Source organism: Kibdelosporangium aridum, assembly GCF_900176515.1.
GTDB classification, from domain to species: Bacteria; Actinomycetota; Actinomycetes; order Mycobacteriales; family Pseudonocardiaceae; genus Kibdelosporangium; species Kibdelosporangium aridum.
Genome location: NZ_FWXV01000011.1, coordinates 402,508 through 457,650, shown reverse-complemented (window position 1 = coordinate 457,650; position 55,143 = coordinate 402,508). Strand labels below are relative to the sequence as shown.

At 66.1% G+C, this 55,143-nt stretch carries 58 protein-coding genes and 1 pseudogene (2 of these 59 cut by a window edge); 30 read left to right on the top strand and 29 right to left on the bottom strand.

Annotated elements, in window-relative coordinates; translation table 11 throughout:
* The 4 genes in view from B9C43_RS44810 to B9C43_RS44795 are tightly spaced (at most 60 nt apart) and all read left to right on the top strand, a layout consistent with a single transcriptional unit that may run on beyond the window.
* On the top strand, positions 1–171 hold the final stretch of the coding sequence (locus B9C43_RS44810; RefSeq protein ID WP_084433434.1) for a hypothetical protein. It extends 222 nt beyond the left edge of the window; the window shows 171 of its 393 coding nt (coding positions 223–393); the start codon falls outside the window, past its left edge; the stop codon is at positions 169–171.
* 4 nt (positions 172–175) lie between these two features.
* Positions 176–649: a hypothetical protein gene (locus tag B9C43_RS44805; protein WP_143447044.1), complete on the top strand. Its 474-nt coding sequence runs from the start codon at positions 176–178 to the stop codon at positions 647–649.
* A gap of 60 nt (positions 650–709) precedes the next feature.
* A complete protein-coding gene (locus B9C43_RS44800; protein ID WP_084433433.1) occupies positions 710–5,182 on the top strand; it encodes a WD40 repeat domain-containing serine/threonine protein kinase in 4,473 nt (1,490 codons plus the stop codon).
* A 38-nt stretch (positions 5,183–5,220) separates the two neighbouring features.
* Positions 5,221–6,024 carry a hypothetical protein gene (locus tag B9C43_RS44795; protein WP_200825975.1) on the top strand — a complete coding sequence of 268 codons (804 nt, stop codon included), beginning with the start codon at positions 5,221–5,223 and terminating at the stop codon, positions 6,022–6,024.
* Positions 6,025–6,118: 94 nt separating this feature from the next.
* On the opposite strand, the gene B9C43_RS57905 is transcribed toward B9C43_RS44795, so the two are convergent.
* Positions 6,119–6,298, bottom strand: coding sequence for a hypothetical protein (locus B9C43_RS57905; RefSeq protein WP_084433432.1), 180 nt, complete (start codon positions 6,296–6,298; stop codon positions 6,119–6,121).
* On the opposite strand from B9C43_RS57905, the gene B9C43_RS57900 reads away from it, so the two are divergent.
* Positions 6,287–6,571, top strand: coding sequence for an alpha/beta fold hydrolase (locus B9C43_RS57900; protein WP_143447043.1), 285 nt, complete (start codon positions 6,287–6,289; stop codon positions 6,569–6,571). The genes B9C43_RS57905 and B9C43_RS57900 overlap by 12 nt on opposite strands.
* Positions 6,572–6,671: 100 nt before the next feature.
* Here B9C43_RS57900 and B9C43_RS44780 read toward each other — a convergent pair whose 3' ends face one another.
* The 6 genes from B9C43_RS44780 to B9C43_RS57895 form a co-directional block, all read right to left on the bottom strand.
* The gene (locus tag B9C43_RS44780) at positions 6,672–7,166 is read right to left on the bottom strand and encodes a hypothetical protein (protein WP_084433430.1); all 495 of its coding nucleotides are present in this window, start codon (positions 7,164–7,166) and stop codon (positions 6,672–6,674) included.
* A 129-nt stretch (positions 7,167–7,295) separates the two neighbouring features.
* On the bottom strand, positions 7,296–8,681 hold the full coding sequence (locus tag B9C43_RS44775) for a S28 family serine protease (RefSeq protein WP_160097146.1): 1,386 nt from the start codon (positions 8,679–8,681) through the stop codon (positions 7,296–7,298).
* A 63-nt stretch (positions 8,682–8,744) separates the two neighbouring features.
* A complete protein-coding gene (locus B9C43_RS44770) occupies positions 8,745–10,307 on the bottom strand; it encodes an alpha/beta hydrolase (protein WP_084433428.1) in 1,563 nt (520 codons plus the stop codon).
* Positions 10,308–10,554: 247 nt separating this feature from the next.
* Positions 10,555–12,690, bottom strand: a complete 2,136-nt coding sequence (locus B9C43_RS44765; RefSeq protein ID WP_084433427.1) for a DUF6351 family protein — start codon at positions 12,688–12,690, stop codon at positions 10,555–10,557.
* A gap of 10 nt (positions 12,691–12,700) precedes the next feature.
* Positions 12,701–12,970 carry a hypothetical protein gene (locus B9C43_RS44760; RefSeq protein WP_143447042.1) on the bottom strand — a complete coding sequence of 90 codons (270 nt, stop codon included), beginning with the start codon at positions 12,968–12,970 and terminating at the stop codon, positions 12,701–12,703.
* A gap of 127 nt (positions 12,971–13,097) precedes the next feature.
* Positions 13,098–13,262 carry a hypothetical protein gene (locus B9C43_RS57895; protein ID WP_200825993.1) on the bottom strand — a complete coding sequence of 55 codons (165 nt, stop codon included), beginning with the start codon at positions 13,260–13,262 and terminating at the stop codon, positions 13,098–13,100.
* A gap of 173 nt (positions 13,263–13,435) precedes the next feature.
* Between B9C43_RS57895 and B9C43_RS59765 the strand changes: the two genes are divergently transcribed.
* From B9C43_RS59765 to B9C43_RS44745, 4 genes are all read left to right on the top strand, one after another.
* Positions 13,436–13,567 (top strand): hypothetical protein, encoded by a 132-nt coding sequence (locus B9C43_RS59765; RefSeq protein ID WP_268811617.1) that lies wholly within the window; start codon positions 13,436–13,438, stop codon positions 13,565–13,567.
* 144 nt (positions 13,568–13,711) lie between these two features.
* Positions 13,712–14,161 (top strand): hypothetical protein, encoded by a 450-nt coding sequence (locus B9C43_RS44755; RefSeq protein ID WP_033383022.1) that lies wholly within the window; start codon positions 13,712–13,714, stop codon positions 14,159–14,161.
* Between the two features lie 21 nt (positions 14,162–14,182).
* A complete protein-coding gene (locus B9C43_RS44750; protein ID WP_084433425.1) occupies positions 14,183–15,367 on the top strand; it encodes a sensor histidine kinase in 1,185 nt (394 codons plus the stop codon).
* On the top strand, positions 15,367–16,017 hold the full coding sequence (locus B9C43_RS44745; protein WP_033383020.1) for a response regulator: 651 nt from the start codon (positions 15,367–15,369) through the stop codon (positions 16,015–16,017). Before B9C43_RS44750 ends, B9C43_RS44745 begins: the two co-directional genes overlap by 1 nt.
* Here the strand turns inward: B9C43_RS44745 and B9C43_RS44740 are convergent.
* The 6 genes and pseudogenes from B9C43_RS44740 to B9C43_RS44715 form a co-directional block, all read right to left on the bottom strand.
* On the bottom strand, positions 16,010–16,525 hold the full coding sequence (locus tag B9C43_RS44740) for an RDD family protein (protein WP_084433424.1): 516 nt from the start codon (positions 16,523–16,525) through the stop codon (positions 16,010–16,012). The two genes, B9C43_RS44745 and B9C43_RS44740, sit on opposite strands and share 8 nt — an antisense overlap.
* 189 nt (positions 16,526–16,714) lie before the next feature.
* Entirely contained in the window at positions 16,715–17,464 is a 750-nt protein-coding gene (locus tag B9C43_RS44735) for an SDR family NAD(P)-dependent oxidoreductase (RefSeq protein ID WP_084433423.1), read from the bottom strand.
* 101 nt (positions 17,465–17,565) lie between these two features.
* Positions 17,566–20,292 (bottom strand): helix-turn-helix transcriptional regulator, encoded by a 2,727-nt coding sequence (locus B9C43_RS44730; protein ID WP_084433422.1) that lies wholly within the window; start codon positions 20,290–20,292, stop codon positions 17,566–17,568.
* 346 nt (positions 20,293–20,638) lie between these two features.
* Positions 20,639–21,499 (bottom strand): annotated as a pseudogene (locus tag B9C43_RS44725) (SPFH domain-containing protein); the annotation flags it as partial.
* 3 nt (positions 21,500–21,502) lie between these two features.
* Positions 21,503–21,931, bottom strand: a complete 429-nt coding sequence (locus B9C43_RS44720; protein ID WP_084433420.1) for an NfeD family protein — start codon at positions 21,929–21,931, stop codon at positions 21,503–21,505.
* 100 nt (positions 21,932–22,031) lie between these two features.
* Positions 22,032–22,979 (bottom strand): glycoside hydrolase family 15 protein, encoded by a 948-nt coding sequence (locus B9C43_RS44715; protein ID WP_084433419.1) that lies wholly within the window; start codon positions 22,977–22,979, stop codon positions 22,032–22,034.
* A gap of 106 nt (positions 22,980–23,085) precedes the next feature.
* Between B9C43_RS44715 and B9C43_RS44710 the strand changes: the two genes are divergently transcribed.
* Genes B9C43_RS44710 through B9C43_RS44700 form a run of 3 tightly spaced genes read left to right on the top strand, consistent with a single transcriptional unit; the run spans position 23,086 to position 26,087 of the window.
* Positions 23,086–24,240, top strand: coding sequence for a PucR family transcriptional regulator (locus B9C43_RS44710; RefSeq protein WP_235039218.1), 1,155 nt, complete (start codon positions 23,086–23,088; stop codon positions 24,238–24,240).
* Between the two features lie 48 nt (positions 24,241–24,288).
* Positions 24,289–24,792, top strand: a complete 504-nt coding sequence (locus B9C43_RS44705) for a CBS domain-containing protein (RefSeq protein WP_200825974.1) — start codon at positions 24,289–24,291, stop codon at positions 24,790–24,792.
* A gap of 2 nt (positions 24,793–24,794) precedes the next feature.
* Positions 24,795–26,087, top strand: a complete 1,293-nt coding sequence (locus tag B9C43_RS44700; RefSeq protein WP_200825991.1) for an ArsB/NhaD family transporter — start codon at positions 24,795–24,797, stop codon at positions 26,085–26,087.
* Here B9C43_RS44700 and B9C43_RS44695 read toward each other — a convergent pair.
* The 5 genes from B9C43_RS44695 to B9C43_RS44675 form a co-directional block, all read right to left on the bottom strand.
* Positions 26,066–27,241, bottom strand: a complete 1,176-nt coding sequence (locus B9C43_RS44695; protein WP_084433418.1) for an FAD-dependent monooxygenase — start codon at positions 27,239–27,241, stop codon at positions 26,066–26,068. The genes B9C43_RS44700 and B9C43_RS44695 overlap by 22 nt on opposite strands.
* On the bottom strand, positions 27,238–27,705 hold the full coding sequence (locus B9C43_RS44690; RefSeq protein ID WP_033383003.1) for a GbsR/MarR family transcriptional regulator: 468 nt from the start codon (positions 27,703–27,705) through the stop codon (positions 27,238–27,240). The genes B9C43_RS44695 and B9C43_RS44690 overlap by 4 nt, the downstream gene beginning before the upstream one ends.
* A gap of 379 nt (positions 27,706–28,084) precedes the next feature.
* Positions 28,085–29,374, bottom strand: a complete 1,290-nt coding sequence (locus B9C43_RS44685) for an ArsB/NhaD family transporter (RefSeq protein WP_033383002.1) — start codon at positions 29,372–29,374, stop codon at positions 28,085–28,087.
* Between the two features lie 10 nt (positions 29,375–29,384).
* Entirely contained in the window at positions 29,385–29,828 is a 444-nt protein-coding gene (locus B9C43_RS44680) for a CBS domain-containing protein (protein ID WP_084433502.1), read from the bottom strand.
* A 27-nt stretch (positions 29,829–29,855) separates the two neighbouring features.
* On the bottom strand, positions 29,856–31,064 hold the full coding sequence (locus tag B9C43_RS44675) for a cation:proton antiporter (RefSeq protein WP_084433417.1): 1,209 nt from the start codon (positions 31,062–31,064) through the stop codon (positions 29,856–29,858).
* A 134-nt stretch (positions 31,065–31,198) separates the two neighbouring features.
* Here B9C43_RS44675 and B9C43_RS44670 point away from each other — a divergent pair, with 134 nt between their 5' ends.
* Together B9C43_RS44670 and B9C43_RS44665 are read left to right on the top strand one after the other, a co-directional pair.
* On the top strand, positions 31,199–31,402 hold the full coding sequence (locus B9C43_RS44670) for a hypothetical protein (RefSeq protein ID WP_084433416.1): 204 nt from the start codon (positions 31,199–31,201) through the stop codon (positions 31,400–31,402).
* Positions 31,403–31,430: 28 nt separating this feature from the next.
* Positions 31,431–31,766, top strand: a complete 336-nt coding sequence (locus B9C43_RS44665; protein WP_084433415.1) for a hypothetical protein — start codon at positions 31,431–31,433, stop codon at positions 31,764–31,766.
* Between the two features lie 168 nt (positions 31,767–31,934).
* Here B9C43_RS44665 and B9C43_RS44660 read toward each other — a convergent pair whose 3' ends face one another.
* From B9C43_RS44660 to B9C43_RS44655, 3 genes are all read right to left on the bottom strand, one after another.
* Entirely contained in the window at positions 31,935–33,110 is a 1,176-nt protein-coding gene (locus tag B9C43_RS44660) for an ATP-grasp domain-containing protein (RefSeq protein WP_143447041.1), read from the bottom strand.
* A gap of 183 nt (positions 33,111–33,293) precedes the next feature.
* Positions 33,294–33,452 (bottom strand): DUF6307 family protein, encoded by a 159-nt coding sequence (locus B9C43_RS57890; protein ID WP_200825973.1) that lies wholly within the window; start codon positions 33,450–33,452, stop codon positions 33,294–33,296.
* A 337-nt stretch (positions 33,453–33,789) separates the two neighbouring features.
* On the bottom strand, positions 33,790–34,224 hold the full coding sequence (locus B9C43_RS44655; protein WP_143447040.1) for a hypothetical protein: 435 nt from the start codon (positions 34,222–34,224) through the stop codon (positions 33,790–33,792).
* A 359-nt stretch (positions 34,225–34,583) separates the two neighbouring features.
* Here B9C43_RS44655 and B9C43_RS44650 point away from each other — a divergent pair, with 359 nt between their 5' ends.
* On the top strand, positions 34,584–35,705 hold the full coding sequence (locus tag B9C43_RS44650; protein ID WP_084433412.1) for a glycosyltransferase: 1,122 nt from the start codon (positions 34,584–34,586) through the stop codon (positions 35,703–35,705).
* 12 nt (positions 35,706–35,717) lie between these two features.
* Here B9C43_RS44650 and B9C43_RS44645 read toward each other — a convergent pair whose 3' ends face one another.
* Positions 35,718–36,359: a DUF998 domain-containing protein gene (locus tag B9C43_RS44645; protein ID WP_143447039.1), complete on the bottom strand. Its 642-nt coding sequence runs from the start codon at positions 36,357–36,359 to the stop codon at positions 35,718–35,720.
* A 92-nt stretch (positions 36,360–36,451) separates the two neighbouring features.
* Between B9C43_RS44645 and B9C43_RS44640 the strand changes: the two genes are divergently transcribed.
* The 7 genes from B9C43_RS44640 to B9C43_RS44615 all read left to right on the top strand — a co-directional run bounded on the left by B9C43_RS44640 (position 36,452) and on the right by B9C43_RS44615 (position 42,805).
* A complete protein-coding gene (locus B9C43_RS44640) occupies positions 36,452–36,988 on the top strand; it encodes a DUF5994 family protein (RefSeq protein WP_143447038.1) in 537 nt (178 codons plus the stop codon).
* 278 nt (positions 36,989–37,266) lie between these two features.
* A complete protein-coding gene (locus B9C43_RS44635) occupies positions 37,267–38,322 on the top strand; it encodes a fatty acid desaturase family protein (protein ID WP_084433409.1) in 1,056 nt (351 codons plus the stop codon).
* Complete coding sequence (locus tag B9C43_RS56155) at positions 38,319–38,537, top strand: hypothetical protein (protein ID WP_143447036.1); 219 nt, start codon at positions 38,319–38,321, stop codon at positions 38,535–38,537. The genes B9C43_RS44635 and B9C43_RS56155 overlap by 4 nt, the downstream gene beginning before the upstream one ends.
* 253 nt (positions 38,538–38,790) lie before the next feature.
* Complete coding sequence (locus B9C43_RS44630) at positions 38,791–39,918, top strand: glycosyltransferase (protein ID WP_084433408.1); 1,128 nt, start codon at positions 38,791–38,793, stop codon at positions 39,916–39,918.
* Positions 39,919–40,659: 741 nt separating this feature from the next.
* Positions 40,660–40,995, top strand: a complete 336-nt coding sequence (locus tag B9C43_RS44625) for a PadR family transcriptional regulator (RefSeq protein ID WP_084433407.1) — start codon at positions 40,660–40,662, stop codon at positions 40,993–40,995.
* Positions 40,992–41,720, top strand: a complete 729-nt coding sequence (locus B9C43_RS44620) for a hypothetical protein (protein ID WP_143447035.1) — start codon at positions 40,992–40,994, stop codon at positions 41,718–41,720. The genes B9C43_RS44625 and B9C43_RS44620 overlap by 4 nt, the downstream gene beginning before the upstream one ends.
* Before the next feature lie 77 nt (positions 41,721–41,797).
* Entirely contained in the window at positions 41,798–42,805 is a 1,008-nt protein-coding gene (locus B9C43_RS44615) for a hypothetical protein (protein ID WP_084433405.1), read from the top strand.
* 46 nt (positions 42,806–42,851) lie between these two features.
* On the opposite strand, the gene B9C43_RS44610 is transcribed toward B9C43_RS44615, so the two are convergent.
* Both B9C43_RS44610 and B9C43_RS44605 read right to left on the bottom strand, forming a co-directional pair.
* Positions 42,852–43,265 carry a PPOX class F420-dependent oxidoreductase gene (locus B9C43_RS44610; RefSeq protein ID WP_084433501.1) on the bottom strand — a complete coding sequence of 138 codons (414 nt, stop codon included), beginning with the start codon at positions 43,263–43,265 and terminating at the stop codon, positions 42,852–42,854.
* Positions 43,266–43,357: 92 nt separating this feature from the next.
* Positions 43,358–44,599, bottom strand: a complete 1,242-nt coding sequence (locus B9C43_RS44605; RefSeq protein ID WP_084433404.1) for an MFS transporter — start codon at positions 44,597–44,599, stop codon at positions 43,358–43,360.
* An 83-nt stretch (positions 44,600–44,682) separates the two neighbouring features.
* Here B9C43_RS44605 and B9C43_RS44600 point away from each other — a divergent pair, with 83 nt between their 5' ends.
* Positions 44,683–45,576 (top strand): LysR family transcriptional regulator, encoded by an 894-nt coding sequence (locus B9C43_RS44600; protein ID WP_084433403.1) that lies wholly within the window; start codon positions 44,683–44,685, stop codon positions 45,574–45,576.
* 7 nt (positions 45,577–45,583) lie between these two features.
* Here B9C43_RS44600 and B9C43_RS44595 read toward each other — a convergent pair whose 3' ends face one another.
* Together B9C43_RS44595 and B9C43_RS44590 are read right to left on the bottom strand one after the other, a co-directional pair.
* Positions 45,584–45,946 carry a hypothetical protein gene (locus tag B9C43_RS44595; protein ID WP_033382987.1) on the bottom strand — a complete coding sequence of 121 codons (363 nt, stop codon included), beginning with the start codon at positions 45,944–45,946 and terminating at the stop codon, positions 45,584–45,586.
* Positions 45,946–46,191, bottom strand: a complete 246-nt coding sequence (locus B9C43_RS44590) for a hypothetical protein (protein ID WP_033382986.1) — start codon at positions 46,189–46,191, stop codon at positions 45,946–45,948. Before B9C43_RS44590 ends, B9C43_RS44595 begins: the two co-directional genes overlap by 1 nt.
* Positions 46,192–46,384: 193 nt before the next feature.
* On the opposite strand from B9C43_RS44590, the gene B9C43_RS44585 reads away from it, so the two are divergent.
* Positions 46,385–47,230, top strand: coding sequence for an endonuclease/exonuclease/phosphatase family protein (locus B9C43_RS44585; protein WP_084433402.1), 846 nt, complete (start codon positions 46,385–46,387; stop codon positions 47,228–47,230).
* A gap of 122 nt (positions 47,231–47,352) precedes the next feature.
* On the opposite strand, the gene B9C43_RS44580 is transcribed toward B9C43_RS44585, so the two are convergent.
* Entirely contained in the window at positions 47,353–48,186 is an 834-nt protein-coding gene (locus B9C43_RS44580) for a helix-turn-helix domain-containing GNAT family N-acetyltransferase (protein ID WP_084433401.1), read from the bottom strand.
* A gap of 98 nt (positions 48,187–48,284) precedes the next feature.
* Between B9C43_RS44580 and B9C43_RS44575 the strand changes: the two genes are divergently transcribed.
* The gene (locus tag B9C43_RS44575; RefSeq protein ID WP_084433400.1) at positions 48,285–49,601 is read left to right on the top strand and encodes an FAD-dependent oxidoreductase; all 1,317 of its coding nucleotides are present in this window, start codon (positions 48,285–48,287) and stop codon (positions 49,599–49,601) included.
* Positions 49,602–49,671: 70 nt separating this feature from the next.
* On the opposite strand, the gene arsM is transcribed toward B9C43_RS44575, so the two are convergent.
* A complete protein-coding gene (gene arsM, locus B9C43_RS44570) occupies positions 49,672–50,553 on the bottom strand; it encodes an arsenite methyltransferase (RefSeq protein WP_084433399.1) in 882 nt (293 codons plus the stop codon).
* A gap of 69 nt (positions 50,554–50,622) precedes the next feature.
* On the opposite strand from arsM, the gene B9C43_RS44565 reads away from it, so the two are divergent.
* The gene (locus B9C43_RS44565; protein ID WP_033382979.1) at positions 50,623–51,012 is read left to right on the top strand and encodes an ArsR/SmtB family transcription factor; all 390 of its coding nucleotides are present in this window, start codon (positions 50,623–50,625) and stop codon (positions 51,010–51,012) included.
* A gap of 62 nt (positions 51,013–51,074) precedes the next feature.
* Here the strand turns inward: B9C43_RS44565 and B9C43_RS44560 are convergent, their stop codons facing one another.
* Complete coding sequence (locus B9C43_RS44560) at positions 51,075–51,668, bottom strand: TetR/AcrR family transcriptional regulator (protein WP_051895372.1); 594 nt, start codon at positions 51,666–51,668, stop codon at positions 51,075–51,077.
* 89 nt (positions 51,669–51,757) lie between these two features.
* Here B9C43_RS44560 and B9C43_RS44555 point away from each other — a divergent pair, with 89 nt between their 5' ends.
* The 4 genes from B9C43_RS44555 to B9C43_RS44540 all read left to right on the top strand — a co-directional run.
* Positions 51,758–52,930: a cytochrome P450 gene (locus B9C43_RS44555; RefSeq protein ID WP_084433398.1), complete on the top strand. Its 1,173-nt coding sequence runs from the start codon at positions 51,758–51,760 to the stop codon at positions 52,928–52,930.
* A 42-nt stretch (positions 52,931–52,972) separates the two neighbouring features.
* Positions 52,973–53,686, top strand: coding sequence for a TetR/AcrR family transcriptional regulator (locus B9C43_RS44550; RefSeq protein WP_200825972.1), 714 nt, complete (start codon positions 52,973–52,975; stop codon positions 53,684–53,686).
* A complete protein-coding gene (locus tag B9C43_RS44545; protein WP_084433396.1) occupies positions 53,686–54,324 on the top strand; it encodes a class I SAM-dependent methyltransferase in 639 nt (212 codons plus the stop codon). Before B9C43_RS44550 ends, B9C43_RS44545 begins: the two co-directional genes overlap by 1 nt.
* Before the next feature lie 190 nt (positions 54,325–54,514).
* Positions 54,515–55,143, top strand: the 5' portion of a protein-coding gene (locus B9C43_RS44540; RefSeq protein WP_033383885.1) for an aldo/keto reductase. Its footprint extends 400 nt past the window's final position; 629 of the gene's 1,029 nt are visible here — the first part of the coding sequence; it begins with the start codon at positions 54,515–54,517; the stop codon falls past the right edge of the window.

The window sequence follows — 55,143 nt, the reverse complement described above, 5'->3', positions numbered from 1 at the left end:
ACGTCCACAGTGGACGACATGAAGGCCGAGTATTCCAGGCTGACGACCACGAACACGGAGCTGCGCGCGTGTGCCAACGCCGCCAGGGACTCCATCGCCGCCGCGCAGCGGTCGGACAGGACAGGCTTCGACTCGGCGATGGCCAAGGCCTTCATCAACTGCAGGAGGTGACCACATGCACACTGCCAGATACGAAACCGGCCCCAGCGGCTACCACTCATTTCCGGCCCATGGCGCCTTTGCGGCGCAGTCGCAGCCACCTGGCTACGGCACCTTGACGCCGCCACCCCTACCGCCGTCGACTCCCGTGCGCGGCTCCCGTACCGGGATGACCGTGCTGATCGCGCTCGCCGCGTTGTTCTTGGTGACGACGGGAATTTTCGTGACACTGTTCCTGATCGCGGCCAGTGACCACACGAAAACAGTGACACAGCTTGACGATCGGCAACGGCAACTCACCGAATTGGACGATCGGGTGGCTGCGGCGGAGGCGGATCGCAAGCGGGCCGAAGAGCGTAACACCGCGGTGAAGTCGGCCAACGCGGACATCTCCGGCTGTGTCAAAGCCATGCAGCACTACCTTTGGGACGGCCTTGCCGAGGCGCAGCGGACCGCCGCGGCCCGTGACTTGCTCACCAAGTGCAAGTAGCCATTCCCGGCAGGCGAGGTTGGCAATAAGCTTGCCGCGCAACGACTGGGAGGGTCGAGCATGACCGACACGGTCTCCGTGGACGCGGCACCGGAGTTGTTCGGGCCGTACCGGATCGAGGAACTGCTCGGCCGGGGTGGCATGGGCGAGGTGCATCGCGCCTTCGACACCGTGCATGAACGTCATGTGGCGCTGAAACGCCTGCCGTTGCTCGCGGGCCGCGAGTTCGAGAACCGGTTCCGGCGCGAGGCGAGGATCGCGGAACAACTCCGTGCGCCACACGTGGTGCCGGTGCACGCGCACGGCGAGATCGACGGCCGCCTGTACATCGACATGCAGCTGATCGACGGGCCGGATCTCAAACGGCTGCTGGCCGACGGTCCACCGGCGCCGGAACGGACCGTCGAGATCCTCACCCAGGTGGCCCTCGCGCTCGACTCCGCGCACGCGCGTTCCGTGCTGCATCGGGATGTCAAGCCCGCCAACGTCATGCTGGACGCTGACGGTACCGCCTACCTGGGCGACTTCGGCATCGCCCGGCTGTTCACGCCGGACGTGACCCGGCTGACCGAGACCGGTGACGCCGTCGGCACGCTGGACTACATGGCGCCGGAACGCCTGACAGCAGGCGAAGCAGGGCCTGCGTCGGACGTGTACTCGTTGGCGTGCGTGCTGTTCCAGTGCCTTACCGGCCGGGTTCCCTTTCCCGCCGCGGACTCGGTCGGCAAACTCACCGCCCAGCTCAACGATCCGCCACCGGCGGCGTCGCTGTTCGACCGCTGGATCCCGCCCGCGATCGACCTCGTCATCCAGACCGGCATGGACAAGGATCCGCGCCGCCGATACCCGAGCGCGGGCGAGCTGATGGCCGCCGCGACGGCGGTCTTGACCGAAGCGCCCGCGAGCGCCCCGCCCGAAGCACCGCGTACCAACGACCGCGGCCAGTCATACTTCGTGCGGCTGCTGGCCGCTGTCGGCGATGCGCAGCAGACGGACAGCACTGACGTGATCCGCGACCAGTGCCCGTACCCGGGTCTGCAGAGCTTCGGCTCAGCCGACAGCCAGTGGTTCTTCGGCCGGGAACAGGCGGTCCGTGACCTGCTTGCCCGATTGTCCCGGCAGCGAGCCGACTCCGGGCCGCTGGTCGTGGTGGGCGCGTCGGGCGCGGGGAAGTCCTCGCTGTTGCACGCTGGGCTACTCGCCGCGCACGCGGGTGCGGCGAAAGTGGCGGCGCAACTGGCGATGACACCGGGTGCCCGTCCGATCGGCACGTTGGCGGCGCGTCTGGCGACGTTCCTGCATGCCGACCCGAACCACCTGGCGCGGCAATTGTATGAGCACCCCAGATCGTTCGGTGCCATGTGCCAGGCCGCGGTCAGGCACGTGGACGCGCCGATGCTCATCGTGATCGACCAGGCCGAGGAATTGTTCACGCAATGCGCTGATCCCCGTGAGCGCGAGGCGTTCGCGACCGCGCTGGCGACCGCGTGGCCAGCGCGTGTCGTGTTCGCGATGCGTGCGGACTTCGTGCAGCAGTTCATCACGCTGACCGCGCTGAAGCGGTCCCTGGACGCGCCCTACGTGCTGGGACCGATGACCGCCACGGAACTCGCGCGCGTGATCGTCAGTCCGGCCGAGGCCGCGGGGCTCGAGCTTGAGCCTGGCCTTGTCGACCGGCTCATCTCCGATGTCGGTGCGGGTGACGAACTCGGGGCGCTGCCCCGGCTCGCCCACGCGCTGCGGGAAACCTGGCACCACCGGGCCGGCAACCGGCTGACGTTGGCCGGATACCAGCAGACCGGGGGAGTCGACCGTGCTGTGGCGTTGACCGCTGACAGCATGTACATGCGGCTCAACGAGCCCGACCGGCATGCGTTGCGCGCCGCGGTGCTGCGGATGATCACGTTGCTGGACGGCGGTGGCATTGCCCGGCGCTGGGCGCACCGCGCGGAAGTGCCCAACCGTGTCGTGGAAAGCCTTGTCGCCGCGCGGCTTGTCACGATCGACGGAGACTATGTCCAGCTCAGCCACGACGCGTTGCTGACCGCGTGGCCGAGGTTACGGGGATGGGTGGCTGAGGATCGGGAAGGTCTGCTGGTCCGCCAGCAGCTCGGTGTCGCCGTCGCCCATTGGCAGACCAGCAGCCGGGACCGGTCCGACGTCTACCGTGGCGCGCGCCTTGCGGCAGCACAGGAATGGGCTGCCGGGCGGACCGATCTCACGCCGGACGAGCGAGCGTTCCTGAAAGCCAGTGACCGGGAGCGGCGGCGGCGAACCCGGCGGCTGCAAGGTGCGGTGGCTGGATTGGCCGTGCTGCTCGTCGCGGCGCTGGTCGCGGGCGTGCTCGCGTTGGTCGCGCGCAACGAGGCCGAACAAGGAAGACGGGACGCGTTGTCACGGCAGCTGGCGGCCGAGTCGCAGGCCCAGGCGGAAGTGAATCCCGTTGGCGCGATGCGCAAAGCGGTCGAGAGCTGGCGGGCCAGCCCCACCGTGGAGGCCCGTGGCGCGCTGCTGTCCGCACCGCTGATCACGTACCCGTCCGCGTTCACAACCGGACTGTCCAATGTGTCCGCTGTGGACGTCAGCCCGGACGGCGCACTGGTCGCGGTAGGGTCGGGCGGCGGCAAGATCGTGGTGTGGGACGTCAGGAAACGCGGTCCTGTGCACACCGGTATCACCGCCAAGGGATTCGTCTCCGCGGTGAAGTTCTCGCCCGATGGAACCCTGCTGGCCACTTCGGACGTCGACCGGAACGGTGATGTCAACGCGAGCTCCATCCGGATCTGGGATACCGTCAACGGCCGGGAGATCGCCAGGCTCGCGGACGAGCTGCCCGCGATCGGGCAGCTCGCCTGGCGGCCTGATCAGCCGGTGGTCGCGGCTTTGCTGCCGCAGGAGGGCGACAAGCGCGGCATCGGCGAGTTGGACGCCCGGACCGGCAGGCTGATCAAGACCATCGCCAAGGGCGTTGTCGACCCGACGAGCATCGCCTACAGCTCGACCGGTGACCGGCTGGCCATCGGCCGGGGCGATGGCAGCGTGGAACTGTGGGACACGGCAACGTCCACTCGGGTCAGTCGGCAGACCGGCCACGCAGACGCCACGACCAGGCGTGGCCCCGGCGGCATCATGCCGGTGCAGGTGACGTTCTCGGGCTCACTGCTGGCCAGTTCGAGCGTGCTGGACAACATGATCCGGCTGTGGGATCCCCGCACCGGCGCCCCAGGACTGGCTTTTCCCGATGTCACACGTCAGGCGGACTCGGCAGGGGCGGCGGGACCGAGCTCGTTGAGGTTCACCCCCGACGGCAGAACCCTGTACACCAACAGTGATCTCAACTCGATCACCGCGTGGGATCCGCTCAACGGCACCTTCCTCGGCAACCGGCTGCAAGGCCCGCGCGAGGGCACCACGGTGGGTCAGACGGTGATGGCGATCGCGGTCTCCCGGGACGGGCGAACGTGGGTGGCGGCGAACAGCGACGGCACCGTGCAACGCTGGAGCACCAACACGAACTGGTACGCCGACCCCCGCGCCTCGGTGATGAGCCTCGCGTTCCACCCCGACAACAAGGAGATCTCGGCCGGTGATGCCGAAAGTGGACTGTATACATGGGACGCGCAGACCGGCGCGGAGATCGTCAGGACGACCGAGCAGAGCGGGGGAGTCCTCGCGGTCTCCTACACCCCGGACGGTACCCGGATCACCGCGACGGGCAACGCCACATTCACCGTGACGCCACCGGATCGCGCGGCCAAGCCGCGAACGGTCACCCTTCCTGGCCGGCTGTTCATCGGCCGGGGTGCGTTGACCGTGTCCCCGGACGGCCGATGGTTCGCCGCGGTACACCAGCCGGCGAGCGTCACACCCAACACGCAGGACTACAAGATCACAGTGTGGGACGTCAGGACGCTCGCCGAGGACGCTGTGCTCGAGATGGGCTCGCAGTGGCCGTTGGATCTGACTTTCTCGCCCAGCAACGACAAGCTGCTCGCGTTGACCAGTTCGGCGGGGACGGGAATCACCGGCAGCGACCCCGACGGCAAGAACGCGGCGAGCATGGTGACGTGGAGTACTGTCGGTTTCGTTGACGCGGCCCGCACACCGCTCGGCGGCAACACACTCAACACTGTGACCTACACGCCGGACGGCAAGTCCTTGATCACCGCAGGTGTCAGTGGAGTGCTGCAGGTCCGTGACGCTGTCACCGGTGAGATGCGTAAGGAGTTCGGCCGGCACCCGTCCATGGTCCGCCGGATCGCGATCTCCCCGGACGGGCGCCTGCTCGCTTCGGTGACCGCCCAGGACTCGACCGTGCGGCTGTGGAACCTCGACACGTTCCAGCATGTCGCCGACCTCAACGCCCACTTGTCGCCACTCAACGACATCGTGTTCTCGCCGGACGGCCGCCAGTTGGCCAGCGGCGGCACCGACACCAACGTCGCGGTGTGGCGAGTCGACCCGGACGACGTTGTCCGCCAAGTGTGCGCGAACATCGACGAGGCGACCCTGGGCAAGACCGGCTGCGGCTGACGTATTCTCGGCTCCTCGACTTTTCTGCGAGGAGCGTCATGCTGCAGGCGATGGTGCGTGGGAGCGATCTGCACCCGATGCGTTTCGCGTCTGGTGAGCGTCTGGTGTTCGGTCGCGACCCGCACGGCAGCCCGCAACGGCCCGGCCGCGTCGCCTTGCGATTGCCAGGGTGCGCCCCGCACGTCTCGGGAGTGCTCGCCGAGCTTGTCGTCGGTCAGGAGGCTGCGCTGCTGCGCTGGCTGGGCGCGGGCGAAGGCCGGTTGTCCAGCCTGCTGGACGCGCCCGGCGGCGCCCGGCGAGTGACGCTTGTCCGTGGCATGTCGGCGATGCTCGACCTTGGGAAGAACGAACTCGTTGTGCTGAGCGGAAAACAGGTCGGTCACGAGCTGTACACCGACCTCTTGCTGACGTTCGCCATCACCGCACACGACGCGACCACCGACGAGTCGCTCACACCCAGCCGCCGGGACACCGAACACAAACCGCACATCCGAAAAGGACAGTTGGCGAGGTATTCCAAGGAGTGGTACGTCGCTCTCGCGCTGGCCGAGCCATGGCTCGCCGGCGACGACGACTCACCGTTCCCGCCGACCAATCGCCGGATATACGAGCGCGTACGCGAATGGCGCGCAGGCGACGCGTGGAATCTCGACCGCACCCAACGCGTTGACGACGCGATCCGCGCCATCTCCCGGGTCGCGTTCGGCGAACTGGCCGATCCGTACTCCGAGGCACGCCACGGCCGCATCCAGAACCCCCGGTTCGCCGTCGGCAAACGGATAGCCGAATATCGCCTGGTTACAGCCGAAGACCTGGCCGAGGTCCATAACGCTGTCCGGTGATCTTGTCGATGAAACCAGCTGTGCGGCTTTGTCGGCGCGGTCGTGTAAGACGCGGGTTGTGAGGACCGTGCGGCCGTGGCGGTGCTGTCTGTTCTCAGTCGGTCAGCAACAGGGTGTAGAGGTTCTTGATCAGGCCATCCTGCACGAGATCGACCCGAAACAGTGGCCGGCCTTCACCGACGAACAACTCCGCCAGGCCGTCAGCTCCGGGTTCGCCCCGGGACACCAGATCCCCCAACCGTTCCTGGATCAGGTGCGCGACATGGACTTCCACGTGTTCGCCGCAACGTCACAGGCGATCGGCGCGTACCTCGACGAGCACGCGCTGCCGGAACGGCTGGCGAGGCTTGGCAAACCGTTGCTGGTGATCTTCGGCGAGGAAGATCGCAGGTGGCGCTCCTCGTCCGCCGCCGAGTACCGCGCCGTTCCCGGTGCGAGGGCTGAGATGCTGCCCGGCCTCGGCCATTCCCCCAACCTCGAAGATCCGGCACGGACCGCCGTGCCCCTCTTGGCCTTCACCGCGAATCACGCCCCTCAGGGCGATTGAAGGCTCACGTTCGATGCCCGTCCGGCTCACGGTCAGGGACTGGGCTTTTCCTGTGTACAGGTGCATTTGTTGCCCAGTCGCCAGTAGACCGCGACCGCGCTCAGCCGAAGTCGAGTCCGAGTCGGTCCGTGAGGGTTTTCGCCTGTTCGTCCGTCGCGAGTACGTAGTAGCTGTCCTCGCCGGAGTCCCGCAGTGGCATCGCGTGGAACCTGCGGTCGTCGTCCGGTTCGAGCAGGTGGATGAACTCGTACACCGCGAGGTGGTCCATGTATTCGTCCGACATGTGCTCGACGTGCCAGTAGGTCGGCACGCCGTTGCGCACGAAGTGCAGTTGCTTGCCGTCTTCGGTGAGCCGGACGTCGGTGATCGTCACGGCGTTGCCGGAACAGGCTGCGGCGTCCTGGAGCAGGTGGTTGTAGCTGGTCTCGAGGTCGTCTACGTCGCCGCCGTGCACGGCGATCGCGACGCCGAGCTCGACGAGGAGTTCCGGCACGTCCTCGTCATCCCACGGTTCGTCGTCCAGTTCGTCCGGTAATGCCGTGAGCATGCCGATCTCGACTAGCAGGGTCGCCACTTCGGTGGGAGTTGTCGTCATGCGACACATGGTGGCAGCGCGATGATCTCCGTGGAGGCGGTTTCAGATGACTTTGGCCGACGAGGACTAGACCTCGCCTCGTGGGTGCTTTCCGGCCGAGGAAGGAAAGCACCCACGAGGAGAGAAGGATCAGAACGGAAGCGGCGCTCGAACGACGTCCAGCTCGTTCGGGTTGACCGCGGGGAACTCGCCGGCTGACTGGAACCCGACGTCGGCCCAGCGCCGCACAATGTCGGTCGCCGCGATGCGGTCGCTGCCGGCGAGGAGGGAGATCCGCGCCCCGTGGGTCGCGCCAGGTGCGGTGTAGCTGTGGGAGTCGTGCTGACTCGGCGTGAACCGCTCCGCACCCCAGGGGTCGTTCTGCCCGTTGATGAACAGGATCCGCTGTGACTGGGTACGCACCCACTGGTCCATGTCGAGCATCGGACCCGGGCGGTGCGGCCGGTGCAGTTCACCCGGAACGTTGGAGTACACGGTCGACGAGTCTGGGTACTTGAGGTAGCCACGCAGGTGCGCGAACTGCGGCTGCGGCCAGCCGAGCTCGGTCATCGCGTGGAAGTAGTACGGCGTCATCTGACCGAGGTTCTGGTCGGCGAAGGAACCGAAGTTGACGGTGGCGTTGATGTACTCGTAGATCTGTTCGGTGGTGACCGAGGTCGCAGGCACCTTCCCGCACTCGGTCTGGCCGAAGTACTGCCAGAACGCCCAGCCGAGCATCATCGCCGACTTCTCGAACGCCTTGTCAACGCTGCCAACGATCTTGTCGTAGGTCCAGCCGTACTTGGCCGCGTACTCGGTCAGCAGAGCGACCAGCTCCGGGCGGCGCTTGAACGCCTCCACCTGGAGGTCGGCGAGCGCGGCGCGGCAGGCATCGGTACCGACCGTGGCGAAGAACCGGTCGTAGGCGCTGTCCTCGTCGTTGATGTGGTCGTTCGGGGCCACGTACGCGACAACGCCGTCCACATCAAGCGGGTAGAACCGGCTGTGGTAGATCGAGGCCATCCCGCCCTTGCTGGCCCCGCTGGACAGCCACTTCCTGGGGTAGAGCGGCTTGAGAGCAGCTACCAGCCGGTGGTGGTCGGTGGCCGCCTGCCAGACGGTGAGGTGGTCCCAGTTCGCCGGCTCTGGCTGGGATGGGGGAAAGAACCGGTGCTCGACCGAGATCTGGTTGCCGTCGACGAGCTGCGTCGGTTCGCTGCGAAACGAGGTCGGGTAGAGGTTGTACCCGGTGGTGTGCAGGATCATCGGCCGGTCGGCCGACTTGTGCACCAACTGGAACCGTTGCTGGAAGGTGGCTCCGTGCGGCTGGCGGTGGTCGACGGGCTGGGTGTAGCCGAGTACGAAGTACCGGTGGTCCGGGATTGGTGGCGGGCCCTCGGAAAGCACCGTCAGTCCCGGGATCCGCTTGAGCTGGTCGAGGATGTCCTCCTCGGGCGCGGCGCCCGCCGCACCCACCGGGCCGAGCAGCCCAGCGACGACCGCGACCGCCGCAGTTGCTCGTAATCTGGTTAACAAGTTGAGTTTCCTTTCGTGCGTACGTCGCTTGTCATTTGGCGGCAACTACTTGGTGGTGCGGCGTTACGCGTGTACTGAAAGGACGGCTGGGCGTGCGGCCGCAGCGGTTCCCGCGGTCGGCACCGGCAGCGGGTGCGGCGCGATGTCGATGTCACCGTTCGGGAGCACGCCGTCGACGAGGTATTCCTTGCCGATCCGCTGTGCCTCCCAGTTGACCATCGCCGTGTTGCTGCCGAACACGCAGTGGGTGCCCGAGCCGCGCTCGGTCACCAGCACCGAACTGGGCAGCTGCTTGTGCATCGCGACCGTGTTCACGTACGGCGTCGCGGAGTCCCCGTCGGTGCCGAACATCAGGATCGGCGGCAGGTTCCTGCCCGAAGGCACGACGCGCTGGTCGTGTCCGGCGGGCCAGTTGGCGCAGGCGGACGGGATCGATACGTTGTACCAGGCGAAATCGCTGGTCTTGGCCAGCTCGCTGAAGTCGCGTTCGATCTTCGTCCGGTCCGCCGGGGCGTCGGAGTCGATGCAGGCGATCGAGATCATCCCGGCGATGAAGCTCTCGCCTGCCGCGCCGCCCGCGGGAGTCGCCCAGTCCAGCACGGCCCGTTCGTCACCGCGCAGCACGTAGTCGGCCATCGCCTTCGCGAGCGGCTCCCAGTAGAGCTCGTGGGAGAGGTTGGCGATGTAGACGTCCATCAGCTCCACCGCGCCGACGTTCTTGAGCGGCCCGCGCGGCTGCTTGCGGAAGTCGCCGAGCATCTTCTGCCACGCCGCGTTCACCTGTTCGTAGGTCTTGCCGAGGTGGAACACGGTGTCGTACCTGGCGATCCAGTTCAGGTAGTCACGTTCGCGGGCAACGCCCGCGGTGACCTGCCCGGTCGAGTTGTGGTACCACATCTGCGGTTCCACCGGGTTCATCGAACTGTCGAGGATCATCCGGTCGACCCGGCCCGGGTACAGCTCGGCGTAGGCGCTGCCGAGATAGGTGCCGTAGGAGTAGCCCAGGTAGCTGATGCGTTCCTCGCCGAGCAGTGTGCGCACGTGATCCATGTCCCGGATCACGTTGCGGCTGCCGATGTGCTTCAGCTTGTCGCCGTTCTTCTCCGCGCACGAGCGGGCGAAGGCCTTCCAGCGCTCCCAGCTCTTGTCCCGCTCTTCAGGCAGGTCCGGGTCGGGCTGCAGCTGGCGCCAGTAGTCCTCGCCGACGCAGCTCAGTGGCTCGCTGTGGCCGGTGCCGCGCGAGTCGACCCCGATGATGTCGTAGGCCTCAAGCACTTCCTTGGGCAGCCGGGTGTATCCGGTCGTGTTCGGATGCGACAGCTTGCCCGCCTGCATCACTGCCGAACCCGAGGGGCCGCCGGGGTTGACGAACAGCACGCCGCGCCGTTTCGCCGGATTGGTGCTGGCGTGCCTCGAGACGAGCACGTTCATCCGGGCGCCGAACGGGCGCGAGTAGTCGAGCGGGACGTTGACCGTCGCGCATTTCAGTCCCGGGTACACCTGCGCGACATCTTGCGGGCAGGCCCCGAATTCAAGCTGTGGAGCGGCGTACGCCGATGTGCTGACGGCCGCCGCAGTGCCGACGGTGAGCACCGCGGTCAGGCCGAGCGTAAGGAATTTTCTCATTCGCACCCCAGTTCGTATTGGATCTTCGACGTGTATCGATAGCGTCCTGAGTCCGGCGTCGGCAACCCGCTTCAGCTGGGCGTGAAACCAGGGAGCGACAATGGATTGACCGACAAGCGGCTGGTGAAGGCAACAAGGGATCCATAGTGGACAGTAGGAGTAGCGCGAAACCAGGCGACGACGCCAAGTCAATCGTCGTGAGCACCTCGACGTGGGATCACGTCGAGGTGCTCACGAACTGCTGCAATTAACGGAGCCGGATAGGCGGTGGGGCGTGACCGAACGTGCCGACCGAACCGTCGCCGTAACTGAGCCAGCTACCCAGGGGAGCCACCTGGCCGACACCCGGTGCCCGGTAGTCGCATACTCCCTCTGGGAACGTCGATCGCAACCGATCTTTATCCAATGCGGACAGTGGGACGCGGTACTCGGCGAAGTCGACGGGCCGCGGGCGGCACTTGAGGATGTCCAACGCCAAGGGTGCACCGGCGACCAGGCGTGGGTTCGTGCCCACTGGATACTGGGTGGCGCACGGACCGCTGGCGGGGTAGGTCAACGGGCTGACAATCCGTTCGGTCGCTGCGAGGTAGCAGCCGTCTCCCAGATCACTCGGCTTGTTGGCGATCACCTTCTGCTGGGCCGATCGCTGGCTGTGGTCAGCGGCTATGGCGGCCAGCCAGCGGTCCATGGCCGCCAGTTGGTACCGGCTGGCTTCCGCCGTCTGGTCCGGGGTTCGCTGGTTCTGGATGATCACCTGGTTGGCCGCGGTGCCGTTGGCCTGCTGGAGCCTGGTGCGCATGACGAATGACCACTCCGTGGTGTGGATGTCACCGAGGAACCCGCCGTGGTCCAGATTGGTGCGCTGGTCGATGATCGGCGTGGTGCGCAGCCCGAGCGAGCCGGAGACGAGAACGTTGTCCCGGTATGCGGCGGTCAACGCGCGCTGGTCCGCCGTGGTGCGGCGGCCAACAGGATTGCCCTCGACGTCGAAGCCGCCGATCCGCTGGTTCAGGGTGAGGAATTGGTCGATCGTGATGTGCCTGTCGTTGAGTGCCTGAAGCCCATACTGGACTCCGACATTGTCGAGCGCGCTGCGGGCGAACCCGGTCCGCGGGTCGATCCCGAACTGGTTGGCCAGTTGCTGGTTCATGCTGCACTTGACGCCGTCCGGGTTCGTGTCGCGGTTCCACATCGCCTCGGCCGGGATGGCGTTGCTGACCGAGAAAATCTGCTTGTTGCAGCTTCCGGTCGGCGTGATCCGGTTGGCGAAGGACTGGTCCCACGAGACACAGCTGCTGTAGGCCGGGAACCCGGCGATCGCCTGGCGCTGATCCGGTGAGAACGCCCCGCCAGGCCCGGCGAAGAAGTCCTCCAGCAGGGCGCAGTCACTGGTCACCCGCATGACGCTGAGCGGGTCCGGAAAGGACACCCCTGGGACGATTCCGTCCAGGATTCCCGGATAGGTGTCGGCGATGGCGTACTGCTGGATCGCACCGCCCGATCCGCCCCAGCCGATCGTGTACCGCACCGGGCCGTAGGTGTTGACGAAGTGCTCCTTGACCATCATCGCGGCTTCGGCGGACAACATGGTGCTGCAGTTCTGGTCCAGCACGTTGAGCGTCGACGACGCGACCGCGTAACCCTGGGACAACATGAGGTCGTTGAGCACGCCGCCGGTCGAGTTGCCTTGGTGGTAGCCACCGTTGCAGCCGCCACCGAACGAATACACAAGCCTGCCATTCCACGCCGGCTCTGGCCGGAGCGCGGACGGCGTCGCACCGTCGGTCAACGCAGCGATCTGGTAGACAGCGCGGTCGATGGTGCCTGTTTCGACACGCACGACATAGGGCACGCTGCGATCGTCCACTGTGGCCGTCGCCAGATCTGCCGGTCGGGAAGCCGGGTCAGCCAGCGGGGCGAACCGGCCAGCGGTGTTCCGGTACTGGTAGCTCACCACCGCCGGTGCGGAGCAATCCGGCTGGGTCGCCGGTTCGAGACCGAAAGCCGTTGTCTCGCAGAAGAACGGCTGCTGCTGAGGTCCGGAGAACACAGGGCCTGTGCTCGGACGGACCGTCAGACGCGCTGTCCCGTGCCCGTTTCGAGCGGTCGCCGTGATCTGGTGACTGCCCGGCGTCAGTCCGGTGACCAGTCCCAGCACGCTGCCGTCGGGCTGGGACTGGAACACGGTCGTGACGTCCCGGCCGTCCTGGGTCACCCGCAGACCGGGTGCGGCCGGGCTGATCCTGAGCAGAGTCCGGGTTCCACTGATCAACTCGGGGCGCGGGTTGGCCACGGTGGTGATCGCCAGCGGCTGGCCGGCCTCGGCCTGGAGGGCGGATCCCGTGGCCAGCAAAGCAGCCACGAGAACGAGTGCTCTCAACATGGTCACGTCCTCACGCCGTCGCGGGAATTGTGCTGGGGACAATGGCTGTGCGTGCCGCCCGGCTGGCGAGCAGCGAGACACCGAACACCACGTGCGCGGCGACAATCGGGTAGATGGCGAGCCGTTCGAACAGGCCGATGGCGATATTGATGCCACCTCGGACATCGATCATGAACGCGGCGAACCCGAGCAAACCGATCACGCCGAGCACGAGCAAGGCTCGCGCGACTCCCCGTGACATGCCCAGGCGGCCACGGAAGGAGGCCGCGAGGATCGACAACAGGTTTCCGCAGACGATCGTGGTCTGCGCACCGATCAGGTGGTACAGGATCTGCCCGTTGTCGATGCTGGCCTGCGAGCCCTGGAACGGTGGCGGCCTGGGTACGGCGAAACATTGACTTGCTCCTTTATGGATTGCCAGGAGTTACGACTTGCGGGACAAGCCTTTGCCGTTGGGGCCGGGGCGCATCGGGCGCCGCAGCTTGGTGGCGCTCAGGCTCGCCGTTGGTCATCGCGCCGATCGCGATCGGGGACACGTCGAGACCGGTTTTGCCCAGCTTGATGTAACGCATGAGGCTGCCTCCGGGGATGGTCTACCCCGAAACGGAGAGTTCTCCGCTCGGGTCGTCACGCTAGCGGAGAGTTCTCCGTTTGGCAACGGGAGTGGAAGGGATCACATGGCGCAGCGCAGCGCCTCGTCGACTGGGCGCCGGAACTGCTCGAGCAGGACCCACCGCTGGTCGCCATGCGCAAGTGGTTCGAACGGCTCGCGGGCTACATCCGGATCAAACGCGGCCTCGGCGATGCGCTGACCCCAGACGACGTCCTGCTGGTGATGGGAGCCGTATGGCGGACACCGTCGGGCCCAGCAGGCTGACCGCCTGCTCGACCTGGTCATCAACAGCGTCCCACGCTTCCCTCGATCTCAGTGCAGGCGCGGACACGCAGTCGGGTCGGCCAAAAGTACTAGATGGATTTGTCTTGGACTGCAGGCACTTTCGTCGCGCCATACGCTCCAATCATGGTTACGTCATCGAAGAAAATCACCCCACCGGTTACCGTCGTTGCCGCGTTCTTCGGTTTTCTCGTTTCCACGGTTTCGGCGCTGGTGTCAGCCGGCCTACTGCTCGGGGCGCGGGAAGAGCTCGCCAATGCCCTGCGTACGTCGGACACTCAGATGACCGAGGAGCAACTTGATCAGGCGGTTACCGTCGCCCAGGCGTTCGCCGTGGGCGTCGCGGTGCTGGTCGCGTTGTTCTACCTGTGGCTGGCGTTCAAGCTCAAGGCCGGCCGCAACTGGGCGCGAGTCGTGCTCACTGTGGTCACGTTGCTGCAGGTCGCTTCGTTGTTCACGACACAAGGCAACTCGTTGTGGGGCTACGGCAGCTGCGCGATCGCCGTTGTGGCACTGGTGCTGAGCTACTTGCCTGCGTCCAACGAGTACATTGCCGCTGTCAAGCACTCCAGGTGAGTTGCCGCGAGAATCGGTGCCATGACAGCAGCCGGACCGCGGGCGCGGCGGAGCGTCTTCGTCGCGGAGATCGTCGTTTTGACTGTGGCGATCGCCGTCGACACGGTGCTCGCGCTCCGGCAGGGCCGGCCGGACAACGCCTTGGCTGCCGGGTTCGTGTCCATGGTGGCGTCCGTCGGGCCTGCGGTCGCCGTGCTGGCCGTGTTACGGCGTCGGTTTCCCCGCCGTATCGGCAGGCTTGGCGCGGCAGTCACAGGACTTTCTCTGGTGAGTACCGCGTCCACTGTGGTCGCAAGCAATCTGGGACTGCAGCGGACAGCGGAGCCCATGGTGACCGAGGTGCTGGCTGCGGCGTTGTTGGCGGGCGCGGGTTGCCGGCGGTTACCACCGCTTCAGGCAGGAACGCTCGCAGCTGCCACAGGGCTGGCAGTTGTCGCGGCGCCAGTCCTGCGCTACGGCATCGACTCACCGGTGGCGCTGGTGGCGGTGCCAGCTGCGCTGATGTGGGGTGTCGCGCTCGCGATGGGGCTCGTCCTGCGGGACGCCGACACCCGTCATCTACGCGAGGTCGAACAGATGCGCACAAACGAACGACTGCAACTGGCCAGGGAATTGCACGACCTGGTGACCCACTACGTCAGCGGAATTGTGGTGCGAGTGCAGGCCGCCAAATCGCTCGCCGGACGGCCGGACGTTCCCGCCCAGCATCCCGCCGAGGTGTACGGCGAGGTCGAGCAGGCGGGGACGGAGGCGCTCGTGGCCATGCGCAAGCTCGTGGGTATGTTGCGTAGCAACGAACACGCCCTCCCATTGCCCAGTTCGAGCCTCGGTGACATTGTCCGCTCGGCTACGTCCGAAGCCGAGGAAGTGGACATCCCCGAAGACGTGAACGAGATGCCCGTGCCGCCGGAACTGGCGAGCACCATCCACCGTGTGATGCTGGAGGCGACGACCAACGCACGGCGGCACGCGCCACAGTCCAGCGTCACGGTCGTGGTCCGGGTGGCGAACGACGAGATCGTGCTCGATATCTGCAACGACATGACCTCGACCGTCGAAAAGCCACCGGGATACGGTCTGGTCGGGATGACCGAGAGGGTCGCGGCACTGGGCGGCACGTTGACCGCGGGGCCGCAGCCCGGCAACCAGTGGCGTGTCACTGCGCGCCTTCCGCTCGACGAGACAGCGCTGCCGCGAGGAGTCTGATGCCCATCCGTGTTCTTGTCGCCGACGACCAAACGCTGGTGCGCACCGGTTTCCGGCTGATCCTCAACGCGGAGCCGGAGATCGAGGTGATCAGCGAGGCCGCCGACGGGCCAGCCGCGGTGAAGCTGGCGCGGCAACTGCGGCCGGACGTCACGCTGATGGACATCAAGATGCCAGGGCTTGACGGGATCCGGGCAACGCGGATGCTGGCGGGGCCGGAAGTGCCGGATCCGCTGCGAGTCGTGGTCGTCACGACCTACGACATCGACGAGAACGTCTACGCGGCCTTGCTTGCCGGAGCGTGTGGCTTCCTGCGCAAAGATGCCGGGCCGCGGTTGCTCGTCGAAGCAGTGCACGCTGCCGCGAAGGGCGAGGCCATGGTGTCGCCTTCGGTCACTGTGCGGCTGCTGTCGCATTTCACAAAGACGCCTGCGCAGCGGTCCGCATCAGCTGATGTCGCTTTGACCGCGAGGGAACTGGATGTCGTGCTGGCTGTCGCGAAGGGCAGCACGAACGCGGAGATCGCGGCTGGTCTGGACATCTCGCTGTCCACGGTGAAATCGCATCTGGCGAGCGTGCAAGGCAAGATCAAAGCCCGCAACCGCACTGAAATCGCCATCTGGGCGTGGCAGAACCAGCTAGTCAGGTGACTCGCACGACGAGGGTACGGGTCACCATGTCACCGAACCGCTGGTTGCGCGGTGTCACGGCGATCAGCACGGCACCAAGCAGACCGAGGAACAGTCCGTCCACGACCATCAACAGCCACCGCAGGAAATAGTCACGCAATGACGGTTCGCCGCCCTGCAGTGTGACGATTCTGAGCCCAAGCCACCGCATGGCCGGTGTGGCACCGCCCATGCTGCGTGGATACCAAATCCCGAACCAGAGGTTCGTGGCGATGAGCGTCAGGATCCAGGCCGCGAACGGGACGATGAGCAACACCTTGCCCCGTGCGCCGAATTCGGTCGACAACACGGCAAACCCGAAGCACGCCAAGAAGACCAGCAGTGCCAGGACGAACGACAAAGCCTGGTCGATGATGTACTGCAGGTACCGCCGTCCGACGACGGTCCTGCTCGTGTCCACTTCGGACTTGTCGGGGTCAACGGACGACGACGCCCTGAGCAGCTGCACTGAACGCTCTACTTTGCCCATGCGCACCCCCGCTCGGTCAGTAGGTACGCCGGATAGTTACCCCCACGCTCCGCGGGCAAATCATGGATCCAAGTCCGTAGTGCGGATGCGTGGAACCCAGCGGTCGCTCGTCCCTACTATCCCGAGATAGCCCTCTGACCTGGGTAAACCGTCAGATCAGAGGGCTTTCGCGTCCGTTTGGCGGGACCGTCAGCCGTAGCACGCGCCGACGGAGATGTTGACCTGGGTCGAGGTGATGCTGCGGCCCTTGTCCGACGCGACAAAAGCGGCGACATTGCCCACGTCGGCCATCGTCGCGGCACGCTTGAGCGGCGACGCGTCAGTGATGCTCTGCCTGGCGCCGGCCCATTCGGGAGTGTCCGGGAAGGTGTCGACGATGCCGCCGGTCAGCAGCGTCACCGTGCGGATGCCGTGCGGCGCCAGCTCCACCGCCCACTGCCTGCGCAGCGATTCGATGGCGTCCATGCCGACCTGCACGTTGCCGAGGCTGGGGCTGGTGTTCGCGTTGTCCGACCCGCCGAAGAACAGCAGCACTCCGGACTCCTGCTTGACCATGTGCCGGGCCGCCGCTTTCGTGGTGATCAGCTGCGTGGTCAGGCCTTTGGCGATGGCCGCGACGAAGTCTGACGTCGAGATGTCGGCAAGAGGCTGGAAGATCGCCTCCTGGGCGATCAGGTTGATCGAGATGTCCACGCTGCCGGTCTTCTCCACGACGGCGTCGATGTGGTCGTTCACCGCGGACGCGTCCAGCGCGTCGACCACGGCGGTCTCGGCCTGACCGCCCGCGGTGCGGATTCTGTCCGCGACCGTCTCGAGCTTCGCCGGTGTCCGGCCGGTCAGGAAGACCCGCGCGCCCTCGGCGGCGAAGGCACTGGCCATCGCGCCACCGATCGAGCCGCCGCCGCCGTAGATCACCGCGGTCTTGTTCTCCAGCATCATTGGCTTCTCCTTTCGTTGCCAGAGAAGCTATGGCCTGGGCACATCGGTTCACATCGGTCACGTGACTGGCGTACGACTCCTCGCCGGAGGCGGCGATTAAGTCATTCGAGTCCCAGCTGTGCCAGTTCGATCCGTCTGGTGACACCCAGTTTCGGGTAAGCGCGGTACAAGTGGTGGCCGATCGTGCGCGGGCTGAGGAACAGTTGCGCGCCGATCTCCTTGTTGCTCAACCCGGTCGCCGCCAGTCGAACGACTTGCACCTCTTGCGGCGTCAGGTTCTTCAGCGGGTCGTCGGCGACTGGCTCGAGCGTCGGGCGCTCACCCAGCGCGGTGAGTTCGCTCGTCGCGCGCGCTTCCCACGTCAACGCGCCCATCCGCTTGAACCCGGTCAGCGCGGCGTCCAGCTCAGCTCGTGCCTCGCTGCGGCGGCGTCTGCGGCGTAGCCATTCGCCGTAGAGCAACTGGGTTCTGGCCTGGTCGAATCGGCCGCCGTGCTTGGCGTACAGGTCGAGCGCGGCCCGGTAGTGTTCCTCCGAGTCCTCGAGCATCGCCTGGCAGCGCCGTAGCAACGCCGTCGCGACCGGACTGTCCACGTGCACAGCCCACCGTTCGAACTGCGTGAACTGATCGGCGATCCGGTCGGGGTTGCCGTCGCGAACCGCCGCCTCCACCAGATCCGCGACCGCGCGGATGGGGAAGTCGTACTTGGCAGGACTCACGCACGCGGCGTACAGCGCATCGAACGCCGCGCGATACCGTCCCGCAGCGAGATCGAGCAGGCCAAGGCCCCAGTACGTCACCGCAGTGCCGACGGCGTGCCGTCCCTCGAGAACCGGTAGCACCTCGGCGGCCAGTTCACGGCATCGCGGTTCGTCACCCATCACCGCGGCCAGCCACACGGACGTCGCCCGCAGCACTGCGACTTCCATGTTCATCCCGAACTCGGTGCTGAGCGCCACTGCCTCAGCCAGGCAAGTCTGCGCCGTGAGGAAGTCACCGCGCAGCGCCTGGGCCAACGCGACGACCTCCTGCGCGTACGGAATCCAAGTCAACGCACCGCTGGCTCGGACTTCTGCCAGAAGCATCTCCATCACCGCGATGGCCGCTTCGTCCTCGGCCAGCATCAGCCCGCTGAACCCGGCCACGACCCGGTGCACGAGGTCCCCGTCGTCGTCCTCGCGACCGGCCTTGATCATGGCGCGGAGCGGTCCAACGGCGTTCTCCGGCCTGCCGCTCAGCAGATCTCCCCAGCTGATCTGCGCGTCGGCGGAGGCACGCACGGTGGACTCCGGCCGCAGCCGCAACTCGGCCATCAGCCGTCCGCCCTCGGCGACCAGGGGCAGAGCGCCCGCGTCCCGGCCGGCGCACATCATCTCGGTCAACATGACGACCGCTCGTTCAGGGTCACTGTCCATGATCAACCGTGCTGCCTCGGACGCGAGCGCGGCATCCGCTTCGGGGGACGTCCGCTCGTATTCGATCTGGCCACGCAGCAACGTCACCTCCGCGATGACGCTCACCTCGGTGGTGAGGGACGTGACTTCGACAGCCAGGCGCGCCGCGCGGTCGGGTTTGCCCGCGTCGTAGGCGGCAAGCGCGGCCTTGGCGATACGACGCGCCTTGAGCTCGGGATCCACGCTCAACCGGCCTGCGCGGTCGTACGCGGCGGACACGGCCATGGCCCCGCCGCGGCGTTCTGCCCGTAGCGCGGTCCGTTCCAGCTCGGCGGCCACGGCCTCGTCGGGCTCGGTGGTGGCCGCCGCGAGGTGCCAGGCACGACGGTCGAGGACGTCCGGGGCGGTGAGTGCGTCGGCGAATGCCCGGTGGACCGCGATCCGCTGGTGGTGGGTGGCGCACTGATAGGCGGCGGCACGCACCAGCGGATGCCGGAACGCCAACTCCCCGTCCGACACGCTGATCAGACCTGTGCGTTCGGCCGCGTCCAGGTCGGATATGTCCGCACCGACGGCACGGGCGACGGACAGCACCGTGTCCATCCCGGCGAAGCGGTCGGCCGCGGCGACCAGCAGGATGGACTGGGACGCCTCGGGCAGGCTGACGATCTGTTCGCGGAACGTCTCCTGCACTCGGCGTGTGACTGGCAACGGGCCGACTTGGTGCGCGGGCTCCGCACGGCCCTCACGCTGCGCGGCCAGACGTGCCGCACCGAGTTCGAGCAACGCGAGCGGGTTCCCGTTGGCCTCCTCCAAGACCCGTGCACGCATCGGCGCTGTCAACCCAGGGCTGCTGTGATCGAGCAAACCGGCCGCCGCGTCCGACGACAAGCCCGGCAGCCGCAACTCCTCGATGCCAGGTGTGTGAAACGGTACTGCCGTGTCGCGGACCGCGAACAGCATCGCGACCGGGTCCGCCTGGAACCGGCGAGCGGCGAACAGCAACGCGTCCGACGACCCGCGATCCAGCCACTGCGCGTCGTCGACCAGACACAACAACGGCTTCTCCGCCGCCAACTCGGCGAGCAACGTCAGCGTCGCCGCACCGATCAGGAAAGGGTTGGTCGCCGTGCTGTCACTCAGCCCAAACGCGGCCCGCAATGCGGCTGCTTGCGGGCCCGGCAGCACGTCAAGCCGATCCAGATGCGGATACAGCAGCAAGTGCAGAGCACCAAACGCCAGTTCGGCCTCGGACTCGATGCCGACGCCGCGCAACACGCGCATGCCGTGAGCCGTGGCCACGGCATGATCAAGTAGCGCGGATTTGCCTATCCCCGCCTCGCCTCGGATGACCAGCGCCGCGCTGCGACCGGAAGACGCCTGCCCCAGTAATCGCTCGACGTGGTCCCGTTCCCCATCCCGGCCGACCAACATGGCACCAGAGCCTAGCTGCTGGAACCGTGCGGAAATCGTGCGTGGGATCGATCCTGGCGCGCCCACCCGGATGCAGCGGTAATCCCAGCTCAGGTTGTCGCGGGCGTGACGCAGGGCCGCGCCTGCTGGTCTTGTGCGTACGTCCGTTCACTGGACGTCATGCCTGCTGTTTCTGACTGTTGATCGTGGACGGCAATGGTCTGCTTGTGTCGGCTTCCGCCGCGTCGGCCACGGCTTCAGCAGCCGCTTCGGCAGCGCGTGCGGCGTCGTCGGCTGCTTGTTCGGCAAGGCCGTCCGGTGCCGCGATGTCGCGGGTGGCTGATGACTTCGGCAGTGCTTCGGTGAACGCCTTGGATATCCCGGACAGTGCCGATGTGACCTCGCTCGGGATGACGAAGAACGTGTTGCCTTGTCCCTGGGCTAGTTGCGGCAGCGTCTGGAGGTATTGGTAGGCCAGGAGTTTCGGGTCGGGGTCGTTGCGGTGCACGGCTTGGAAGACCTGGTCGATCGCGCGGGCTTGCCCTTCGGCCTTCAGGATCTCGGCTGTCCGGTTGCCTTCCGCGCGCAGGACCGCGGCCTGCTTGTCGCCTTCGGCGGTGAGGATCTGGGATTGCCGCTGACCTTCGGCGCTGAGGATGGCGGCACGCTTGTCCCGTTCGGCGCGCATCTGCTTTTCCATCGCGTCTTTGATGGTTCTGGGCGGGTCGATCGCTTTGATCTCAACCCTGTTGACGCGGATACCCCATTTGCCGGTGGCTTCGTCGAGGACTCCGCGCAGCTGGCTGTTGATGGTGTCGCGGGATGTGAGCGTCTGCTCAAGATCCATGGAGCCGACGACGTTGCGCAGTGTCGTGACGGTCAGCTGTTCAACCGCCTGCAGGTAACTCGCGATTTCGTACGAGGCGGCGCGTGGGTCGGTGACCTGGAAGTACAGGACGGTGTCGATCTCGACGACCAGGTTGTCCTCGGTGATCACCGGCTGCGGTTGGAAGGAGACGACCTGCTCGCGCAGGTCGATCGCTGGATAGACTCTGTCGATGTACGGGATGACGAAGTTCAAGCCTGGCTGCAAGGTCCGGTTGTAGCGGCCGAGCCGCTCGACGTTGCGGGCACGTGCCTGCGGGACGATCCGGACGGCGCGCAGGACGGTGAAGATCGCGAGTACGGCCAGTACGAGTCCCGCGATGAGCAGAGCTGAGATTTCCATGGTTCACTCCCGTGGGTAGACAAGTGCCGTGCTGCCGCTGATCTCCATCACGTCGACGACGGTTCCCTTGGGGATGACCAAGGTTTCGTCGTAGGCGCGGGCGGTCCATTCCTCGCCACCGATCCGGACCCGGCCGCCGAGGCCGGTTACTTCTTCGAGGACGTAGGCGGGTTTGCCGACCAGAGCGTCCACTCCGAACCGTTCGAGTTGGGGCCTGTGCATGTGCCGCAACGCGATCGGCCGGATAAGGATCACACCCGCTGTCGCCGCGGCGGTGAAGACGATGAGCTGGAAGGGCAGTGGCAGGAACGCGGCGGACACGGCGGTGACGAGCGCGGCCGCGCCCAGTACGCCGAGTGCGGCAGTGAGGGTGAAGATCTCGGCGACGACCAGTACCACCGCGAAGATCAGCCAGATGACCCATTCGTCCATGGCGACGCCTCCCTGTGCTCCATGGTCGTGCGTGGGATCCGGTTGAACAAGGTGGTCACACGGCCACACTGACGGCTGTTTGGTTGCCGGAACCCGGCAATCAACGCGCCGCTTTGGTCAGCGCGACAGCGCTGCTGATCGCTGCGACGTGCGTAGCGGGTGCTGGGAAGCAATCCAGGATCCGCCCGGTCGCCGGGTTGGTGCGTTCGCCGTGCAGGCCAAGGGAGTTCGCTGTGGCGCTGAGTGCCTCGTACAGCATGTCGGCTTGCTCGACCAAGCCTTGGCCGAGCAGGTTCTCGACGAGTAGGTAGCCATAGCGCACAAGAGCACAGTGCCCTTCTCGCAACGGTTCGAACGGTTGACTGCGGAAGGCGTTGTCGCCGCCGTCGGCCTCATCGACCAAGCCGATCGCGTGGAAGGCGGCTGCCGCTTCAGCAGACCCGGAACGGCTGATTCCCTGCAACAGCAAGGCGGATCGGCGGACCATGTGGTCGTGCGGACCTTGATACGTGATCGCGTCGGTCCAACGTCGCCACGCGGCGGCCGTGTCGTCGATCAGGCGCTCAGGTGGGAAGGGCGGGCAACTGTCGTTCCAGCGCAGCAGAAACCACAGATCCTCGCCCGCCGCCACGGTGATTGGTGCCCCCAACTGCCGGTCGGTGATCACGTGAAAGGTGCTTTCCACGCACAGGGTGACGTGACCTTCCAGCACACGGAGGTATCGCAACAGCTCTCCACGGGGGACTGGAGGTTCGCCGATGCGGTCTGCAGGAGGACGCACAGTGAAGGCGTCGGTCACCTCCACCACGCCGGCCGGGCCGTGCATCTCGGTGACCAGGACATTGGTGTCTGGCAAGTAGTACTGCCTGCTGCCGTGGAGGTGCTCAACGGTGATCACGAAGCTCTGGTCGTCGACGACAAGCGCGTCTCCGTCTTGCGAGACGGACATATGACGGATCGAGCCGTCCCGGCCGACGAGGGCCCATTCGTGGCCGTCGCCGATGAGCCCGTGGTCGGCGGCGGGCAGTGGAGTAGTCGCAGGACGCACGGGTTCGATGGTCGCCGCGGCCCGCGCGGCGGACTAGGCGCTGTTCCGGCTACGGTCAAGGCCAGTTGGTTGCCGGATACCGGCAACAACGAAGGAGGTTCTCATCGTGACCGACCGAGTCGACGTCCCCGCCGTCACCAGACGTGCCGCCCAGGATGCCGGTGGCGTCTCCTCGGAATACCTGGCCGGATACATCGAGATGCTGGACGCGGTGAGCGTGACCGGGCGCAGGCTGGCGCGTGACGAACTGGAATCACGCCGTGCGCTTGGCGCGAGCGCGGCCGAACAGGGCATTCCCCTGCGTTCGCTCGTCGATCTCTACCTCAGCGCGAACTGGCTGGTGTGGCGGGAGCTCCCCGCTGTCGCGTCGGCCTCGGACAAGCGCGAGATCGCCAGGATCGCCGAAGCGATTCTGCGCGCCGCGGACGATGCCGTGGTGGCACTGGCCGACGGGTACGACGAGGCGCAGCGGTCGACGCTGCGCCAACAGGAGGCCGAGCGGCGCGAATTCATCGATGATCTGTTCTACGGCCGCAGCGACTTGGGCCGCCTTGCCGAACGGGCCGAGCGCTTCGGATTTCGCCTCGCGGGTACGTACGTTGTCACGGCAGCGAAGGCAGACGAGCCGTTCACCGACGGTGACGCGGTCACTCGCCGCATCGAATCGCTTCTGCTGCGGCAGTTCGACACACGCGAAGTCCTGGTGACGACCAAACAAGGGCTTCTGGTGTGCATCGCACCCGGATCACTCGCCGGCGTGCCGGCGGAATTCGCCCGTCACCTGGATGTCGTCCTGGGCGTGCGCCAGACGTGGCAGGTCGCGGTCGGCAGGCCCCACCCCGGCCCGGGCGGGATCCTTCGCTCCTACGAGGAAACTCGTGGCGCGCTCGAACTCGCGGCGTCGTTGGGCTTGGACACCCGCGTGCTGAAGGCCACGGACCTGCTGGTGTTCCAGGTGCTGTTCCGGGACCGAGCGGCGATCATCGACCTGGTCGGTACTGTCTTGGGCCCGCTCGATCAGGTCCGTGGCGGTGCACAACCGCTACTGGCGACGCTGGCGGCCTACTTCGCCGAACGGGACAACGCCACCGCGGCGGCTCGGCGTCTGTACCTGAGCGTTCGAGCCCTGACCTATCGACTCGACCGGATCAAACAGCTCACCGGACAGGACCCACGAGACCCCGCGCAGCGCTTCACCCTCGAGGCCGCGATTCTCGGTGCGCGGTTGCTGAACTGGCCCGAGCGGCCACTGCAGGTCTGAGATTCGTCGCGCTCGAGTGGACCGCATCGGTTAAGGTACTCCGCAGGTGTGCCGGGAAGCCTGGTCGGCGATGTAGTTGCTGCCGACCGCGGGAAGGTGTTCCTGTTGCGTGCTCATGAACTCGCGTCGAGCTATCCGACTGTCCGGCCTGATACACCCGTCATCGAAGCCGCGCGGTTGCTGGCTGGCCAAGACCTGCCAGGCCTGATCGTGGTCGACGACCGTGGTGCACCGTGGACGATCCTCGCGGGCACACAGGTGTTGCGGCTGGCGGTGCCGCACTACTGCCAGGACGACCCCAACCTCGCCCGAGTCATTGACGAGGCTGCCGCGGACGTGTTCCTCCGTGGTCTGGGAGAGCGGACCGTCCAGGAATCTCTCCCGGGTGAGCGTCCCGAACTGCCGGTAGTCCATCCAGATGCGACGGTCCTCGAGGTAGCCGCTGTGATGGCGCGGACGCGTGTTCCTCTTGTCGCGGTGGCGGAATCCGATGGTGTCCTGCAAGGTGCGATCACGCTTGACTCGCTGCTGGACCGGGTGCTTGCCCAGTGACCGTGGTCGCCTGGCTGGCGATCGTTGTTTTCACGGTCGCCTACATTCTGATTGCCACGGAGAAGGTCCATCGCGTCGCGGCCGCCTTGGGCGGCGCCGTGCTGATGCTGGTGCTCGGCGCGACGAACGCCGAGCACGCGTTCTTCTCCGAAGAGTCCGGTGTGGACTGGAACGTCATCTTCCTGCTGTTGGGGATGATGCTCATCGTCGTGGTGCTGCAGCGCACCGGCGCTTTCGAGTTCGTCGCCATCTGGGCAGCAAAACGCGCGCGTGGACGTCCATTCCGAGTAATGGTGCTGCTGGTGGTGGTGACGGCGGTCGCCTCGGCTGTGCTGGACAACGTCACGACCGTGCTGCTGGTCGCGCCCGTTACATTGTTGGTGTGCGAACGACTTGCGGTACCGGTGGCGCCGTACTTGATCGCTGAGGTGCTCGCGTCGAACATCGGCGGCACCGCGACGCTTGTCGGCGATCCGCCGAACATCATCATCGCAAGCCGGGCGGGTTTGTCCTACAACGACTTCCTCATCCATCTGGCTCCCATCGTCGTGGTCCTCATGGTGGTGTTCATCGGGCTGTGCCGGTGGCTGTTCCGCCGCGCTTTCGTGGCCAATCCGGAGCGCGCGGAGGCAGTGATGGCTCTGCGTGAGCGGGACGCGATACGTGATGTGCGGCTGCTGGTCATCAGCTTGGTGGTGCTTGCCGCCGTGACGGTGGCATTCGTGCTGCACACCGTTCTGCACCTTGAGCCCTCTGTGGTCGCCTTGATCGGCGGGCTGGTGCTGCTCGCGTTGTCGGGGTTGAACGCGGAATCGGTGGCCAAGGACGTGGAGTGGCCGACGCTGGTGTTCTTCGCCGGGCTGTTCGTGATGGTCGGTGCGTTGGTGAACACCGGAGTCATCGACACGCTGGCGAAATCCGCCACCGAGGCGACCGAAGGGCGGCTGATGCTGGCGTCCGGGGTCTTGCTGTGGGCGTCGGCGGGGATCTCCGCGATCGTCGACAACATCCCCTACGTGGCCACCATGAGCCCAGTCGTCGCCGACCTGGTACAAGCCAACGGTGGTGATTCGGCGCAGGTGTTGTGGTGGTCGTTGGCGCTAGGCGCGGATCTTGGTGGCAACGCAACGGCTGTCGGCGCGTCGGCGAACGTCGTGATGCTCGGCCTGGCGGAACGGTCGGGGCACCGCATTTCGTTCTGGCAGTTCACCAAGTACGGACTCGTGGTCGCGTTCGTCACCATCCTGATCTCGACGGCGTACGTGTGGTTGCGCTACTTCGCCTTCGCGGCGTGACCCCCGAGATCTGGCGGCTGCCACGCCCACAGTGGAGCCATGGCGCGGGGGAGTATGCGGTGCCATGTCGACGATGGAATCATCCGAAGTAGACCGTTGGTGGCCAGTGTCGCGGTGATGCCGCTGCCGGTCATTTGGCGGCCGGTGCGGCGCGCGTCGCGGGCGATTCTCTGGGTTCGTGGTCGTCGTTCCTGGTCGTAGTGGCGAAATGCCTCGGGGATATCGGGTGTCCGTGTGAGTGCGGCGGCCAGCGTGACCGCGTCCTCAATGGACTGAGCGGCGCCTTGCCCGCGATCGGGACTCATGGCGTGTGCGGCGTCGCCCAGCAACGCGACTCGTCCGGCGGCGTACGTGGGTAGGCGCGGGACCTCGTGGATGTCCACACGGCGGATGTCCGTCGCCGGAGTCGCGTCGACCAGACGGGGGATCGGGTCGTGCCAGTCGCCGACGAGGCGCAGTGCCGCGAGCCGCTCGTCGTCGTGACGGATCGCTGGCGCGTCGGCCGCGGTGCCCAATGCCCAGTAGATTTGGTCTTGCGCAACCGGATGGATGAGGAAGTAGCGTCCGCGTCCGCTCGTCATGCTGCCGATGAAGTCAACGTCCTTGAAGGCGCTGGTGTTCAGCAGACCCAGCCAGGCGGTGTAGTGCAGGAAACGCGGGACTGTGCCGGGGAACAGTTGTTGCCGGATCGGGCTGTGGATCCCGTCGGCGGCTACCACGAGATCGGCGGTCAGTTCTCCGGCGGAGTGAGTGACGGTCACGCTGTGATCGTCCTGATGGACGTCGGTCACCTCGATTCCCGTTTGTAGCCAGCTCGCCGGAACTGCCTGGAGCAGGAGGTCGTGCAGGCGCGCTCGGCGGATCGCGATCAATGGCGGAGTACCAGCCGCCGGCGGGTGAAGCAGGTGCCCGCCGTCGGTGGTACGCAGATTGTGTGTCGCCCAGGTGGGCATGCCGATTGCCCGAGCCCGATCACCCAGCCCGAGAGCATCAAGTGCGCGCACCGCGTTGGGGGACAGGGACAAACCAGCACCGACCTCGGCGATGGCCGGTACACGTTCCAGAACGGTGGCGGTCCAGCCGATCCGCTGGAGGGCGATGGCGGTGGCCAGTCCGCCGATACCGCCGCCGACGATGATGGCTGACCGGGTCATCGGTTCTTCCTTGTGGTTGAGGGAGGTGGCGGGGCGTTGTCGAATGCCTTGGCCATCCAGTCGAAGACTTCCTGGGCCTCGCGTATCCGTTCGGCTCGTGCGTTGCGAGCGCCGAACATGTCCAGCCCGTCACGGGTGATGTCGAGAAAGGCAGTCATGCCGTCGATTTGCCGCTGGACCACTCGTTCCCATGCGTTCCGGTCGACTCGGTAGAACGCCGTGCGCTGGCCGGGACGGCTGCTCCGTACGACGAACCCCATGGTGATCAGTACTCGCATGTTGGTCGTCAATGACGCCCGGCTCGCGCCGATGGCTTCGCAGATCTCACCGGCGGATTGCTCAGGTGGGTCGCACACCATGAGCCAGCCCAGGATGCGCCCCGCCATGGGCGGAACCCCCTCAGCGGCCAGGTACATGCTCACCCGTTCCACCCAGTTCAGCAGCTCGTCGCGGCCAGGCGTCATGCTAGCTATTTCACAACATTGTGAAACTGATAGCAAGTGATGTCACTGGTCTGGTGTTCCTTGACGCAGCGTGAGGCGCTGACAGGAGAAGAGGAGGGCACCGTCGGCCCCACAAGCTGGGCAACGTCATCTGGCCCGAGGTGCCGTGACCGAATGCAGGCTGGTTGCTGCCGCCACTACTACGCCGGGATTGATCCTTTCGGACAACTCCCAGCGTGCGGGCAGCGGTGATCTAGTGTCCTTTTTTCTCGATCGCCCGCAGTGCGAGAGCGATCAGCACGAACGCGCCGATCAGGATGAGCGGGAAGACGATTTCAGGCATAGCGTGAGCCGTTCAGTGCAGGGCTTCGATGACCGTGACCGAAATGGTAGCGCCTGGTCACGGCCAGACGAAGTAACGAAGCCAGAGGTACGGCGCGGCGATCAGGATTGTTATCGCCGTGACGATGATGCCTTTCTTGGTGAACTCCCAGAAGCTGATCGGTGATCCGGCTCGGGCGGCGATGCCCAGGACGACGACGTTGGCGCTGGCGCCGACCGCCGTCGCGTTGCCGCCGAGGTCCGCGCCGAGTGCGAGTGACCACCACAGTGCCTGGGACTGGGCCGGGTCGGCTACTCCTGCCGCGAGTTGTTGCACCAGCGGGCTCATGGTGGCCACGTAAGGGATGTTGTCGATCACGCCCGACAGCACCGCGGAGACACCAAGGATGAGCATTACGGCGAGCAGCGCATCACCGCCGGTGGCGTCGGTGGCCAGGGTGGCGAGGTGGCCGATGACACCCGTCTTGACCAGTGCGCCGACCATGATGAACAAGCCCGCGAAGAACAGCAGGGTTTCCCATTCCACGCTGGGCATGTAGTCCTTCGGGCGCAGGCCGGAGACCAGTACCAGCAGACCGGCGCCGAGCAGCGCGACCACGGACGGCTCGATGTGGAAGGCGGAGTGGCCCACGAAGCCGATGAACACGGCCAGCAGCACGACACCGCATTTGATCAGCAACCGTGAATCGCGGATCGCTTCCTTCTCGTTGAGTGCCATCACTCCGGCGACCCGGTCGGGGTCGGCGGTGAACGAGCCGCGGAACAACAGCGGCAGGATCAGGGTGAACACGATCAACTCGACCACGATGATCGGCGCCATGTGGATCAGGAAGTCGTTGAACGACAACCCTGCCCGGCTGGCGATGATGATGTTGGGCGGGTCGCCGATCAGGGTCGAGGCCCCGCCGATGTTGGACGCGAGGACTTCGGCGATCAAGAACGGCACTGGGTTCACCGCGAGCCGTTCGCACACCAGGAGTGTGACCGGGGCGATCAACAGCACCGTGGTGACGTTGTCGAGGAACGCGGACGCGATCGCGGTGATCAGGACGAGCAGGATCATCACGCGCAGCGGTGAGCCGCCCGCGCGTTTGGCCGCCCAGATGGCGACGTATTCGAAGACACCGGTTTTCCGCAGCACACCAACGATGACCATCATTCCGAGCAGCAGGAAGATGACGTCCCAGTCGATGCCGGTCTCGTGGGAGTAGAAGGCGTCTTCGGAACCGACTACACCGAGCGCCAGCAGGACGGCGGCGCCGCCGAGCGCGGCCATCAGGCGATGGACCTTCTCGGTCGCGATGAGGATGTAGGCCACCACGAACACGGTGACCGCGACGGCGATCACCGGGCGCTCCTCACCGTGGCAGGGCGTGCTCCAGCAGCCGGGACGCGGTGATCACGCCGACGATCCTGTCGTTCTCGACCACAGCGACCAAGGGACAACGCATTCGTGCCATGACCGCGGCGACTTCGATGATCGTGTCGTCCGCCTCCGCGACAGCCAGTTCCGGCCGTTCCTTCGGCAGCAGTTCGCGCACGGTGTGACCGGACAGTTTCTCGGCGACCCGGTCGGCGAACTGCTCGTCGATCACCCCGGCCAGCGCCGGATCGTCCTGCACGTAGCTCGGCACCAGGAACCTCACCACCTGGGAGGCACCCAGCACCGAATGCGGCTTGCCGTCCTTGTCGGTGACGACCAGGCCCGGCATCCGGTGTTCGCCCAGCAGCCTGGCTGCGTCCAGTGCGTCCGCGTCCAAGCTGGTGACCGGATACTCCTCGGCCATGGCTCGTGCTTGCACATTCACAGCGTACGGCCGAAAGGCGGCTCATGCAGGTTCCTTGTCGTCGTCTTTACGTGCGCCGGTCGGCAAGTTGTCCGGTGGTTCCACTCGCAGCGCCTTGGCAACCGGAACGTCGGTGGAGGAATGCAGCACGATCGACAGCGCGATGGTGACCGCGACCAGGTCGAAGACGTGTTCGCCCGCTGGGATCCCGGCCTGAAGAGCGAGCAGGCCGTAGACCACCGAAGCGAACCCCTTGGGCCCGAACCACGCCGCCGCGGTGCGTTCCCGCCTGGGTAGCGGTGTGCGTAGCAGGGACAGCAACATGGTGGCCGGGCGCACCAGCAGGATGGCCAGCACCGCTACCGCCCAGTCGCCGACGCTCAGATGCGAGATGCGTTCGGGCGTGATCAACGCTCCGAACACCAGCAGCGCACCGAACTTCGTCAGTTCGGACAGCAGATCACCGAGCGGCTCGAAGTGGTGGGCCGCGGTCCGGTCGAGTGTGGCCAATGTGGACCCCGCGATGAACGCGGCCAGGTAGGGATTCGCGTGTGTCAGGTCGCAGGTCGCGAACAGGGCCACGGCGATGGCCAGTGGTCCGAGCGCCTGCAGCCGGGGTTCGGCGGTGAGGATCTTCAGCCGCCACGCCACCGCGACGACTGCCGGGATGGCGATGCCGAACGCCAAGCCGAGCGCGAGTTCCACGCCTACCTTGCCGAGGTCTGATTCCTGTCCATTCGCGGTGGCCAGGAAGATCAGCACGAACGGCAGCGCGAGGCCGTCGTTGAGGCCGGATTCCACGTTCAGCAGCCTGCGCAGCCGCAGTGGCACGTCGTCACGGCCGACGATCGCGGAGGCGAACACCGGGTCGGTGGGGGAGAGGATCGCGCCAAGCAACAACGCTGTCGGCCAGTCCAGCCCGGCGAGGAAATGGGCGGGCACCGCTATGCCGATCATGGTCAGCGGCATCGCCAAGCCCAGAGCCCGGCCGGACAGCCGCCAGCCCTCCTTCAACGCGGGCAGGCTCGCGCGCTGTCCGTCGGTGAACAGCACCATGAACAAGGCAATGTCGGCCAACCCGGTCACCAGCGGACCAGTAGGCGGGATGTCGACCAGCCCGAACCCGCCTTGCCCGATCAGGGCACCGGCGAGCAGGAACATCAACGCGGTCGACAAGACCGTCCGGGCGGCTACACCGGACAAGGACACGCTGATCAGCAGTACGACACCAAACGCGAGCACCAGCGCCACGCAGAAGCTCCCTGTCGTTGAACCACACTCCCCAGTGGAGGGTGGTGCCGACCAGACTTCCCGGCACGCCGCGCGTAAAGATGCCGCAAATACGGGCCGAGAGCAAATCAGGCCCGCCGGGACTGTGGTCACCCATGACCGCGGACGTCCCAGACGACGACGGCAACCTGACGGTCCCGCTACGCGATAATCATGAGGCTGACGTCGAACTGCTGACCGGCGGCTACGGACCCGCCTACGCCCGTTTCCACGCGCCGGATTGGCACGGCACACCCGGGATACGCTGCCCGATCGGGCTAAAGATCGATGCGACCGTAGTGACGACGGCAGCGCACTGATCAGCCTGGTGTTCTGTCAGTCGCGGGCATGCCGCTGTGGCGATTCCGGGCTGGCGCCTTCGACAACATGCGGGAACACCTACAGCGCAAGCACGCCGAGGCGCTGGCGCAGCCGGATGCGCCTTTCGTGGGAGCCGGATGGCGCTACTCGGGAAGGCCGGAGATGGTCAGCTTCATGGCCTACCGCGACCTTCCCGGCGTCATCGACTGGTTTTCGCTTCGCGCTGTGCGACTGGTTGACGCCACCGGCAACTACCTCGACCGGTCGCTCAGCGAGATCGTCGAGGTGATGAGCGACTGGCGCGATCTCGACAATGACGACATCCGCGGCCTCGCGCCCGGTGAGCCGCCAATAGTCGTATAGCGCGGCCAATCGAAAGGGCGTTGCGAGCCACCGCGGTGGCGATCGCTTCTGGGATTGCCGGGAACGCGTCCTATGAGCTCATCAAGGCGGTCGTCACGTAAGGCGATTGCCCTCGGCTCGACCTCGACGAGCTGTCCGCGGATGGGCAAGTCCGGGTGGCCGGATCCGTCAGACCGAAACGCTGAGGCCAAGCCTGGCTTTTCCGGCGGTTTTCGCTTCCAGCGTCCGTCGCCGAGCGGTCACCTCGTCGGGATCGTCGCCGAACACCAGCAGTTGCACGGTGCTCTGCCGGACTGGATTGTCCGTGCGTGCCGTGTCATGACCGGCAACGATGAGCAGGCCGTCGGCGGCCAGCACCGGACGCACGTGGTCGAGCAAATCGGTGAGCGGCCCGGACACCGTCAGTTTCACCGATTCAGCGGGCTCGTCGAGGGCGTCCTGCCGGATGGACTGCAGGGCCAGCAACGGGATCGAGCCGCTGGTGATCCGGAAGTTCAGGTCGAGCACGACCTGCCTGCCGTCCTTGGTTCGCGCGCAGTCAAGGCTGCACAGGCCGCGGTAGCCGAGGTCGGCGGCGCGCTGGGTGATCGCCAGGCATTCGGCGAGTAGTTCGGCAGGCGGATCGGTGACCGCACCGAACCTGCCACCTGCGTAGACGCCGGTCACGTCGACGCGTTGTTCGGTCACGGCCAGCAACCGGGCCCGTGCGTCCGCTCCCACGTAGAACTGCAGTCCCCAGTTGTGCTGGATCTGCAGGTACTCCTCGACGACGAACTCGTCGAGCACATCGGTGAACCCGGGCAGCTCGATGTGCTCCATGGCTCGGTGCAGGTACACGTCGAGGCTGCCGCCGTGTGCGTCGTTGGTCGCGGCCTTGAGCACCCAGGACTTCTCCGCTGGTGCCGCCGCTGCGAGTTGATCGCGTGTCACGGTGCTGCGGTCGGCTTGGAAACGTGGGTCGACCAACGTGGTGATGCTGGCCTTGTTGTTCAAGTAACCGACGAGGCGCGCGCTCTTGAGCGAGCGCTCGTCCGGACATAACGCGGTCGGCTGTGGATACTCCATCGACAGGAGCAGACCATCGGATATCGCTTCCGTTACGCGGCAAGCGAATTCCGCTTCGCTTCGGAACTCGCGCAGGTCTGTGCCAACCGGAAGACCGCTGTCGCGCAAGTGCGCCAACAAGTCCGGGTCTGTGCCGCCGGCACTGCAGATCACCGGCGTGTCAGCCGCGACAGCAATCGGTCGTGCGGAGACCACGTCGCGGGTGTGCCGATGCCTGCTCGCCCGCTCGCTGGCGGGCAGCTCGGGCCGCGCACATACGGCGATGCCCGGGCCGTACACATTGGTGAGAGAGCGAGGAGCACTGACAGCAGGCGGCAGTTCGACGGGAACGCTAATGGACGATCTCCTGTGGAGTGAAGGGACCGGCCGAACCGACCATGGCCCGCGGGCGGAACCGGGATGGCAAGACGCGATGTCGCGGCCCACCGCCCAGTCCTTTGAGGACATTCAGGCGTGCTGTGCTCAGCGGACCTTCTCCGGTATGTGGTCCAGTGCGTCCAGAATGCGCTCCGCGAGTTCGAGCGAAGCCTTCTCACCGAGCTTCGAGTGTTTTCTCAGTGTGTCCTTGACCAGGTTGACGCGTTGGTCATAAAGGGACGTGTAGTCGACAGCAGTGGTCATCAGGTCTCCTCGGTCGTGCGGACGGCAGATGGATGTGCTTGACGGCCGGATCGGTTGACCGTGGTTCACCGGCTCCGTGGACGGTGCCGGGAGCAGCTGTGCTCGATCTGATCCGCAACCGCAATTGGTCAGCCCAGAGACTGCATCGGGTCGTGCGGGGTATCTCAGTTCATGGGTGAGACTGACACGAGTCAGTGCTCCGTCCCGGCCGCCTCGCGACCCGATGGGGATATATCGAGGACGGCGTCAGCTCGACTGCCGACGCGCGAAATGCTCTCGATAGGTCCATCATACGCCCACGTGCCGACGAGGCCACCAGCGGCGTCGTCTGCGCACCCTACTCTTGCGCTCCGCGTTCCTGCTGTCCCGACAGCTGGGCAACGGTGCGACGCCGGTAGTCGACGTCGGCGACCATCTGGTCGAGGATCCGCAGCGCCTCAGCGTTGTCCTGGGCCAATACCCGGTCCCGCGCGTACCGTGCCAAACCGGCCAGGTCATCCGGCCAGCTCTCCCAGGAGGAACGGGCGGCCTCGATCAGCGGGCTCAGGTGTTCGGTGTTCCACTGTGCTTCTGCCGCTTCCTTGCCCGCTTCGGTGGCAGGGTGTTCCGCTGCCGCGCGCCATCCGCACGAACAGGCAGCGATGAAGGCCTCCAGTGCGCTGGTCTCCTCGGTCCACCCCGTGCTGACCGTGCCGTCAGTGAGTTTGCGCGCGGCCTGCCCCTCGTGTTCCGCAACCTGCTCCGCATACGGACCGGTGTAACGGATACCCATCATGGGCTTCCTTCCGTGGGTTGGCCCTGCTGGCTTGCCGACAGGCTTGATCCTGCCACCATGGCGTGCCGATTGCTCCATTCACAGGGTATTTTCACGCGCTACGAAGTGTGGCCGGCAGAGTGTCGCGGGGCGAGTCAACCGCGGAGTTGTCGTCGTCAGGAATCCGGGCGGTGCGGCCGCCGGAAGGCGTACCGTGGAGTTGTCGACAGCACTTCGTGCGCATTGCGGCAGCGCCGCTCGAGACCCATCGGGTCAAATCGGTCCTTAGTAGAACCGCCTCGAGGAATGGGCAATCCGCGCCGCCCATCGATCAGCATGATGTCGTTTGTTGGTCCGCTTCCTGCGACACTGCAAGTATGCGCATCGCTATGCTGCTGGACGCCTGGGACGACGCACCGACCGGCGCGGTGATCTCCACCCGACGCTTCACCGAGCGGCTACGCGAGCGTGGGCATACCGTAACCGTCGTCTCCACCGGGGCGAGGGCCGAGCACAAGATCGCTCTGCCCGAGTTGCGGGTGCCCTTCGCCCAGCCGATCATCACCAAGATGCGCACGCCGCTGGCGTGGCCGGACCGGCGGTCGTTGGCCAGGGCAATCGCTGATGCCGATGTTGTGCACGTGCACACTCCCTTCCTTTTGGCGATGCGGGGGATCACCATGGCGAAGCGGGCCGGAGTGCCCACTGTGGCCACCTTCCACGTTCGCGCCGAGCACATACTGCGCAACATCGGTGTTCACAGTCAGACCACAGTGGATCTGCTCTCCCGCTTCTTTCTTCGTAGCGTGTACAACCGCTGCGATCACGTGATCTGTCCGAGTGAGTTCGGCGAGCACGAGTTGCGCGGTCATGGGCTGCGTAGGCCGGCCACGGTGATATCCAATGGGATACCCGAGGAATACCGGCCGACCGACCGGATCACGAACGACCGGTTCGTGATCCTGTCGGTCGGCCGGCTGGCTCCGGAGAAGCGGCACGACGTGCTGATCGAGGCGGTACGGCGGTCGCGGCACGAACCGGATATCCAACTCGTGGTCCTTGGCGACGGCCCGCTGCGGAGCCGGCTGCGTGACCAGGCGCGCGGCCTGACCAACCCCGTACTCTTCGACTGCCTGCCACCGCATGAGCTGATCTCGTACTACAACACCGCTGACCTCTACGTGCACACCGCGGAGATCGAGGTGGAATGCATGAGCGTACTCGAGGCGATGGCCTGCGGGCTGCCGTGCCTGATCGCCGAGTCGGCAACCGATGGGACCGCGCGGATAGCCCGGTCGGAGCGATTCAGGTTCTCCGCGGGATCACCACAGGCGCTGGCCGCCCGGATCGACCACTTGATCGAGCACCCTGACGAGCTGAAAGCCGCCCGCGCCGACCACGCCGCAGCCGCACGGAGGTATCCCATCGACACCTCGGTCGACCACCTGTTGGCGCTCTACCAACGCCTGACAGCCCGGCAACGCGTGCTAGGCCACTAGACCATGCCCCCGTCAACGCGCGGCCCTCCGCACGGCCAATGCGAGTGCGACCAGCAGCGCTAGTTCCGCGCCCAGTGCGACGCGCTCCAGCAGCCCTTTCGGAAGCCACGGCACGAGCTGGGCCACACCGAACATCGTCGCGCAGGACAGGACAGTCACGGCGAAACGACGGATCCACGCGGCAACACCCGCCCAACGCGGGTCGGGCAGCAGCGAACGGGCCAGAATCCAGCAGGCCAGCGGCAGGCACGTGAACAACATCGCGCCGCCCAACCGGTGCAGGTGTCCCGACAGGGTCTGGTCGGTTACCAGCTGATCGCCGGGAAACACCACGCAGATCAACAATCCCGCATACCAGAGTCCGAAGAGGACGCTTATCGCCCGGTGCCGCGGCATCCGGGCGCCGTTCATCCCAGCTCGTATCACGAGCCCGGACAGGAGCAGGAGCAACACGGCCACGACGAACAGCGGGCCACCGGCGCCGTGGAACGCGTAGTCGCTCACCGGATCGGTCACCGGGTCCACCTGCCCGCTCAGCAGCGCGGTCATGTAGCTGGTGACCAGCAGCGCACCGCCAAGCAGTGCCAGCGCCAGCCGGGCGAACAAGTCCGCGCGGGCTACGTCGACGGACGGCGCGGATCGGCGACTTGTCATCACCGCTCCATTGTCCGTGCCGGGCGGTGAAAGATCGAAGAAATCGTCTGCCTGCGTGGCCGCGAACCGCGGTTCATGCACAATATGCCCAGATGAGGGCGTACAGTGAGGTCACCGAAGGTTCCCGGACGCCCGCAGCCAGGCCGGCGTCGCCTCGGGGCGATCCCGACACCGGTCCTGTCGTCGCAGGCCGGAGACCGGAGCCGGACATGACCGAGCAGCCGAAGTCCTTGCGGCTCATGATCAAAGCCGACACGGCGTTACCCAGCCGGTTCGACGGTGGGTGGTGGCCTCGTTCGGCTGCGCTGGCGACTGAGCTGCCCATCCTCATCGGTGCGCTCACCCCGCGGCTGGGCATGGTCAGGAGAATCGGGTACAACCCCGACACCTGGGGTCTGCTGCCCAGGCACATCGCCGTCGATGGTCACGCCATCCGGCTCGAGGGATTCACCGGTCTGGACCCCTACAGCCTCAGGATCACCGGCATGACGTCCAGGGTGTTGTTCCTGCTGGTCGTCCCACCGGAAGCCGATGAACACACCGGACGTACCGCGCTGGCCGCTGCGTGCACGCAGAACGGGTTGTCCCGCCATATCCTGGCCGCCTGTGGCGCGTCCACCCAGCACTGACGGCTTGCCAGTAGTGTCTTTTGTGGACGATTTCTGGTCTGGATCCCACGCTGTAGTATCGGCGCTCGCGGGTTTGACTGCCAACGGGTGTACACACTGGCCCCGTTGGAACCAATCCGCGATCGTCGGCGTTAGACTGTGTAGTGCCCAGTGCGGCCTTGCTGTGGAAGCGATGGTGTGGGCACTTCTCCCTCTCGGAGGGGGACAAGCCAGAGAAGCCGGCCCCGCTGTGCCGTGCCTGCCGAAGGCCATCGATTTTTCCATTGTTCCGGAAGGTAATGCGTCCTATGACGACCGATACCCAGCCCGCTGATGCCAGGCGCGGCAGTGACTTCGCGCTCCTGGCGCGAGAAATCGGCCGCGCCGGCCTGCTGGACAGGCGGCGTGGCTACTACGTGCTGCGGATGGCGATCAACGTGCTGCTGCTCGCGGCAGGCGGTATCGCGTTCGTGCTGCTGGGCGACTCGTATTGGCAGTTGCTGACCGCGGTGTACCTCGCGGTCGTGTTCACCCAGTTCGCGTTCATCGGTCATGATGCCGGGCACCGCCAGATCTTCCGGTCCCGCCGGGGCAACAACGTCGTCGGGTACCTGCACGGCGCGGTCACCGGGATCAGTTTTCAGTGGTGGGTGGCCAAACACAACCGGCATCACGCCAACCCCAACCACGAGGACGACGACCCGGACATCGACATCCCCGCGCTGGCGTTCAGCCGTGAGCAGTCCCGCACCAAACAGGGCATCTACCGATGGATCACGAAGTACCAAGCCTTCTTGTTCTTCCCACTGCTGACGCTCGAAGCGGTGATCCTGCGCATCGCGGGCATCCAGGCCGTTTTCCGCCGTGAGGTCAAGCGTCCGGTGCTGGAGGCCATGCTGCTGACCGTGCCTCTCGCGGGTTATCTGACCGCGTTGTTCCTGGTGTTGTCCCCGCTGCAGGCAGTGCTGTTCATGCTGGTGCATCAGGGCGTGATGGGTGTCTATCTCGGGTGTTGTTTCGCGCCGAACCACAAGGGCATGCCCATCCTCACCCGTGAGGAAAACGTGGATCACCTGCGCAAGCAGGTCCTGACCTCCCGCAACATCTCCGGCGGACGGTGGCTGGACGGTATGCTCGGCGGCCTGAACTACCAGATCGAACACCATTTGTTCCCGCACATGCCCCGCGTCAACCTGCGCCGGGCACAGCCTGTCGTCCAGGCCTTCTGTGCCAGGCACGGCATTTCCTACCGTCAATGTGGTCTGTTCGCGTCCTACGCCCAAGTTCTGCGGCATCTGCATGATGCCGGAGCGGCACTCCGCCGGCCGACGGCGTTGGCGAACGCCGCATCATGACTGCCCTGAAAGGACTTTCTGTCATCTCGACATCAACACCGGAGAACGACCTGTTCAGTCATTCAGAGCCGCATCAGGCGGCTGACTGGCGCGATCCTGCCAGTCAGCGCAGGCTTTCGCGCGAGAACCTGTTCAGCGAAGCTGCCGATCCGCCGCCGGAGCCGGCTGCCCAGACGACGCCTCCGCCCCGCGACCCCTTCAACGAATCCCGGTAGACGTCCGCCGCGGACGTGCTCGGCGAGCACGATGACTGAGCAGAGTGCCGGTCGGCACTCTGGGTCTATTGTGGACCGAAGGCTGGTCAAGCCCATGAGCTCGGTGCCATGACCAGCGCGCAAGTTTCGCGGCGCCCGTTGCCGTTCTTGCTGTTACTCTCGCCGGAGAGTGAAACACCGGGTCGCAGTCTGCTTGTCCAGCATCTCGCCTGCTACGGCCACCTGATCCGCCCGATTTTCCGGAAGGTGCCATGTGGCAGGCAATTATGGTTTTCTCACCACGTATCCTCCTACTCCATGCGGCGTTGCGACGTTCGGCGCGGCGTTGCGGCGGCATCTGATCGCGCTGGAGCCGGACAGTTGCGCTGATGTGGTCAGAGTCGTCGACCAAGCCGGATCGCCTGCGCCAGCCGAGGTCGTGCACGACCTGGTCAAAGGTTCCCCGCGCAGTCTGGTGATCGCCGCCGAGTTGCTCAACGGGTTCGACGTGGCGATCGTGCAGCACGATTACGACATCTACGGTGGCCGGGACGGCGAGGAACTCCTCGACTTGCTCGACCTGCTGGACGTACCGGTGATCGTCGTACTGCACACCGTTCTGGCGCAGCCGAGCAGGCATCAGCGGATGGTGCTGACGCGCGTGGTCGAGCGGGCCGACGCCGTGGTGGCGATGTCCGACGCGGCAGCCCAACGGTTGCTTGACGGGTACACGATGGACCCGGACAAGCTTCTGGTGATCCCACACGGTGCGCCGGCGGACGGACTGGCCACGGCCGCGCTGGCAAGGTCCAGGCCGACCATCCTCACCTGGGGCCTGCTCGGGCCCGGCAAAGGCATCGAGTCGGCGATCGCGGCACTACCTGCCCTGCGAGACCTCGAACCCCGATACGTGGTCGCCGGGCAGACGCATCCCAAGGTGCTTGCCCGCTCTGGCAGTTCGTACTACGACTCGCTGCGTGCTCACGCCTCCGCGTTGGGCGTGGCCGATCTGGTCGATTTCATCCCGTCGTACCTGGATCCGCACTCGCTCGGCCAGTTGATCCGGCAAGCCAGAGTCGTGCTGTTGCCCTACGACTCGACTGAACAGGTCGCCTCCGGAGTGTTGGTCGAGGCGATCGCCGCGCGACGGCCGGTGGTCGCGACCCGCTTCCCGCACGCGGTCGAGATGCTCGCAGGCGGCTGCGGCCTCTTGATCCCGCACCAGGACCCGGCCGCGACAAGCGTGGCATTGCGCCGCGTGCTGACTGAGCCGGGCTTGGCTGTGGCCATGACGGGCAGGGCATCGGCCCTGGCGCCGGAGTTGCGGTGGCCCGCGGTGGCCGAACGCTATCGCTGGCTCGCCGACAGCCTGTTGATCGCTGCGACGCGCGTCCCACGGTGACATCGATCCCGCGAACCAGAGGTTCGAGTGCCTGGCGGCATTCCTAACCGTCCCTTGTGGAGCGGCCTGTTCCGTTTCCGTGGTCCCGGGATGCCTGAGCGCGCGGCCGGGCACCGTTGGCCGCACGATTTCTTTTGGCCCGGTGATCAGCGTGAATATGGAGTACAGTCAACCTGGTCGAGACATTTCGGCGCCGGTGTTGGATCCGGCGATCTCGGTATGAGAGGCCGGATCCCCGGCCCTGACAGGAGTCGCCGCTCGTCGTCGGCTCGGAGCGAGTTCATCGTGCCCCACCGGCTGCCATGGCCATCGAGCAGCCTCGGCGGTTGTCACGCCGATGGCGCTCATGCGGGGCGTGCCGAGTGCTTCGGCGTGGTCGTGACCCCTGTCTTTCGGTTGAGCCTGTTCGTTTCCGGTGACCCCGGGACGGGTGGGCTCAACCAGGGCGACAACCGGCCTTGGAGATAGGGCCACCATGCGACACACGCACAAATCCAAGCCGGAAGTGCAACGCCGGCACTGGCCTGCGACTATCGGCGCGCTGATCCTCGGCATCGCCGTCGGTGCGATGGTCGGAGTCGGCATGAGCAGCCGCCCATCCCATGTCCGGGACCCACGATCAGGGTTCTGACATAGGCGCTTACTCCTATTAGGACGATCTCGGCGTGGTGACCTTCACCGTCGGGAAGCAGTCCCGCTCCTGTCGATGGCATATACCGCGAGATGGTATATGCTCCGATCATGGATTCCATGAGCGAACAGTCGTTCTTGATTCTCGCGGCGCTCGCCGACCAGCCCCGGCACGGGTACGGGTTGGTGACGGAGGTCGCGGCGATGTCGGAGAATCGGATTCAGCTCCGGGCGAGCACGCTCTACGCGGCGCTGGAGCGCCTGGCCAACCGTGGCCTCGTCCAGCCTGAACGCGACGAGGTGGAGAACGGCCGGCTGCGCCGTTACTACCGTCTGACAGACGCGGGTGCGGCTGCGGTGGAGGCCGAGACACAGCGGATGATCATCCAGTCCCGTGCGGCCAAGCGCCGCCTCGCTCGGCGTGCCCGGCTCGGGCTGATCGGATGAGCCCGTCGGAGCCGATGGGGCCACTGGAACGGCGCTACCGCCGCCTGTTGCGCCTGTTGCCCGCTGATCACCGAGCCGCCCGTGGTGAAGAACTCCTCGGGTTGCTGCTCGACCTCGACCCAGGTCGCGCCCGCCCCAGTCTCCGGCAAGCCGTCGGCGTGGTCGGCCTCGCGTCGCGGCTTCGCCTGCCCGGCGCGGCATCCCTGCTGTTGACGGCGTTCATCGTCGCGGTCAGCACAGAAGCCGCCGCCACCGCTTACCGGATCAGCACCGGCGCGATAACGGTCAGTCTCGGCAGTCAGTTTCCCATCCGAAACGTGGCCCTCGCGCTGCTGATCCCCGCTCTGCTTCGGCTTGCCGCCGCAGTGGCTTGGATCCTCGGCTCCCGTCGCATCACGTTGGTCGTCTGCGGCGTGCTGCTCGCTTATTCGCTGGCGACTGGCGGGCTTCTCGTCGTCGACCTCGTGATCTGCGTCGGGTTGGGAGCCGCCGCGGCATGGCGGTGGTGGCCGGCGCAACGCTCGCGGGTGGTACTGCTGGCAACGATTCCGTTCGCAATGCTGTTGTGGACCCTAAGCGCGGCATGGAACATGGACCTCAGCTTCGGCTGGTTGCTGTTGGTGACCGCCGTCGTCGCCCTGCTCGGCGCGGTTGGGGGCCTGTTGCCCCGCCGAGACTCCGGTGGCGGGGAGCCACAAGGCCAACCGACATCCACAAAAGGCTGACCTGCTCGCCGACAGGGTTGCCTGTCCTCGCGTCGGTCACGTGCCCAGATGACCGACCTGGCATGGGATGGTAGTGCGTGGACACGACTGAAAGCCTGGGTGCTGTGGCACATTCCGGTGGCTTGCTGGTGCGTCGACCGGAACTGACTGTTGGTGTCGTGCGTGCGGTGTCCGGGCTGTCGGCTTTGGAGATCGAACTGCTGGCCCGCCGTCCGCTGGATCGTCGTAGTGCGGCCGAACGGCAGCGGGATATCCGCGACGGGCTCTCGAGCCAGCCGGCAGTCGCGTCCCGCCGGTTGCTGCCGGCTTACGATGAGGGCGTTGACCTGCGCGTCGGCTGGCTCGATCACGCTGGCCACGCGCAGTGGGAATTCGCTACGTCCTGCTCCTCGAGCGACGGTGACTACTTCCTTGGCACGTCCGGTCCCACCTACCGGGCGGTGTTCCGGCTTCCACCGACATTCGACGAGATATCGCTCGTGCTCGCATGGCCGGAGATCGGCTTCCCGGAAACAGTCATCACCGTGCCGCTACCCGACCGGACCACCGTCGAGCGAGCCACAACCTCGATTTGGCAAGCACCACTGGACATTCGTCCTGTGCCAGAAGGGGTCACCCATCATGCCGACCGTGGCCACGGCTCGCCGGCCATCGAAGCAGGTACGAACGTCGCGCCACCCCGAGTGCTGCACCGCCGCGATCACCGCGTCGCCGTCGTGCTCACTCGACTGACCGCCATGAACTCGATGCTGTCCATGGAACTGCTCAGCATTGCCAAGGGAGATTCCGCGGACGCGGTCAACGCCCATGCGTTTCCCCCTCCGCGACCAACGTCAGGTGCGTTGGACGACCCAGCCCAGATCCGAGCAACGGGCCCTGGCGCCTCCGTGGCAGTCATCCAAGGACACGAGGCCCTCTGGATCCGACCGGGTGACAGCACCTCCTCCGGCGGCAACCAGACCTTCTCCTGCCTCCAGGAGTTCACACTGAACCGCCCGCACGACGACCTGCTCGACCTGATAGTGGCCTGGCCCCTCGCCGGACTCCACGATGTCCGAGTACACATCCCCCTCAACCCGACCTGAGCCACACAGCGGGACATCCGTCGCTCACGCTCGGGCTTCGGACGTGTCAGCCTAGGCCGGTCCGGGCGATGACGTTGGTGACGCTTATCCGAACTGCGGTGAAGCCTTCCTGTACGAATGACTCAACCAACGCATCCAAGGGCTGTGATGGGTAATAACGGTTGGCTATGCCCGCGGCGATGCGTTTGACCTGGTCCGGTTCGGCAGACAGTTGTGCGAGTCCTTCGATGGTCACGAAACTGTAGGGTTGCTGCTCATCGCTGACGCAAACCGCGATGCGCTGGTCACGAGCCAGGCTCTTGCCTTTGACGCTCCCAGGCGACAGGGCGAAGGCGAGTTCGTGGCCGTCCAGGATGAAGCACACAGGGGTCACGTGGGGTCGTCCGTCGGGGCGGGTGAGGGCTATGTGGGCGAGCTTTGTTCCCGTTGTGACGAAGGATCGCCATTGGTTGTCGGTCATTGTCGCCATGGTGGTTCCTTTCATTTCGATCGTGCGATTTCCCGTTGGGCCGGTGGCCGCAGTCCATCCGGTTGTTCCGAACAGGACTGTCCTCATCGGACAGACGGGCCTGGTTCGTCTTGTGCCGCGGTCCGGCGGCGCAGTGCTGGTGCGAGCGCCCGCTGTGCGGCGAAGAGTGCGATCCCACCGATCGCGCACACCGATCCGAGGACGGTGGGTCCGGCCAGGTCGAGCAGCGCGGTTCCGGCCAGCGGACCGATCACCGCGCCGATGCTCCAGGTGGTCGAGGCGAGGCCCATGTACCTGCCACGCAGCTCGGCCGGTGCGAGGTCGGCGAACGTGTCGCCGAACCGGACGGCGATACCGATCTGGCCGAGGGTCCAGATCACGACCGATCCGGCGAAGCCAGCGGTGCCGTGGCTGATGGCGCCGAGCGCGGCGCCAACTCCGACCAGCAGCATCGAAACGGCCGACACCGCGTAGGCGTTGCGGCCAGCGAGCAGCCGGACCGCCAACGGCTGCAGAACCACGATAGCGATCCCGTTCAGCGCCAACACCGCGCCGTACGTCGCGGGACCAAGACCGTCGGCCGTCATCAGCAGCGGCAACGTCGTGAACGTCTGCAGGAACAGCGTGAAGTAGCCGACGTGGATCGCCATCATCGCGATCATCAACCGGTCACGCAGCAGAACAGGCAGCAGCGCCTGCCGCGTGCGCATCGACCCGGCCGGGCGGGTTTCCGGCACCAGACGCCAGACGATCAGCGCCGCGGCGAGCGAGGCCACCACATTGATCCAGAACAGCAGCCCGTATCCGTACTTGGCCAAGATCCCGGCCGTGACCGTGGCGACCGAGAAGCCGAGGTTGGCCGCCCAGTAAAGCAACCCGAACGCACGGATCCGTTGCTGCGCGGGCAGATCAGCCACCGCGGCCGAACCGGCCGGGCGGAACAGCTCGATCGTCAGCCCGACACCGACGGCGGCCGCCCAGATCTCGGGCATCGAATCCGCTGAGCCGAGCGCGGCGAGTGCCACAGCGGCACCCACGAAACCCACCAGCATCGTGTTGCGCCGGCCGATCCGGTCGCCCAACCAGCCACCGAGCAACTGGGATCCGATGTCGCCCAGACCGACAGCCGCGACCACGGCGCCCGCGGTCGCAGGCGAGAGATGCTGTGCCTGCGTCAGATACAGCACGAGAAACGACCGCACCACACCCCCGGCCCTGCCGACGAAGTGCGTGGCTGCCAGGGCCCAGACCAGTTTCGGCAGCCCCAGGCGCGGCTGGCTCGGGATTGCCGTGGCTGCCGGGTTGATCGTGCTCGATGTCGTCATGGCAACCACGCTAGGTTCGCGCATGCATTACGAAAAGCGATGATTTCTGATTGAATCGATCGCTATCGCTTATGCTAGATCCCGTGGCGGATATTGAACTGCGTTACCTGCGGACCTTGGCCGCGATCGCCGAGGAAGGAACCTTCGGGCACGCGGCCGCCCGGCTCGGCTACACCCAATCGTCGGTGAGCCAGCAGATCGCCGCGCTGGAGAAGGCCGTCGGCGGCCCAGTCTTCGACCGGCCCGGCGGGCCGAAGCCCGTCCGGATCACGCCGCTCGGTGAGGTGGTCCTGGCCCATGGCCGCGATCTGCTGGCGAAGGCTGAGGCGCTGACCGACGCCGTCGATCGTTTCCGGGCGGGCAACGGCCGGATCGACATCGGCACCTTCCCTGGCGTGTCGAACCTGATCCTGCCGGTCGTCATACGCCGGCTGCTGGACGAGCATCCCGGCTGCGACATCAGGCTGTCCGACGTGAAACCGGAGGACACCCGGATCGGGGATCGCGACCTGGTGTTCCACGACGGCCCGGTCGAAGGCGACGTCGAGCACGTCAAGCTTTTCGACGAGTCATACCTCTTGGTGGCGGGAGCAGGCGCGCTCCCAGATGGTCCGGTGCAGGCGAAGCTGCTCGACGATGCTCCGATGGTGGCCTGGCCGCCGACCTATCACCAGAGATGGCTGGAGCGGGCGCTCGCCCGCGCCGGCGCGCAGCCACGGTTCGTGTTCCGCACCGCGGGCCACGAAACCCTCCTGTCGATGGTGCGGGTGGGTATCGGCTGGGCGGTACTGCCATGGCTTGCCCTGTACGGACACGATGCCTGGTCCGACGACCAGCTCAGCATCCACCGGCTGAAGCCGTCACCGTCCCGCGAGTTGTCCCTGTACTGGCCTGCCGGGCGCACCGAGTCCCCACTCGCGATCCGGACACGGGAGATCGCCATGGACGTCGCGCGCGGTCTTGCCAAGCAGATGTAGCGGTCGGCTACGACTGAACTTGCGGCACTCGGTCCGACCGGCGGATCAGCACGATCACCGCCACGGCCACCGCGATCGCGACACCAGCCTGGTAGAAGCCGGTGACCACGTTGACGAGCGCGCTGATGATGCCGACGTACTCCATCGTCAGGGAGAGTGGACGCGCCCACGGCCGCGAGCCAAGGAAGATCGCGCCGGCGAGCAGGGCCACTGCGATCAACGGGTTGAGAATGTCCACGAGGACGGCCTGCGGATAGACGTCCTGGTTGTGGTCCATACGGGAAAAGGTGTCCTGGAGCTGGCCCACCCAGACCCCGAGGGATGCCACCGCTTGGCAGACCATGATCACGCGCGCGATCGTGAGAATCATCAGAATCCTCCCGGCAGGCGTGGTGAGACGGGCCTGATGGGCTTGACGATCCGGGCAGGCCCATCCGCGGTTCCTGGGGGGACCGGGACGACGCCAACCGTCGTGAAGATGAAGACGAGGTCGTCCCAGGTCGTGTAGGTGTGCGCCGGACCCGTGCAGAAGCCGCCGCTGCACACCGTTGGTGGGTTCGACGAGCAGCCCGCGACGAGCACGAGCGCGAGGGCTGTGAACAGCCGCTTGGACATGGCGCTCCTTGACTTGGCGTTGCGAGTGGCCAGGTTAGGGAGGTCGTCGGGGACCGGTCCCTGCGCTTGCCGGGGCCAGGCGGCTTGGTGGTACTCGCCGAGGATTGTTCCAGTTCTGGCGGTCATGCCCGATCGATAGCATTGCCCGCGTTCTTTGCCGAGTGGTGCCACCTGCATTCCGTCCGGAGGATCGATGACGACGACGCTGGATGTGGTGTCGCTCAATGTCTTCGTCGGCCTTCGCTCCCGAGGCGCGCCCGCCCGGAGCAGGGCGGTCGAGTTCTGCCGCCGCTTGACGGACCTGGACGTGGACGTCCTGTTGCTGCAGGAGGTGTGGACTCGTTCGCTGCTGCGGTTCATCGGCGCCCGTTTGCCGTCCCTGCCTCACGTTGCCTGTAGGCCAGGCTTGGCTGGTCAACCCGCGGGTGGGCTCGCGGTGTTCTCCCGCCGCTCGCTGTGCGCACCGACGTACACCGCCTTCACCAAGACACGTCCCGGCAACGGAAACCCGGTCTTTCGTGGGAAATCCGCCGTGAGCTGCCGACTGCAGGGAGTGCTCACCGTGCGGACGGCTGACGGCAAACTCGTGCTGGGCAACACTCAACTGACCGCCAATCGCGACGGCGACTGGTCGCAGGCCAACCGTCACCACCGCATACACCGGCAGCAGGTGCGCATCGTCCATGACGCGATGCGCACCGCCGGCGCCCACACCGCGCCGTTGTCGGTGCTCGGTGGCGACTTCAACATCGCCAGCACCAGCCCGCTGTATCCGCTCATCGTCGACAACGGGGCCTGGCATGACCCCTTCGCGCTCACCGATCAGCCCACCTACCGAGCCGAATACCTGCCCGCCGGACGAACGGCCAACCGCATCGACTACCTGCTGGTGTCCGGCCAGCCGGTGACGAGCGCCGACCTGATCCTCGCCGAACCGGTACACCTGGACAGCGGCACCAGCTTCTTGTCCGATCACCTCGCGCCGAGGATCCGGCTCCACGGATCGCGTGTGGATGGTGGAGATTCCCTTGCGGTGTAGTGGGTTTCCGGCTCCATCGGGGCGCCGAGGTCGGTGGGGTAGCTGAGGTCGGCGCGGTGTCCGGTGGCCTGGATGACGCTGTCGACGTGTTCACGGGTGCCGTCGGGACAGGGTTGTCCCTGTCAGACGGTGGTGTTTCTGCGTTCGATGAAGACGGTGTCGCGCCACTTGCCGTGGTGCTGGGCGATGCGTTCCCGTACGCCGAGGGTGCGGAAGCCCGCGGAGTGGTGCAGGGCCAGGCTGGCGCGGTTCTCCGGGAAGATCGAGGTTTGCAGGGTCCAGAGGCCTGCGTCGTCGGCGGCGCGGACTTGTTGGCGGATCAGGGCTTTGCCAACTCCTTGACCGCGGTAGTCCTCGCCGACGTAGATGGAGTTCTCGGCGACGCCGGAGTAGCACTCGCGTGTGGACACCGGTGCGAGGGCGGCCCAGCCGGCGACGTGGCCGTCGATTTCGGCGACCCAGCGGTGGTCTGGCAGCCACTTGGCGTCCAGGGACTTCCGGCTGGGGACGTCTGTTTCGAAGGTGGCGTTGCCGGTGGCGATGCCTTCGGCGTAGATGCGGCGAACCGCGGTCCAGTCGGAGGGTCGCAGTGCTCGGACGGTGACGTCCGCTGGGACGTCGGCCGGGCAGCACGGGCGGGGCGCCAGTATTCCCATGACAGCGTCGGCCGCGTGCGGAAGTCCGGTGCAGCAGGCCGGGTTGACCGAGATCAGGGTGGTGGTGCCCGCTTTGCGGATCTGCAGGAAGCCGACTTCGGCGAGTTTGCGCACGTGGTGCGAGCAGGTCGACTGGCTGATGCCCAGCGCCTCGGTGAGGTCGCCGACGGTGACATCGCCGGTGGAGGTGGCGACGGTGTGCAGCAGCCGGACCCGGGTTGGCTCGGCCAGGCAGGCGAACCAACTGGCGTAAGTAGCGGCTTCCTGTTCCGGCAGCACCGGGGCTTCCAGCGTCGTCATGCGGACAGTATCGATGACGATCGATGGTTGCGTCAATCGATGACGGTCGATACATTGCCTCCTGTTGGATCGATGTTCTTCGATAAAGGGAGGCTCCGGTGGAGCACTTGCCGGTTGTCGTTGTGGGGGCTGGGCCTGCTGGTTTGGCTGCGGCGGCGCATCTTGTGGAACGTGGATTGGAGCCGTTGGTACTGGAAGCGGGCCCGGTGGCGGGTGCCGCAGTGGCTCAGTGGCATCACGTTCGGTTGTTCTCGGCCTGGTCGGAACTCGTCGACCCGGCGGCTGCCCGGCTGTTGGAATCGACCGGCTGGCAGCGGCCGGACCCGGAGGTCTATCCGACGGGACAGCAGTGGGCGCAGTTGTATCTGCAGCCCTTGGCCAAGGCCTTGGGCGAACGGGTTCGGTTCAACACGCAGGTCACGGGCGTCGCGCGCCGGGGCCGTGACCGGGTGGTGGACGCGGGCCGGGACTCCGAGCCGTTGACCGTGCACGCGGGGGACGAGCGGATCACGGCGCGGGCGGTGATCGACGCGTCGGGAACGTGGTCGACGCCGAACCCTCTCGGCGGAGACGGGCTCCCCGCGGTGGGCGAGGTGGCTGCGGCGGAGCGGATCACCTACCGAGTGCCGGATCTGAGCGATGCGGATGTGCGGGCGCGGTATGCGGGGAAGCGGATCGTGGTCGCTGGCAGCGGACATTCTGCGCTGACCGCGCTGGTTGCGTTGGGGCAGTTGGCGGAGCAGGTGCAGGGCACGAAGGTCGTGTGGTTGTTGCGGCGTGGTGCGGTGGGGAACGTGTTCGGTGGTGGAAATGCGGATCAGCTTCCGGCACGAGGTGCTTTGGGGCAGTTGGCTCAGGCGCATGCTCGCGCTGGTTACGTCGACACCGTGACTGGCTTCCGGACTGCGGAGGTGGAGCAGACCGCGGACGGGCTGGTGCTTACGTCGCAGGATGGGCATCGGCTCGACCCTGTGGACGAAGTCGTTGTGCTGACTGGATTCCGGCCGGACTTGTCGTGGCTGTCGGAGTTGCGGCTGGAGTTGGACGCGACGCTGCAGGCACCGGTCGCACTGGCGCCGTTGATCGACCCGAACGTGCATTCCTGCGGCACGGTGTATCCGCATGGTGTCAAGGAGTTGAGCCACCCGGAGCCGAATGTGTACTTGGTCGGCATGAAGAGCTATGGCCGCGCACCGACGTTCCTCGCGATGACCGGATACGAGCAGGTGCGCAGTGTGGTGGCGGCGATCGCGGGCGACCGGGCGTCAGCCGAACGCGTGGAGTTGGTTCTGCCTGAGACTGGCGTCTGCGGCGGGGCCGGGGTGTTCGACCAACCTGCAGAGGACGCTGATGGCGGTTGTTGCGGCACGGTCGGTGCGCAGCCCGTCACGTTGTCTGTCGGTGCTCCGAACTAGAGCCACATGAGTGACGTCACTGCCGCGGCGCACCATTACCGGGCTGCGCCGCGGCGTTGCTGTCGGCAAGTCACTCCTGGCAGCCGCAGCCCGCGTCGGCCTTCGCCTGCTCGACCGTCTTGTTCGTATCCACGGACTGCTCGGCGGGGGTGCAGCAGGCGCTGACCCCGCAACACGAACTCCCGGCTGTCGTCGCGTTGACGGCGGTTACCGGCTTTACGGCGCGGATGATCGCTGAGTGCATCGAGTCGGCGACCTGATGGGTCGCGGTGATCTCGATGTCGGTGAACCCGGCTGCCTGCAGGCCTTCGCGGTACTCGCTGAAGCTCAAGGCCCCGGCGATGCATGCGACATACGAGCCGCGTTCGGCTCGCTGCTCCGCGGTCAGGTCGTCGTCGGCGATGATGTCCGATACGCCGAACCGTCCGCCGGGCGCCAGTACGCGGAAGGTCTCGGCGAACACCGCAGGCTTGTCGGTCGACAGGTTGATCACACAGTTCGAGATCACCACGTCGATGGTGTTGCTGGGCAACGGAATCGCCTCGATCGTGCCCTTCAGGAACTCGACGTTCTGCGCGCCCGCCTTCGCCTTGTTCGCCAGTGCGAGCGCGAGCATCTCGTCGGTCATGTCCAGCCCATAGGCCTTGCCGGTCGGGCCGACCCGGCGAGCCGACAACAACACATCGATCCCACCGCCAGATCCGAGGTCCAGCACACGCTCACCCTTGCGCAACTCCGCGACCGCGGTCGGATTCCCGCAGCCCAACGAGGCGGCGATCGCCTCCGCGGGCAACGCGTCCCGCTCTGACACGGAGTACAGAGCCGACCCGAAGTTCTCGTCGACCTCGACGGCCTCCGGTCCGCAACAGCCGCTTCCGCCTTCGGTGACCTTGATCGCGGCGGCGGCATACCGGGACCGGACGACTTCACGAAGATCGGTGGATTCAGACATCACAGCTCCTTGTATCGACGTTCTTCGATGAATGTTGCCGCTCTCATCGAAGGCTGTCAATATAGAGACATGTCGAAACAGGAGCTGCCGATCGCGCAGACCGCCTCGTGCTGCACGAGCCTGCAGTCCGCACCCCTCGACGAGGACCAAGCGACCGATCTGGCCGCCGTCTTCAAAGCACTCGGTGACCCGGTCCGCCTACGGCTGCTGTCGATGATCGCCGCCGCGCAGGCCGACACCGGGGTCTGCGTGTGCGAACTGACGCCGGCGTTCGACCTGTCCCAGCCGACGATCTCCCACCACCTCAAGCTGCTGCGCCAGGCCGGACTGGTCGACTCCGAACGCCGCGGTACCTGGGTCTACTACTGGCTGCTGCCCGAAACCACGGACAAGCTCGCCGCGTTGCTTTCCCGTCCGGCCAGCGAATGGTCGCGGCAGCCCGAAGAAGTCGCTTCCTGACCTCGACTGTTGTGCCATCGGAAAGGCTTGGGGGTCAGACCACTTCGGGGCCGCTGCGTGGATCAGTCAACGCGGGCCGCTTCGATGATGCCCGCGATGGCGCGGCCGATGCGTTCGGCGGCACGGTCGGGGTCGGGTTGGCCGGTGTCCAGCCAGGCGATGACGGATTCAAGCGTGAGGGCGGGGATCACTTGGGCCGCCCAGTTTTGCCATGGGCCGTCGGGAATTGCTTCGGCGATGTGGCGGTGGGCGATGTCGGTTGAGTCCCATCGGATTGTGTCGGTGATGTCGCGGAACTCCGGTTCCCTTGCCGCGTGGCGGAACAGTAGGCGGAACCCGTCGGGATCGGCGGCGGCGGCGCGGAGCAGCGCCGGAAGGCTGCTCTCGTCGTAGTTCTCGGTTCCGACGGCCTCGCCGAGCCGGGTGCAGGCGCGGTCGAGCACCGCCCGGTAAAGGTCGCTTTTGGACGCGAAGTGGCGGTAGAGGATCACGTGGGTGACGCCTGCTTCGGCGGCCACGTCGTCGAGGCTGGTGGCAGTGAACCCGGTGCGGGCGAACGCGCGGGTGGCCGCGTCGAGGATCTGTTCGCGCCGTTCGGCGCGGGGCATGCGCCGGACACGCTCCACATCCGTGGTGGACCGCCGGTCCGTCGCCATCGCGCCAACCTCCTCTTGTTTAAGGCAGACTATACAAGTAGCTTGTTTAAGACTTCTTGTACAAGTGATCTGTAACGACGGAGGTCGGGATGAACGCTCCGGTGCAGTTGCCGTTCGAGCGGGTAGACCCGTTGCGTGTCGCGCCTCGGCTGCGTGAGTTGCAGTCCCAAGGCGCGGTCCATCGGGTTCGTACCGCGGTCGGGGACGAGGCGTGGCTGGTCACCGGCCACGCGCAGGTGCGGCGTTTACTGGACGACGACCGGCTCGGCCGTGGGCATCCGGTACCGGAGACCGCGGCTCGAATGGGCGATTCGGCGTTGTTCGGTGGACCACTGGGGAACTTCGCCACCGAACAGGCGGATCATGCGCGGATGCGGTCGCTGTTGCAGCCGCACTTCTCGCCGAAACGTATGCGGGCCTTGCGTCCCAGAGTGGAAGCCTTGGCCACAGGGCTGCTGGACGAGCTGGCCGAACAAGGGTCGCCCGCGGACCTGCAGGCCGCCATGGCGCTGCCGCTGCCGATTCTGGTGATCTGCGAACTGCTCGGGGTGCCGTACGAGGACCGTGACCAGTTCCAGGCCTGGACTGACGACGCGGTCAACACTCGCGACCGTGCCCGTTCCGAGCAAGGCTTGGGCTCGTTGTTCGAGTACGGCCAGAAGCTGGTCGCTCACAAGCGGGCGGGTCCTGGTGACGACGTGATCTCCCGGCTGTGTGCCACTGAGGACGTGTCGGACGTCGAAGCCGCTGGGTTGTCCATGGCGTTGCTGCTTGCTGGCCATGAGACCACGGTGGTGCAGATCGGCATGGGCGTCCTGCTGTTGCTTGCCAGTCCTGAGCAGTGGCGGGCATTGGTGAACGACCCGGGATTGGTCCCCGGCGCGGTCGAGGAGTTGCTCCGGGCGTCTGGCAAGGGCGGCGGGATTCCCCGCTACGCCAGGACCGATCTGGAGATCGACGGTGTCCGGGTGCGGGCTGGTGACCTCGTGATCCTCGACAACGGCGCGGCCAACCACGACCCTGCTGTCTTCGCCGAACCGGATCAGGTCGACATTGCCCGCCCGGCTGCCAACCACCTCACTTTCGGCCATGGCGCCCGCTATTGCATCGGAGCGCCGTTGGCTCGTATCGAGTTACAGGTTGTGTTCACGCAACTCGCCATGCGGTTCCCGACCTTGCAGCTGGCCGTCGACGTGCAGGAGTTGGCCATGCGCCGCGACGTGCTGACCGGCGGTCCGGTCGAAGTTCCGGTGCTGTGGTGATTGGCCCCTTGACTGACCGAGTCGGTCATTTATTCTGATGGCGTGCCCAGGGTTCGGTCGGCGGAGTTCTTTCCGCGGTTGATGTCGGCGGCGGCCGAGACGTTCATCGCGCACGGTTTTCAGCGCACGCAGATGCAGGATGTCGCGGATGCGTTGGGGGTGGCGAAAGGAACGCTGTACGGGTATGTGGAGAACAAGGCCGCCTTGCTGGCGGCCGTGGTGCGTTACGCCGACGGCGTGGAGCAGCCGCCAGGGTTGTCCGAGCTGCCGGTACCGGCCCTCGCTGCGGGAGAACTGGCGGCACTGGTGACTGAGCGGCTCGGGCGAGAGGTCGCCGAGTTGCGCTTGGTGAAGGCAATGGCGGGACGTAGGCGTCAGCCGGTTGCGGATGAGCTCACCGGCATCATCACCGACTTGTACCAACGGCTCGCGCGGCATCGGGTGAGCATCAAGTTGGTCGACCGGTGCGCCCCTGAGCTGCCGGAACTCGGTGAGGTGTGGTTCGGAACGGGCCGGTCGGGGCTGGTCAGCGCGTTGACCGACTATCTGGCGCGGCGCGCGGCCACTGGAGTGGTTCGGCTTCCCGGCCCGGGACCGGTGGTGGCGCGCACGATCCTGGAGACCTGCGTGTTGTGGGCGGTGCACTTGCACTGGGATCCCGCCGGTGATCGCGAACTGCCACCGCCGGACACCATGGCCGCCACACTGGCTGGGCTGCTTACCCACGGATTGGTATCGACGAGAGGGCGAACGTGATGAGCAAGGACGTCAATGCCGATCGATTACGGGCGAAGTGGGACGAGTACGCGCCCAGGTACGACCGCGCTATCAGCTTCTTCGAACGGATGCAGTTCCGTGGCGGGCGCGAATGGGTCTGTTCGCAAGCCCGTGGCGAGGTCCTGGAAGTGGCTGTCGGCACCGGTTTGAACCTCGCGCTCTACCCGGCTGACGTGCGGTTGACCGGAGTGGACTTCAGTCAAGCGATGCTGGAGCTGGCTCGCGCTCGGGCTGCCGAACTCGGCCGGGAGATCGACCTGCGCCAAGGGGACGCACAGGCGCTGCCGTTCCCGGACGCGTCATTCGACACCGTGGTGTGCACCCTTGGGTTGTGCGGGTTCCCGGATGAACGTGCGGCCATCGCGGAGATGCACCGGGTATTGCGTCCTAACGGGACACTGCTGCTGCTCGACCACGTCGGCAGCCATCATCGGTTGATCTACTTCGGACAGTGGCTGGTCGAGAAGCTGACCGTGCGGATGCTGGGCGACTACCAGACCCGACGCCCGCTGCCGCTGGTCGAACAGGCCGGGTTCGTCGTCCATCGGCAGGAGCGGCTCAAGGCCGGCATGGTGGAGCGGGTGGCCGCCACGAAGCCCGCCGCAGCAGGCAACTGAGCTCACCTCGCCACCGGCAGGCCGGCGAGACGCCACTCGAGCATGCCCTCACCGCTGGTTCGAGAGGATTGTGCAAGCGGGCGAGACGATGTTGCTAGCCCGTCGGCGGCGCCCTTGCTTTGCTTGAAGAGCAGAGCTTTTCCAGTACGGCAAAGGGGCGGACAGCGTCAGCCCCGAACAGGAGAACAAGATGAAATACCGCACATTGGGGCGCACTGGCATGAAGGTCAGTCCGTATGCCTTGGGCGCCATGATGTTCGGTGCCATGGGCAACACCGACCACGACGAGTCGATCCGGATCATCCACAAAGCACTCGACGCTGGGATCAACTTCGTCGACACCGCCGACGTGTACTCCGCGGGTGAGTCCGAAGTCATCGTCGGCCAAGCACTCAAGGGCCGTCGCGACGACGTCGTGCTCGCCACAAAGGCCAGTCTGCCGATGGGCGACGACCCGAACCGCCGGGGCAACTCGCGTCGCTGGCTGATGCGGGCCGTCGAGGATTCGTTGCGCCGCTTGCAGACCGACCACATCGACCTCTACCAGGTGCACCGTCCAGATCCGACAGTCGATGTGGAGGAGACGCTCTCCGCGCTGACCGACTTGATCCGCAGCGGCAAGGTGCGGGCGATCGGCTCGTCCACGTTCCCGGCGTCGGAGATCGTCGAGGCGCAGTGGGTGTCGGAGAAGCGTGGTTTCGAGCGCTTCCGTACCGAACAGCCGCCGTACTCCATCGTCAACCGGATCATTGAACAGGAAGTGCTGCCGGTCACCCAGCGATACGGGATGGGCACGCTGGTGTGGAGCCCGCTGGCGCA

Excerpts from the sequence above, each read along its gene's own strand:
- B9C43_RS44800 (WP_084433433.1), top strand. The coding sequence starts at position 710 with ATGACCGACACGGTCTCCGTGGACGCGGCACCGGAGTTGTTCGGGCCG.
- B9C43_RS44650 (WP_084433412.1), top strand. The coding sequence starts at position 34,584 with ATGCGCATCGCTATGCTGCTGGACGCCTGGGACGACGCACCGACCGGC.
- B9C43_RS44645 (WP_143447039.1), bottom strand. The coding sequence starts at position 36,359 with ATGACAAGTCGCCGATCCGCGCCGTCCGTCGACGTAGCCCGCGCGGAC.
- B9C43_RS44750 (WP_084433425.1), top strand. The coding sequence starts at position 14,183 with ATGACAGCAGCCGGACCGCGGGCGCGGCGGAGCGTCTTCGTCGCGGAG.
- B9C43_RS44635 (WP_084433409.1), top strand. The coding sequence starts at position 37,267 with ATGCGTCCTATGACGACCGATACCCAGCCCGCTGATGCCAGGCGCGGC.
- B9C43_RS44735 (WP_084433423.1), bottom strand. The coding sequence starts at position 17,464 with ATGATGCTGGAGAACAAGACCGCGGTGATCTACGGCGGCGGCGGCTCG.
- B9C43_RS44755 (WP_033383022.1), top strand. The coding sequence starts at position 13,712 with ATGGTTACGTCATCGAAGAAAATCACCCCACCGGTTACCGTCGTTGCC.
- B9C43_RS44590 (WP_033382986.1), bottom strand. The coding sequence starts at position 46,191 with ATGTCCAAGCGGCTGTTCACAGCCCTCGCGCTCGTGCTCGTCGCGGGC.
- B9C43_RS44695 (WP_084433418.1), bottom strand. The coding sequence starts at position 27,241 with ATGACCCGGTCAGCCATCATCGTCGGCGGCGGTATCGGCGGACTGGCC.
- B9C43_RS57895 (WP_200825993.1), bottom strand. The coding sequence starts at position 13,262 with ATGCGTTACATCAAGCTGGGCAAAACCGGTCTCGACGTGTCCCCGATC.
- B9C43_RS44640 (WP_143447038.1), top strand. The coding sequence starts at position 36,452 with ATGAGGGCGTACAGTGAGGTCACCGAAGGTTCCCGGACGCCCGCAGCC.
- B9C43_RS44580 (WP_084433401.1), bottom strand. The coding sequence starts at position 48,186 with ATGACGACGCTGGAAGCCCCGGTGCTGCCGGAACAGGAAGCCGCTACT.
- B9C43_RS44795 (WP_200825975.1), top strand. The coding sequence starts at position 5,221 with ATGCTGCAGGCGATGGTGCGTGGGAGCGATCTGCACCCGATGCGTTTC.
- B9C43_RS44610 (WP_084433501.1), bottom strand. The coding sequence starts at position 43,265 with ATGACCGACAACCAATGGCGATCCTTCGTCACAACGGGAACAAAGCTC.
- B9C43_RS44720 (WP_084433420.1), bottom strand. The coding sequence starts at position 21,931 with ATGGACGAATGGGTCATCTGGCTGATCTTCGCGGTGGTACTGGTCGTC.
- B9C43_RS44780 (WP_084433430.1), bottom strand. The coding sequence starts at position 7,166 with ATGACGACAACTCCCACCGAAGTGGCGACCCTGCTAGTCGAGATCGGC.
- B9C43_RS57890 (WP_200825973.1), bottom strand. The coding sequence starts at position 33,452 with ATGACCACTGCTGTCGACTACACGTCCCTTTATGACCAACGCGTCAAC.
- B9C43_RS44560 (WP_051895372.1), bottom strand. The coding sequence starts at position 51,668 with ATGGCGACGGACCGGCGGTCCACCACGGATGTGGAGCGTGTCCGGCGC.
- B9C43_RS57900 (WP_143447043.1), top strand. The coding sequence starts at position 6,287 with ATGGACTTCCACGTGTTCGCCGCAACGTCACAGGCGATCGGCGCGTAC.
- B9C43_RS44670 (WP_084433416.1), top strand. The coding sequence starts at position 31,199 with ATGACCGCGGACGTCCCAGACGACGACGGCAACCTGACGGTCCCGCTA.
- B9C43_RS44740 (WP_084433424.1), bottom strand. The coding sequence starts at position 16,525 with ATGGGCAAAGTAGAGCGTTCAGTGCAGCTGCTCAGGGCGTCGTCGTCC.
- B9C43_RS44765 (WP_084433427.1), bottom strand. The coding sequence starts at position 12,690 with ATGTTGAGAGCACTCGTTCTCGTGGCTGCTTTGCTGGCCACGGGATCC.
- B9C43_RS44805 (WP_143447044.1), top strand. The coding sequence starts at position 176 with ATGCACACTGCCAGATACGAAACCGGCCCCAGCGGCTACCACTCATTT.
- B9C43_RS44665 (WP_084433415.1), top strand. The coding sequence starts at position 31,431 with ATGCCGCTGTGGCGATTCCGGGCTGGCGCCTTCGACAACATGCGGGAA.
- B9C43_RS56155 (WP_143447036.1), top strand. The coding sequence starts at position 38,319 with ATGACTGCCCTGAAAGGACTTTCTGTCATCTCGACATCAACACCGGAG.
- B9C43_RS44565 (WP_033382979.1), top strand. The coding sequence starts at position 50,623 with ATGTCGAAACAGGAGCTGCCGATCGCGCAGACCGCCTCGTGCTGCACG.
- B9C43_RS44745 (WP_033383020.1), top strand. The coding sequence starts at position 15,367 with ATGCCCATCCGTGTTCTTGTCGCCGACGACCAAACGCTGGTGCGCACC.
- arsM (WP_084433399.1), bottom strand. The coding sequence starts at position 50,553 with ATGTCTGAATCCACCGATCTTCGTGAAGTCGTCCGGTCCCGGTATGCC.
- B9C43_RS44605 (WP_084433404.1), bottom strand. The coding sequence starts at position 44,599 with ATGACGACATCGAGCACGATCAACCCGGCAGCCACGGCAATCCCGAGC.
- B9C43_RS44730 (WP_084433422.1), bottom strand. The coding sequence starts at position 20,292 with ATGTTGGTCGGCCGGGATGGGGAACGGGACCACGTCGAGCGATTACTG.
- B9C43_RS44620 (WP_143447035.1), top strand. The coding sequence starts at position 40,992 with ATGAGCCCGTCGGAGCCGATGGGGCCACTGGAACGGCGCTACCGCCGC.
- B9C43_RS44585 (WP_084433402.1), top strand. The coding sequence starts at position 46,385 with ATGACGACGACGCTGGATGTGGTGTCGCTCAATGTCTTCGTCGGCCTT.
- B9C43_RS59765 (WP_268811617.1), top strand. The coding sequence starts at position 13,436 with ATGCGCAAGTGGTTCGAACGGCTCGCGGGCTACATCCGGATCAAACGC.
- B9C43_RS44545 (WP_084433396.1), top strand. The coding sequence starts at position 53,686 with ATGAGCAAGGACGTCAATGCCGATCGATTACGGGCGAAGTGGGACGAG.
- B9C43_RS44655 (WP_143447040.1), bottom strand. The coding sequence starts at position 34,224 with ATGGGTATCCGTTACACCGGTCCGTATGCGGAGCAGGTTGCGGAACAC.
- B9C43_RS44690 (WP_033383003.1), bottom strand. The coding sequence starts at position 27,705 with ATGACGCCTGGCCGCGACGAGCTGCTGAACTGGGTGGAACGGGTGAGC.
- B9C43_RS44555 (WP_084433398.1), top strand. The coding sequence starts at position 51,758 with ATGAACGCTCCGGTGCAGTTGCCGTTCGAGCGGGTAGACCCGTTGCGT.
- B9C43_RS44770 (WP_084433428.1), bottom strand. The coding sequence starts at position 10,307 with ATGAGAAAATTCCTTACGCTCGGCCTGACCGCGGTGCTCACCGTCGGC.
- B9C43_RS44625 (WP_084433407.1), top strand. The coding sequence starts at position 40,660 with ATGGATTCCATGAGCGAACAGTCGTTCTTGATTCTCGCGGCGCTCGCC.
- B9C43_RS44595 (WP_033382987.1), bottom strand. The coding sequence starts at position 45,946 with ATGATTCTCACGATCGCGCGCGTGATCATGGTCTGCCAAGCGGTGGCA.